This is a genomic window from Actinoplanes sp. KI2 (assembly GCF_025630775.1).
Lineage (GTDB): Bacteria > Actinomycetota > Actinomycetes > Mycobacteriales > Micromonosporaceae > Actinoplanes.
This window is the reverse complement of sequence record NZ_JAOSZE010000013.1, coordinates 167,700-211,239: the sequence shown is the minus strand read 5'-3', so window position 1 is coordinate 211,239 and position 43,540 is coordinate 167,700. Positions and strand designations below refer to the sequence as shown.

The following is a 43,540-nucleotide window of genomic DNA, read 5'->3' as shown; positions in this document are numbered from 1 at the left end:
CCCTCGGCCCTGACCCGGGTCTGATGCCCGGTACACGGTCCGCTCGGACACACCGTGCTGGCGGGCGAACTCGGCCGGTTTCACCTGCACCCCAGTCGCGAGCTTGGCATCGAGCATGTTCATGACACGCCGCTGACAGGCCATCCCGGGCAGCACACACCAACCTGCCGCAGATCCCCACCGACTGACACATGTACCGGGCCTTCATCATTGACAGATGCCATAGGACTGGACAGGGTCGCTTGCTCTATACCTCCTATGCTTGCTCGTCTATACTCGGGTAGGGGCGCTAATGTGATCAAGTCATCGACACTGATCGACGTACCGATGTTAAAGTTCAATTTGCTCGCGTCAGGCGCCAGGTTGTCTGCCGCGGCGGAGAGGTACCTCTTCGGAACGGACGAGGCACAAGGCCAGGGCGCCAGGCCGGTTCGTACGCGATCGGGTGTTTCGGGAGGACTTGACGTCTCCCTCGACGATGAACGTAAGATTTTCGTGAACATTCCCGTCAACGAAGCGTTTGCTGAGAGCTCGCCGTACGAGCTGGACTCGGACGGACAGGATCTTTGGATAGGCAGACGGCTGCAGAACACTCGCGCTCTATGTCGGCCGATCCCTGTGCCCCAGTACTACAGCCGGGACACTGTGGACGGCGCTCAGCCTCTCGTGCGTATCGCGCAGATGTGTTCGTCCGACAGACTGTGCTACGGCATGACCGGCCCGGGATGTAGGTTTTGGAGCAGGGGTCAGCGGTGCAGGTACTGCTCCATCGGAGACAACTACGACGCTGACTCGGCACGCAAAGCCGAGCGCCACTTCCTAGACGTTGTCGACGCGGCGGTAAATGATGCTGCTCGTCCCGCACGGCATCTACTCATCGGAGGAGGAACCCCGCGGACGTCGGACATGGGTGCAGCAATGGCGGCGAGACTGACCCGAAGCGCGAAGGCACGCTTCGACATACCCGTCTATGTCATGATCGCGGCACCCGCGGAAAACCAGTCGATCGATGAATTGTATGATTCGGGCGTCGATGAACTCGGTATTAATCTTGAGTTCTGGAGCGAGGATGCCTGGTCGAGCTACATACCGGGTAAACAAGAGGTGATTGGCAAGGAGCGCTATCTCCGAGCTTTGGAATATACGGCGTCATTGTTCGGACCTGTCCGAGCACGATCCATACTCATTGCTGGGCTCGAGCCCCCCTCCGAGACCATCCGGGCGGTCGAGTACCTGGCGCGGATAGGCGTGATGCCGATCCTCTCACCCTTCCGGCCGTTGGACGGGACGATGCTCGCCGGCGCGACCGGCTTTACTGGGCAAGACTACGCGGACCTTTTTGCCGCATGTCGTCCCATCGCAGCGGAGTTCGGCTTACCATTGGGTCCTACATGCTTGCCGTGCCAAAACAATACGCTTGGTCTACCACCGGACGTCTCGATCTCCGCCACACCGGGCCTGAGGCGGCGGCGGGTGTACCCCGATGATATATGATCGCTTCGACGGATTGCGTACCTCCTTTGCGGCATGGAGCATGTAGCACATGTTCGCTATCGTCCCGCCTGTTGTTGGCGGTCCCGAGGTTCTCACCTGGGCGGAAGTTTCAGATCCTTCGCCAAACCCGGATGAAGTAGTGATCGAGGTTGTGGCCGCTGGAGTGAACCGGGCCGATCTCCTCCAGCGCAAGGGCTTTTACCCGCCGCCGCCAGGTGCGTCAGAGATCCTCGGTCTCGAGTGCTCGGGAACCATCGTGGAAGTAGGCCGGGACGTCCGCGGCTGGCGGATTGGTGAGTCAGCCTGCGCACTTCTCGCGGGGGGAGGCTATGCCCAAAGGGTAGCAGTCCCTGCCGTCCAGCTCCTGCCGGTCCCGCGCGGTGTGTCGGTTGAGGACGCCGCGGCTCTGCCGGAAGTCGCATGTACGGCTTGGTCGAACCTGCTCATGGAAGGAGGCCTTCAGCGAGGCCAATTCGTTCTGGTGAGGGGCGGAACTGGCGGGGTGGGCACGCATGCAATACAAATCGCCCGGGTCCTTGGTGCACACGTCGTTGCGACAGTCCGGAATGATGCCGGATCTGAGTTGTGTATGCGTCTCGGCGCCGCGGCGACGGCGCGGTTTGAGGACGAGCTTCACAAGGTGGTGTCATCCGCAACGGGGGGCCAGGGTCTAGACCTGATACTCGACAACTTGGGCGGGGACTTCTTGCAAGAGAATGTTTCGCTACTCAAGCGCGGCGGGCGCGTTGTCGTCATCGGACTGCAGAAGGGCGTCCGCGGTCAGTTGGACCTCCAAGCGTTGATGGCCAAGTCCGCGTGGATCGGATCGACGAATCTAAGGTCGCGACCGAGCCATGGAAGCGGAAGTAAGGCCGAAGTTGTCAATGCTACTCGCGAGAACGTATGGCCGTTCCTGGAGGACGGTAGTGTAGTTGCGGTAGTGCACCGAAAGCTACCCATGAGTGACGCCGCATCCGCGCACCGCATGTTGGAGCGTGGTGGCGTCATGGGAAAGATCATCTTACTTGCGGACCAGACCGTGTCGTGAGCCGCTGCTCCTCCCGAGAGGGAAAGCGATATGAACCGTCTCGAACGGGCCAAGATGAACCTCCTCACCTACGGTGTCGCCGTGGATCCTGAGGTCGTGCGAGAGGTTACCCAAGGAGGCCAACTCCCGTTGGTCTTCAACGAGTACGCGACTACCAGCGGTCTTTCGCTAGATATCGGTAACGGCGCCTTCTATGTGAATGCGCCACTGTCTCGGACGGCTGGCAACGGCAGCGCCGTCCTTCGGCGCTCAAACGACGGGCTTGCCGTCCTAGTGGGAAATGACCGTTTGGAGGCGCGCATTCTCCCGCTGCCTGGCTACCTTGATCGCACCGATGCGAAGGGCCGCCGCGTCGCCGACTCCATATTCACCGTCGGCGACCGTGCGCGGTTGTCGCCGATCACAGGCTGCAGTATGGCCTGCAGCTTCTGTGATCTTGCTGGGTTGAAGTACTCGAAGCGCCCCGTCGAGCAGCTCGTGGAAGCTTTGATGATCGCGTCGGAGACGGAGGACCTCCGGCATGTGCTCATCAGTGGTGGTACCCCGTCGCGGAGGGACTACGGTTTTTTCGATCTTGCCTGCGCAGAAATTTGCAAGCACTCCGCTCTTCCGGTCGAGGTAATGATGCCGCCTCGGGCGTCGGACCCGTGGTTCGTCGATAGATTGGTCGACGTGGGTGTTTCCGGGTTCGCCATAAATCTGGAAACCTCGGGCATCGGCGAGGTCTCCGACTTGACGAGGCAGAAGGCCTCGCTAGGGCGATCGGCTTATGAGCAAGCGATCAGTCGAGCGGTTCGACGGCTCGGCCGGCAGGGAGCGGTTCGCTCGCTCGTGGTCGTCGGCCTGGAACCGCCCGGCCACAGTCTGGAGGCAATCGAGTGGCTGGCGAGTTTGGGGTGTGATCCCGTGATCAGTCCGTTCCGGCCTGCCGTTGGGACACCCTTGGAGCAATCGGCTCCATGTTCCGAGGTCATGCTGACCCAAGTCTTCGAGGCCGCAGTCGAGATTGTGTCTCAGAAGGGCGTCGCGCTAGGTCCCAGATGCGTGGTTTGTCAGAACAACGTCATGGCACCGGTCGGATGAAATCCCTGTGAATGTGGCCGAGATGCTCCGTTCGCTGGACCAGATATTGGCGGGTAAACGCCTTGTTTGGCTTGGGGTGCGAGGGGTGGATGCCTGGCCGCTTGCGCAGTTGCGGGCCTTTACTGACTGTTTTTCACTCACGCAGCCGCTGCGAGCACAGTGCGCCGTCCTCGACTGTTCTTTGGAAACTCGGATGGGGAGACGTTTCGACCTCAATACTTTCGAATACGACTTCGAAAACATGGGCGATCTCGTTGCATGGCGGGAGGTGTTCGAGAGCAAGGTGAGCCGCTATTCCGCCACGTTTCCGTATAAGGGCTCGCGCTTTTCCTGGGAGGCGCAAGTGGCGCGAGGGGGCAGGGACAGCTACCTCGGTCTTTTTGCCGATCACCAGGCTTGCTTCGACAACCGGGTCTGGATCGACGCCGAGCTTCAGGCTCAGGGTATCAGGATCCTGCCATGGCAGTATGCTCGGCCAGGGGATGCTGACGGGCGAGTCTATGCTGCCGTCGCTGGGCGGCCGCAGGTGATTAGGCTCGCAAGGTCGAGCGGTGGATCCGGTGTCGACATCGCTGAGACACCGGAGGACGTTGATCGTCTGACCGGCTCGGTTAGGTCGCAGTTTTCCTATACCGATTATCTGGAGGCAAGCCTGCCGCTCAATGTCGGGGCGACGGTTGACCATCGGGGTGTCGTGACCGTACATGGGGTATCGGTTCAACTTGTTGGGGTTGAATCGTGCATTCACCGTCGTTTGGGATATTGTGGGAACGATTTCGCCTTGGTGAAAGACCTGGATAAGGACCATTTGTCGGCGTTAGACCGACTTGTTGGTCAAGTGGGTCGCTGGCTGGCCAGTTCCGGTTATCGGGGAGCTTACGGGATGGACGCTCTTCTCCATCGAGGCCAGATTTACTTCCTCGAGGTGAACCCACGTTTCCAAGGTTCGTCGGGGACGTCAGCGCGCCTGAGTCGAGAACTGGATCTGCCCGACATCTACCTGTCCCACCTGGCTGCTTTTCTGCGAATAGATCAGCAGCCGACACTGGATCTTGAGAAATTGGTTCATGAGCAGGCGAAGCGCTCGGTGGTGCACCTCTATAATGGAGCGGAGAGCGTCAGGGTCGGAGCATCGGAGTCGTCGGTGCTGTCCGAGGCACCGATTTCCGGTGTCCCAGCACCGAATGTGGTGGTTGATCCGCTGGCGGCTCTGTGCTCCGTAACATTCGAATGCTCTGTGACGGCAAGCGGGTACACCCTGCGAGACTTCGCCGATGCCAAGGTCAATACCGTTCTTGGAGCTATGCTGATCTCTTGATTCCATGATTCGGCGGGGTGGTCGCAAGAAGCCTCGGCAAGGGTGAAGCGCTGAAATCACGGCTGCCAAAGCCTGCGACGACCCGCGGCCATCGACCCGGCGTAATCCACGGGCTAGTGTGGCGTGTCTGAAGTGATTTGACGGTGTGGGTGCGGGAGAATGAGGCATGTCTGTTGCTGCCGCGTTGATCCTGCGTCCCGGTGACGGTGCCCGGTTGCGTGAGCTGACCCGGTCGTCGACGGCACTGGCGGGGCATGTGCAGCGGGCCCGGATGTTGTTGCTGGCCGCCCAAGGCCTCCCGAATGCGGAGATCGGCCGGCAAGTGGGGATGACCCGGCAGACGGTGATCGCCTGGCGGGCCCGCTACGAGACCGGCGGGATCGACGCCCTGGCCGATCTGCCCCGCTCGGGCCGCCCGCCGGTGATCGATGAGCCTGCTGTGATCGCGTCCACGTTGAACCCGCCACCGCAACAATTGGCGGTGACGCACTGGTCGGCACGGCTGCTCGCCGAGCATTTGAGCAAGGCCGGGATGCCGGTCAGCTTCGCCGAGGTCGCCCGGATCTGGCGGGCGTGGGGCCTGCAGCCACACCGCTCGGAGACGTTCAAGTTCTCCACCGACCCGCAGCTCGAGGCCAAGATCCGTGACGTCGTCGGTCTGTATCTGGACCCGCCCGCGAACGCCGTGGTGGTCTGCGTCGACGAAAAGTCGCAGATCCAGGCCCCCTACCGGACCGCACCGCTGCTGCCGATGCGTTTCGACCAGGCCGAACGTCGCACCCATGACTACCGCCGACACGGCACCACGACGCTGTTCGCCCTGGAAGTCGCGACCGGGAAGATCACCGCGGACGCCTGCTACGACAGGCACCGCAAACGATCTCGCTCCCCGGCTCGTGTACTCCGTCAGGTTGAACCGGCGGCGCTGCGTATATCCGACAGTGCCCGGTACGTCGCCAACCACAGCGGCGCCTGGCAGCGGCGGCAGGTGGAGGTGGTCGACGAGCTGTTCCACCGGCTCGGGTACCGCCACGCGCGGCCCAGCTGTGGGGCGGCGTCACGACGGTCGTCTCACATGCAATGCTGCGACACGCGCAGATTCGGCAATCCAAGGTGTGCACGGAGGATGAAGCCGCCGAACCGGTTGCTGTCGCTGACACCGCTGCCCAGGTCGGCGCAGAGCCGGGTGGACAGCTACGGAAAGCTTGATACAGCTCGCCGGCCGTTGATGGCGCTTTCTGAGCGTCGGCCATCTCGAGCGGCTGTTAAGTTCGGTGACCTCGTCCGTGTCGACATAGCCGTCGCCGCACCGCCCTCGGCAACCAGCCCGTGGTGGTCCGACGGTTAGGACCGCGGCGCTACTGGTGTTGATCGACTGGATCAACGTGTCGGCGCGGCGGCTGTCGATCGCTGAACCGATCAGGTCGCGCTTCGGCGGACCGCCGATAGCGTCACGATTGGGCCCTGAGCTACGGGTATGCGGTTATTATTCTGCCAAGTATGGTCCACGAGGTGCAGGGGCCGTGTGTCCGCGGAAAGCGCGGACCTCGGCCCCTCGTCATGTCTGCCGGGGGGCCGAGCCCTCCGAACCCCCCACGTGACTGTTGCTTGCGCTTGGTGGGGGCGACGTGTCGTTGAGGTCTTGACGAACACCTTCGCGTTGTGCCGGGTGATCTTTGTTGGTGGCCCGGCTGTGCTGGAGCGCGCTGTATGGCTACGGCGTCCGGCTGTTGAGGAGCCGGTCCACGAGCCGGTCAACCAGGGGCTGCAGGGACGGCGTCCCCAGGTCCTCGTAAGCCATCGAGAAGCCCCGCATCGGATGCCAGCGCAGGTCTTTTCGCTCTCCGCCGGAGCGATCCCAGCAACGCATGTAGGCGGGCAAGCGAGCCCCGAGAGAGGTGTGTTTCACCCCGGTGGGGCCGCGTGGGTTGTCCACCAGGGCCTTTTCCGAGCCCGATCCGCTTGTCTGTCCCTCCGCATCGAGGACCACAGCGCCCTGGAACTCCCAGTAACCGGGTCCCATCGGGTTGACCCAACCGGACCAGGTGAGCAGCACCGACGCCGGATAGTAGTTCCCGAAGGGAATCGCCTGAAGGGAGATGTTCGCGTTCGAGTTGAAGACACTGCCGAACGCCGTCGCGGACGACAGGCCGGCGTATCCGGCGAAGATCTCGAGTCCGTCTGACCACCAGGTGGCGGACACGCGCAATGTGCAGACGTCCGGCTTGATGAGATGGCTCAGGTCGGTGACGTCGCGGTTCTGTCCGGCGATGCTGAAAAGCAGCTCCAGCACGGCGGCCTCGATCTCGTCCTCGCTGGCGATGCCCGGCATCTTGATGGTGAAAAGCGTGGTCTCGTGTTGCCGGAGCGGGCCGAAGGGCTTGGCGAGGACACGCTCGTCCGGCGGTTTCGCCGCGGCGCCGTTCGCCTTTTTCGGCTTCACCTCGAGCGCCCGATCGGCGCCCACGAGTTCGGTCGGCTTCCACCGGCCCTCCTGCTCGGTCGATTGAAAAACCACTGGGCTGACCTGCAGACCTGCCGCCGGACTCAGTGCGCTGTTCAAACCCGGATCGAGCAGCTTCTCGATGATTTCCTTGGCAACGTCCGTCCCGCTACCGCTCGCGGCCAACGCGGAAGCTATCTCCAAAGGTTCCACGATTCTCCTAGCGGTGCGGCGGTTCCGGAATGGTGGGTGCCAGCCGGCGGGGAAGAGTCGACTCGTCGGTGCCGGCCCACAGCAGGGTCGTCGGCAGACGCACCGACCACGAGGGGGATAGCGGAGTTCCGTCGGTGGCTCCGCGCTGCACGCTCTCGATCTCCTGGGCCATCGAGAGATAGCCCGGCTCGTCCGGTGCCGGCGGCTGGGTGCCACCCCAGATCTTGCCCGTGTACAGATAGTAGAGAACCACATTCTCGAACCCCGGCCGGGCCGGTACGACCACACGGGACGATCCCGCGTTGAGGAATCCGTCCAGGACCGGATCGGAGGACGCGCTCGTGGCGTTCTCCACCCATTTCTCGTGGCGTGCCCAGTAGTACGGGTAACAGATGTAAACCAGATTTTCCCATTCAAATAGCTGCTCGAAGAACTGGATGGTCTCGGTATCCTCCAGCGGCTTGGCCGGCACGTAGGGCTCGTCAGCGCCGTCGAACGGTGATTTGCCGTCCGACTTCACATCGGTCGTGCCGCCCATCAGGACACCGCGGAGATCTTGAATCACCATCCGGCGCAGTTCGTCGACCGCCCGGTGTTTGTTCAGTTCGGGCGGCCCGGCCGTGTCGAACGGGCGGCCCGCCAGCTGATTGCGCTCGTCCCGCTCTCGGCGATGGGCGTCGAGACGGCTCTGGTAGGCGGCCGCCACCTGGTCGAAGGTGTCCTGTTGCCACTGCGTGAGAGCTTCCGGCAGCAAGGTGCATTCTATGTCGACGTTGCAGGTGAAGCCGTCGAGGAACTCGAAGGCGTACACGGAGATCGGTATGGTTCCGGTGGTGATGTCCCCGACGTTGAAGATCTTCACGTCATCCGAGATGGCCGGCCGGCCCACCAGCCTTGGGCCGCTGATGTCGGGGTTCGGGGTCGCCTGTGCCCACACCGTCTGCTGAGATGTCTGCGACGCGCCCACCGTGATCCAGGCCTCCTCGAAATTCCACGGGCCATGGCCTTTGAAAGACGTGATCGCGGCGGACCACGTCACGGCCTGGTATCCGTTCGGCACCGTCACGCTGTCATCGGCGGCCATCGCGATGCGAGGCACCGTGGGCGTCTTGACGTCATCGGCCGCATATTTCTCGGTCGTGTCCACCGACAGCTGAGTTCCTATGGTCAGGGACGCGGCCGGGGGCGCGCTCAATCCGCGGACCCGCCAGAGCCCGGCAAGCGTCATCCAGTTGTCCGCGGTTATCTGGTCCGGCGAGAGGTCCTTGGCCGCGGTGGGCAACCGGAATTGGCCGGGGTGGGGGTTGTCCCAGTCGCCTGTCGGCGGGTTGCGCAGCGCCCATCTCAGCCAGGCCCCGGGCTCCGGGATCTGGAATTCCAGCACGAACCGGTTGGGATAGCGGACCACCTCGACGTAGTGCACCGAAGTGAGCCACCGGTACGTGCCCACCGTGGCCTTCGACCCGGAGTTCTGCAGCTTGTGAAGGCTGCGGGTGCTGTCCCGGGTGACCGTCCGTTCGGACCGGATCGTCGACACCCGCTCGGTCACCGACTTCACCGACCGTTGCACCGTCTGGTTCGCGGTCGTCAGCGCCCGGGAGTCGGACTGCGCCTGCGAAATCTGCAGCTGGGCGCCGAGGCTCGTGTTCACCTGCGTCGGACCGTACTGCCCGGACGTCTGCACCTGGCCCTGGACGCCGATGTTGACCGACGAATCTTTCGTGCTCGCCTCGGCCAGGTTGGACGACGCGGTCTGCTGCATCTCGGTGAGCTGCGAGGAGGTGGTCTCGGTCGTGGTAGAGGTCAGAGTGTCGACCTCGGTGGCGTGACGGACGCTCTGCGAGAAGGTCTCGCCGGGAAGGACGTTGACCACGGCGGCCAATTCGCCGGCCTCGTAGTGGTTCCATTCGTCGCGGACGACGTACAGATCCGTCACGCCGGGGCGGCGAGCCAGCAACGAGACACCGTGTTCCGCCTGATCGACGTGCTGCGCTGGGATGATCACGTGCCGCCAGCTGACCCGGGCGCGTACCTCGGCGGCCGAGGTGATCACGGGCTTGACGTCCTGCGATGTTTCGTCCCGGAACAGATCCAGCCACCACTCGCGCAGCCTGCGGAACCAGACGACCCACCACCGGCGGTCGCTGATGTCCGCTTTCGGGCGACGCCGGCCGGCGGCCAGAACGGCGACCAGATCGATGATCAGTAGCAGCCGGCACAGCGACTCGGCGACCTCCGCCCGGGTCTGCTCACGATCCATCTCTTCGACGAGCTGCCGCGCCAGCCTGGAGTCGAGCGCGTTCCAGCTCGCCGAGCGCACGTCGTCGATCCAGTCCTTCGGCAGCAAGCTGACGCATTCGTCCGGCGTCACCAGATCGCCGCGCAGCGCGAGCGCGTCGGAGAAGGCGCGTATCCACGTCTCGATCCGGGCCGTACCGCTGTTCGAGGTCTCCGATTCGCGGGCGGCCGCCGTGGAAAGCTTCGAATCCACCCTCAAGCCGTCCGAAGGTTGACTCTGCACAGGTCGCACCGACCGGAATTGGAAGAGTTCCATCAGGCACCTCCGTGGCCCGGCTCGCCGCCGGCCGCAGCGCAACGGCGTCCAGGTCAGCAGTATTTCGATTGACGTCTATTGGACTGGCGCGTCGGGGCTGGTTGCGCCGGTATGCGGGCTCAGCGGTAACGGTGACAGTCGTTGCCCCAGTCGAACTGGGCCGACCCGGAGACCAGCACGTCGGTGCGGGTCGTCGGCGTGGGGGGCGGCGGGGGCGGGTCACAGGACGGCGGCGGCTTCGGCCCGTCGCAGGGGTTGGTGGCGTACGCGGGTGTCGCGCCGGCCAGGCCGGTGAGCAGCACTCCGATCATGATTGCGGTGGTCCTGGTGCCTTGCGACAAAGACGCGAGTCTGCGGGAAGTCATGGTCCGAGCCCCTCCGGTCACGACGGTCGTGACCTCATTACCAGGATCGGACGGGCGGTGGGCGGGCGGTATTAGCAGGACTGCGTAGCGCGGGCCGGCGGTGCCGCCGGCCACCGGCCGGGTCGCGCGGCCGGACCAGCCCGATCCCGGCGCCGGCCGCGCCGAACAGGAGCCACGCGGCCCGCCGCGACTCCCGGCGCGGGCCGGGGCCGGCGGTCAGCCGCGTACCGCATCGCTGCGGTCTGGGATGTCCGCTGTGGTGAGATCCCCGGTCGGTTCCCATGAATTCAGACGAGGTTCAGACGCTGCGCGGTGAGCACGGTGGTGAGCCGGTCCCGCGTGCCGAGTTTGCGATACAGGTTCTCCTGATGCTTGGAGACCGTCGCGGTGGCGACGCCGAGACGTCGCGCGATGGCCCGGGCGGTCAACCCCTCGGCGAGCAGCAGCAGGACGGTCGTTTCCCGTGCCGTGAGCCCGGCCGGCGCACCTGACCCGGTCATATCCCCGACTCACACGCACCGAGCTGACGGTTGGCTAACGGGTTCGCAGGAACCAAGAGGGGGATCCGGCTCCGTCGGACCGGGGCGATGAAGGTGCGTGGCGTCGGTGAATCCCCGCTGATGGGTCCTCGCCGATACGACTGCGCGACCACGCGGCGGGCCCATTGCATTCTGGGCGCCGCGGTATCCGGGTAGTCGCCGAATTCCTCGGCGACTAGAGCCGCGCAGCCCCGGCTTCCGCCGTACCGGTGGATGGCGTTGGTGATCGCCGCTGTCGCGGCGGCCGGGCGCACTGCGGAGCCGGTCGCCAGGTTGCTGGCAAACAAGGCTTCCGCCCGCGCGGCGGTGAGGATGTCCGTGGTCAACATCAGTGCACTCCTCCCTCAGGGCGTCGGTTGGATGCTCGGATGTCGGCGCCAGAAGCAGGCACGGTTCTCGATCGCCGTGCCAATGGCGCGTCCTGTGCACATCGCGAAGTCCGGCGGGCCACCTCGAACCGAAACGGCCGGTTCAACCGACAGCCCTCGGATCGGTTTCGGCTCGTCGAGCGCGTCGGCCTCAGAAAGCCGAGTTGTTCATGAACCGATCGGCGTTCCGGCCGGACAGACTGACCAAAGGCCGGAGAGGAGGCGTTGTGGACGACGCCGATCTCATCGCAGCGGTCGCCGAGGGCGACCGGGACGCGTTGTCGGAGCTGTACGCCCGGCACGCGCCGTGGCTGCAGGTGCGGCTGCGGCGCCGCTGCGCCGACACCGACCTGGTGGCCGAGGCGTTGCAGGACACGTTCGTGGCCGCGTGGCGGGGGGCCGGCCGGTGGCGCGGCGATGGCGACGTGGCCGCCTGGCTCTGGGGGATCGCGATGCGGCGCCTCGTTGATCTCCTGGCGAAACGGCCCGCGTATCGGCCGCTGTCGACGGTGCCCGACCCGGTGGTGGCCTCGGCCGAGGAGCAGGTGTTGCTCGGTGTCGAGTACGCCGGCCTGGGCGCCGCGCTCAACCGCTTGTCCCCCGAGCTGCACGCGGTGGTGCAGGCGACCGTCCTGGACGGCCTGACCACCCGCGAGGCGGCCAAGCTGCTCCACATTCCCCAGGGCACGGTCAAGACCCGGATGGCTCGCGCCCGCACCCTGTTGAGGGAGGCGCTGTCATGACCCCGTGGCACGCTGATGACCAGCTCCTGGGCGCGTACGCCGAGGGCCGCCTCGACCGGGCACGCGCCGCCTCCGTGGAGCAGCACGTGACCGGCTGCGCCCGTTGCCGGGCGGCGATAGCTCCGCACGCCGACCCGACCCTGCTGGCTCGAGCTTGGACCGAGATCGGCGACCGGGTGGACCGGCCCCGGGTGTCGCTGTTCGAGCGTGTGCTGATTGGTCTGGGTCTCTCCGCGCCGGCAGCTCGGCTGGCGGCCGGCGCGTCCGCGGCACGCCGGGCGTGGGTGATCGGGTGCGTGCTGGTCGCCGCCTTCGCCCTGCTCGCCCAGGATATGCAGGATCTGACCGTCGGCATGTGGTTCCTCACCGTGGCGCCGCTCGCGCCGCTCACCGGTGTCGCGCTCGCCTACGGGCCGGGGGCGTTCCCGATGCATGACGTCGCGGCCGCCGCTCCGTACCCGCGGCTGCGCCTGATCCTGCTGCGTTGCCTGCCGGTTGTGCCGATGACGGCGCTGCTGCTGCTGGTCGGCGGCGCGGTACTGCCCTACACCGCGCAGGCTGCGCTGTGGTTGCTGCCGGGTCTTGCCCTGGCCGGGGTGAGCCTGATCGCCGAACCGCTGATCGGTGCCGGCCCGGCCATCGCCGGGCTGGCCACGTTGTGGGTGGCATACGTGGTGACCACCCGGGTGGCCACCGGGTCGACGTTGAGCGCCTTCTCTCCGGCCGTGCAGCTGCTGTCCCTGGTGGTCGTCCTGGCCGTGGCGGCGGTGACCGTGCTGCGGACCCGTACAAGGAGATTCCCGTGACCGACATCCGGCTCACCCAGGTGAGCAAGAGCTACGGGCGACAGCGGGTGCTGAACGCCGTCACCCTCGATGCCGCAGCCGGGATCGTAGGGCTGCTCGGGCCGAACGGCGCGGGCAAGACCACGCTGCTGCGCATCCTGGCCACCGTGACGGCGCCGGACGCGGGAAGTGTGCAGCTGCTGGGCTACGACACCGGTGAGCCGGCCGCGCGCACCGAGATCCGCCGCCGGCTCGGCTACGTGCCGCAGGAGACGGGCTTTCCCAGCGGGTTCACCGCCTTCGAGTACGTCGACTACGTCGCCATCCTCAAGGAGATGACCGGCCGCCGCGCCCGCCATGACGAGGTCCGCCGGGTCCTGGACGTCGTCGGCCTCACCCCGGTCGCCGGCCGCCGCGTCCGGCGCCTGTCCGGCGGCATGAAGCGGCGCCTGGTCATCGCGCAGGCGCTGCTCGGCGACCCGCGGCTGCTCGTACTCGACGAGCCCACCGTCGGTCTCGACCCGGAGCAGCGCCTGCGGTTCCGCGACACCGTCTCCGCCCTCGCCGAGGACCGGTGCGTCATCGTGTCCACCCACCAGACCGAGGACGTCGCCGCGTTCTGCCCCCGCGTCGTGGTGCTGCACGAGGGCCGGGTGCGCTTCGACGGCGCGCCGGAGGACCTCGCCGCCACGGCGACCGGCCGGGTCTGGACCGCCGACCGGCGCGACCCCGGCGCCCGGCTCGCCTGGCGCACCAGCACCGGCACGCTGCACCAGGTCGGCACCCCGCCACCCGGCGCCACCCTTGCCGACGCCTCCCTCGAGGACGGATACCTGCTGCTGGTCGATGCGGCGCAGATCAGCCCGCAAACGGCCGTCCGATGAGCGCGCTGATCGGAACACCTCAAGCGTCGGCGTCGACCGGGGCCGCCCGGCAGTTGGCGAGCTTGGAGGCTCGACGGATGCTGCGGCACCCGGCGTATCCGGTAGCGCTGCTGTACACCACCGCCTACGCCGTCCAGCTCATCGTCCTGCACGAGGGTGGCACGCTCGGGAACGCCGTTTACGGCGTCGTGGCTCTGAGCCTGTTCCTGGTATACGCACCGGTCACGCTGGTCGCCGCCAACCGCACCGCCGCTTCCACCTACCGCCGCCGCGTGCGCGACCCGCTCGACTGCACCCCGGTCGACGACCGGCAACGCACCGCCGCGACCATACTCGGCGTACTCCGCGGCCCGATGGTGGTCGGGCTGGCCGGTGTCCCGGTGCTGCTGGTCCTCCAGCAGTTCACCACCGTGGACACCGTCGTGCCCGACGACGCCATCTACCAGCAGACCGTCCTGGAGTACCTGCAGCTGCCGGCGCTTGTGCTCGGCGCCGGGCTGCTCGGCATCGCGGTCGCCCGCTGGCTTCCCCGGCCCGGCGCGCTGCCTCTGGTCGCGCTCGTGCTGTGGCTCGGCACGATACAGATGGCGGAGTTCACGAATGCCGACACGGTCCCGACACGGGCGTGGTTTGCGCTGTGGCCGGTTTGGACATCCGGATCGCCCCAGGACGCACTGATTCGGCCACCGCTCAGCCAGGTGATGTGGCACCTGGCGTATCTGCTCGGGCTGGGCGTGCTGGCCGGCATCGCCGCGTTGCTGCGCACCCACGGACCGCGCCGCGCCTTGTGGCTCGCCGCCGGCACGACGGCCGCCGTCACGGTCCTCGCCTCCTGGCGACAGCTGAGCTGACCATGGATGCGACCACGGCGACTGCTCTGACACCCGCCGCCCGGCAACTCGGCGCGATCGAGGCACGGCGAATGCTGCGGCACCCGGCGTACCCGGTGGCGTTGTTGTACCCGGCCGTCTTCGCCGTCTCGGCCATGGCGCACCACGAGGGCGGCCCGCGACCGAACTTCGTCTACCAACTGGTGTTTCTCAGTCTGTTTCTCGCGTACGCGCCGGTCACCCTCGTCGCCGCCAACCGCACCGCTGCCGCGACCTATCGGCGCAGCGTGCGCGATCCGTTCGACGGAGCGCCGGTCGACGACCGCCAGCGAGCCGTGGCGGTCATTCTGGGGCTGCTGCGCGGTCCCCTGCTGGTCGGCCTGATCGGTATCCCCGTGCTGTTGGCGCTCCAGGAATTCACCACTGGCGACACCGCCGATCGCAGCGACGCGGTCTACCCCCGGACGGCGCTGGAATACCTGCAGCTGCCGGCGATCGTACTCGGCGCCGGATTGTTGGGCATCGCGGTCGCCCGCTGGCTGCCGTGGCCCGGCGCGCTGCCACTGGTCGCTATCGTGATCTGGTTCGGCACGATCGGGATGACGGAGATGGCCGACGGGGCCGTGATGCACGGCCGGACGTGGTTCGCGCTGTGGCCGGTCTGGGTGGACGGCGCGCAGGGGATGTTGCCCCGGCAGCCGCTCGACCAGGAGATGTGGCACCTGACGTACCTGCTCGGCCTCGGTGTGCTGGCCGGCATCGCGGCCCTGCTGCGCACCTCCGGCCCGCGCCGCGCTCTGTGGCTCGCCGCCGGCGCTGCGGTCGCCGTGACGGTCCTGGCCTCCTGGCAACAACTGGGCTGACCATGGACGCGACCACGGCGACAGCCCTGACACCCGCCGCCCGGCAACTCGGCGCCGTCGAAGCCCGCCGGTTGTTACGCCACCCGGTGTACGGGGTCGCAGTCCTCTATCTCGCCGTCTTCGGCGTCAGCGCGCCGTTTCAGGACAACGGCCCGCCGGCGAATGCCGCGTACACCGTCGTGTGTCTGGACCTTCTGCTGGTGTACGCCCCGGTAACGCTGATCGCCGGCAACCGGATCGCGGCCGCCACCTACCGCCGCCGGGTGCGTGAGCCGTTCGACTGCACGCCGGTCGACGGGCGTCAGCGGACAGTCGCCGCCATTCTGGGGCTGCTGCGAGGGCCGTTCGTGGTCGGCGTGATCACGACGCTTGTCCTGGTGCTGATCGGCGCGTTCACCACACCCTCCACCTCCGACCCGCTCACCGCCGTCTACCAGCGCAGCGCTCCGGAGTACCTGCAATTGCCCGCGCTGGTACTCGGAGCCGGGCTGCTCGGCGTCGCCGTGGCGCGCTGGCTCCCGCGGCCCGGGGCACTCCCGCTGGCCGCACTCGGCCTCGTGCTCGAATTCCTGCTGCTCTACCAGTTCACCGACTCGATGCCGACCCGGACCTGGTTCGCGCTGTGGCCGGTCTGGGTAGGTGGAACGCAAGGAATGCTGCCGCCACAACCGGCGCACCAGGAAATGTGGCACCTGACCTATCTGCTCGGCCTCGGCGTGCTGGCCGGCATCGCCGCCCTCCTGCGAACCCCCGGGCCTCGCCGGGCGCTGTGGATGGCCGCGACCGCAACCACGGCAGTCACCGTGCTCGCGGGCATGCTCCAGCTCCGACCATGAACGCGTACTGGTGGCGGTTGACGCGCCCCGGCTGGCTGACCGGCGCGATCGCGGCCGGCTGCGCCGTCGTTGTCGTGCCCCCAATGCTCGGGCAGGACGGTGGCCTGCCCGGTGTGGTCTTCTTGGGGCACGGCGTCAACCTCGTGCTCGCCACGGCCGCCGCGGCGCCGCTGCGCGATCCGGCGGCGCCCGTGCTCGACGCGGCGCCGAAACCCCGCGTGCGTCGCCGGCTCGCGCCCGTGGGCTGTGCCGTGCTCACTCTCACCGTGACATGGCCGGCGATCATGGCGTTGCTGGCGGCGCGCGTTCCGGCCCTGCCGTGGGGAGGGCTGGCCGTCGAAGCCGCCGCGATGATCGCGATCGCCTGCGCCGCCGGCGTCCGGTGCACCGGGCGCGCCGACCCGGGGCTGGCCGCGACCGGTGTGCTGGCCCTGATCGTGCTGCTCGATCAGGGCACAGCGCTGGGGCCTTGGCTCACCGGCGGCCCGGGTAGCGGCTGGCGGACGAGCCGGGAAGCCTGGGCAGTGCTTGGCGCCGGCGCAGTGCTGCTGACACTGTTCGGACTGCGGGACGCTGCTTCACGATGGAGCTCAGCCGCAGGGCGCGGGCCACGCTGCGCTGCACGGGTCTCGTGACAGCGACGTCGAATATCCCACTTGTCGAGATCGTGCGGCGCGCCGGCGTGTTCAGCACACCGGCGCGCCGCCCTCGGGCAAGAAAGTGATCAGGATGACGGGAAACCGAATATTGCCAGGATGATGGACAGGGCGACCGGCGCGACCGCCTTCAGGCCTTTCCACAGCGCCGATGCCACCAGGCGTACGGCACTCTCGTCCTTGCTACGCACGGCGGCGGCGAGTTTTTCCCGCACGTGCTGGTTGCTGCGCAGCTGCTGCTCGACGTACTGCATGATCTCGTCAAGGTCGGATTCCGCCGCCATCACTGCTCACCGCCAACGGGCACGGGAGCGGCCAGCGCCCCGGCAACCAGATCCGCGAAACGCAGCGCCGCGCGACGCTGCAGGTCGAGCACCATGACGTCGGTCGTCGCCAGCACGTCCTGCGCATCGGCCAAGTCGAGCTCGTCGATGCGCAGGTGCGGGATCAGCCGCCGGATCGCCAGAGCGTTCAGCCGGTCCACGACGGCCGTCATCACGCCCGCCAGGTTGTAGCGCAGAACGGACGAGCAGGCGATGGGCAGGACAACTTCGTCGCTGCCGGCGGCCGGCGTGGCCCCGAAGGTCTCGCGTACGAACCGGATCTTCTGGGCAAGCAGGTCCGCGGTGGCCGGGCCGGGCTGGACGGTCACCCGCGCGGGCAGGCCGGCCTCCAGCGGCACGATCCACGGGTCGGCATGGACCAGGTCTGCCTTCGTGAGCACGAAGGTGATCTTGCCCAGGTCCGGCGCCCCGTTCAGCAGCCGGTGGATCAGGGCCACATCACCGGCGAGGCTGCGTGAGTCGGCGTGCACCGCCCACAGGACCACGTCCGCCGCGTCGAGGAACCGCCGGTACATGGTGAAGTAGCGCGGATCGGCGGCCGCGCTCTCCCCCACCCCGGGCAGGTCGACGAAGGTCAGCGGGTGACGGGCCGACTTGCTCTCCACGGTCACCTCGGCGGGCTCCATTGTGCACGGCCGGACCGGGTCGGTCGGCAACCGCGTGTCGAACAACGCGTTGATCAGGCTGCTCTTGCCGACGCCGGTCTGCCCCATCACCGCCACCGTCAGCGGCTTGGCCGCTTCGGCCTGCAGCCGGTCGCGGATCTGGTCGACGTAGTCCTGAGCCTCTTCGGACAGGTGTTGATACAGGTTCATCGATCATCCTCCTGGAAGTGGGGCATCGGCGCCGGTGACCGGCGCCGATGTCCCTGCGCTGTCAGAGATCGGTGAGAACTCGGTAGAAGCCGTGGTTCTCTCCGTCGGGGTTGTCGACGTGGAAGACGACCAGGTCGGTACGGCCGTTGCGGTTGAGATCGGCGGTGGCGATGCCGGCGCCCTGGTCCTCGGCTCCGAACCAGCCACGGACGGCCTTGATGTCGCTCCAGCCACCGGTCACATTCCCGGCCGCGTCGAGGTTCCAGCCGATCCGGTAGTAGCCGTGGTTCTCTCCGTCGGGGTTGTCGATGTGGAAGACCACCAGATCGAGCCCGCCGTCGTGAGCCACGTCCGCCACCGCGATGCCGCCGCCTTGGTCCTCCCAGCCGAACCAGCCCGGCACCGGCTTGATGTCGCTCCAACCACCGGTCACGTTGCCGGCGGCATCGAGGTCCCAGCCTGTCCGGTAGTAGCCGACGTTCTCGCCGTCCGGGTTGTCGATGTGGAAGACCAGCAGGTCGGGCCGCCCGTTGCCGGTCAGGTCGGCGAGTGTGCAGGCCGCACCCTCGTCCTCCCAGCCGAACCAGCCCGGCACCGGCTTGATATCGCTCCAGCCGCCGGTCACGTTGCCGGCGGCGTCGAGGTCCCAGCCGATCCGGTAGTAGCCGAAGTTCTCGCCGTCCGGGTTGTCGACGTGAAAGACCAGCAGGTCGGGCCGGCCCGACCCGTTCACGTCGCCGATGGCGACACCCGCGCCCTGATCCTCGGCTCCGAACCAGCCGGGAACGGCCTTCACGTCGCTCCAGCCGCCGGTCGCATTCCCGGCCGCGTCGAGGTTCCAGCCGATCCGGTAGTAGCCGTGGTTCTCTCCGTCGGGGTTGTCGACGTGGAACACGACGAGGTCGTTGTGCTGGGGGTCGGCGATGGCGCCGATGGCGACGGAGGCGCCCTGGTCCTCCGCGCCGAACCAGCCCGGCACCTCGTGCAGCGACGAGCCGTAGACAGACTGCATGCCGCGCACGTCGTCGACGCCGAGGTATCGGTGGGCACCCGCATAGAAGGGCCACATCAGGGCGGCCGGGTCGTCGCTGTGGCCCAGGCCGAGCGCGTGGCCGAGCTCGTGCGCCGCCACCGTGATCAGATCGGTGTCGCCGGTGGGTACGGGCAGCGCCAAGCTCCACGTCTCCGCGTCGTCGAAGTGGACGTCACCGGCAAGGTCCACATCGGGCGGCGGGGGGAAGAAGGCGTGCGCGAGGACGTTCCCGACGCCGTCGAACGGCGAGCCGTCGCCGTGGTCGCCGCTCACGAACCGGATGCGGATGTCCGGATTCGGGGAGTCGGTGAACGTCAGCGGCGTCACCGCCGACCACAGCGACATCGCGGCGGTGAGCGCCGCGTCCACGTCCTCCTTCGACAGGTCGCTGGTGTAATCGTCGACGTGGTAAGTCAGGTTTGTGTGATCCCAGCGGTTGCCCGGCGCCACGAAGTTGGCGGGGAGGTCAGGGAACCCGCAACGGGGTCGTGTCATGAGCCCGACGGTCGCCTCGTCCAGTACGCCGGTGACCGGCAGGCGGAAGTGTCGCTGGAACCGGCGGAGCGCGCCCACCGTGGCGCTGTCGAACTCGCCGGCGGCGGGGCGCAATGCCCGTTTCCCGGCGCGCATTCTCCGGTACGGGTCGCCGGCCTCGGCGGCGAGGTAACCGAAGCGGGCGAGGTACCGCTGCAGCTCCCGGACCGGCTCGCCGGACGATCCGCGTCCGTACCCGATGCCCTGAGCCAGTGTCGTCATGTGTGCCGAATTCACGTCTTTCCCTCCCGGCCGCGTCGGTCGTGGCCTGATGGCCAGGATGTGACGCGCGGCAGGACCGGCGACATTAGGAGAAGTGCGTAGCGCATGACCGCGTCCCGCTCGGCTTGTAGCGGGTGTGGTCTCGCTGGCACCGGTCAGGCGGGGGCCCGTCTCACCGCGGTGATCGCCGGGCCGGGCTGGCGATGGCTACCGATCCTGCTTGCCGCGATCGGCGGGATCGCACTCGGGCGAATCGCAGCCCCGTTTTGTCATGGCCGTCGTCGTCGCCGATCAGGAGTTACACCGAACTTCTTCTTACAGTCCCGGGACTGGTGGAGATAGGCCTGTTCCGGTGAGGTAGCCGTCGATCAGACGAGTGCGGTATTGCATGCGTTTGAGGCGGTTCTTCACCACAGCAGCGAGGCCGGTGGCGGTGCGGACGGCGAGGTTGGCGAGGCTGCCCTCATCGTCGACCCCACCTTCTCTACCGGGTTGAGCTCGGGCGTATAGGCCGGGCACCTGGCGCCTTGACTGCCTTACGGACGAGATACCTGCCTTACAGCAAGTGTCCGGTAAGTCGTTGGTCCTCGTATCGTCGACACCGCAGTGCGATCTCCCGTGCAGGCCGGGGCGGTAGTGGGCCGCCAAGCACGGCGCGCTGAACCTGTCTGGCCTTCTTCGTCGCTATTTCTGGGTCGTGCCGCCCGGTCCGCCTCGGGAACGTCGCGCCGGAGCGGACGATGGTTTGGACGAGCCAGAGCAGGCCCTGCCGTGGCGGGGCGGCGATGCTATTCATGGATCCGCACTCCCCTCGTTGGCTTGCGGTCGGTAGTGCATACACCGCGGCACCGGGAAACTGGGCGCCCGCGAGCCGCCCAGTTCGCGCCCCGGGCGGTGTATATACCGGGCGGAGATGCGACGTGGTGCGGAAGGAAGGAGCGCAGGATGGTGACAGCCGATCTGCTCTCACGGGCGCGGGCCGGGGATGGAGAGGCGTTCCGGGAACTGGCCGAGTCCCACCGGCGGGAGTTGCAGGTGCACTGCTACCGGATGCTCGGATCCTTCGCCGACGCCGAGGACGCCGTCCAGGAAACGATGCTGGCCGCCTGGCAAGGCATCGGCGGGTTCACCGAGGAACGCGCCTCGCTGCGCACCTGGCTGTACAAGATCGCCACCAACCGGTGCCTCAACGTGCGCCGCGCGGCGAGCCGGCGCCCGGCCACGGAGTGGGATCTGTCTAAGTTCGATCCGCTTGTGCCGACTCCGCGCGACGAGCCCGCCTGGCTGCAGCCGTTTCCTGACGCCCTGCTCGACCACGCCGCCGGCCGTCTGGCCGGGCCGGAGGCCCGCTACGAGCAGACCGAAGCCATTTCGCTGGCCTTCGTGACCGCCCTGCAACTGCTGCCGCCGCGCCAGCTGGCTGTCCTCATCTTGCGCGACGTCCTCGGATTCCACGCCAGCGAGGTGGCCGGCATGCTGGAGGTGACCGTCCAATCGGTTAACAGTGCCCTCAAACGAGCCCGCGCCGGCCTCCGACGTCGGCAGCAGCCGGCCGCCGGCCACCAACTGCCGCCGGCCGCAGGCTCATCCGCCGAGGACGCGATCGTGGCCAAGTTCGCCCGCGCGTGGCAGTCGGCCGACCTCGACGCGCTGGTGGCCCTGCTGACCGACGACGTCTTCATCGCGATGCCGCCGGAGCCATTCGGATACGAGGGTCGTGACCTCGTAGCCCGCTACTGGGCCCGTCAGCTCAGCGCCGGCCGCAGGTTCGACCTCGTCCCGACCCGAGCCAACGGCCAGCCCGCGTTCGGGGCCTACCTGCGCGTCCCGGTCGGCATCCGCCACGCGACCGGCTTCTACGTGCTCACCCTTGCCGGCAACCGGGTCCGCGCCATGACCCGCTTCGACAACAGCGTGCTGCCGTGGTTCGGGCTACCGCGCTCACTCCCAATCCGATAGCCAGCACCGGCCACGGACAGATTGCACGCGCCGACCGTCCCATAGCCGCTGTGCCCAGCACGGCGAGAATCCGCAGGATGGCTCGCTGGCGAGCCCTCGGGGCAGGGTCAGCGGTGCCAGGTGCGGGTGCTGGTGGTGGTGACGTTGCCGGCGCGGTCGTAGGCGCGTAGCTGGACGTTGAACGTCTTGCCGTATTTCGTGGTGTTGACGGCGAAGCTGTAGCCGGCGGTGACGTCCTGGGCGACGACCTTGCCGTTGATCAGCAACTCGACGCGGGCGACGCCGTTGCGGTCGGCGGCCGCCGCGTTGATTTTGACGGTGCCTTTGACGTGGGCGCCGTTCTTGGGCGCCGAGGTGATCGTCAGGGTGGGCCGGGTGTTGTCGACGATGACGGTCCGCGTGGCGGTGGTGAAGTTGAAGAGGTTGTCGTAGACGCGGAAGACCAGCGTCTTGCTGCCGTCGGCGCCGGCGGCGACGAAGAGCCTGTCCGGGCCGGAAGGGCAGTAGCAACCGTTGACTTCCGGGTATGCCACGCCGTCGGGGTCGGTCGCGTGGATCGTGAAGTAGATCGTGGAGCCGCGCACGAGCGCGCCGTTCGCCGGGGTGAGCGAGGTGATGGTCGGCCCGGTCGGGTCGACGATCAGGGCGAACGATTTGGTGGCCGTGTTGCCGGCTACGTCGCGCACCAGCACGTCCACGGTCGCCGTCCGCGGGGTCGTGCCGAAGTTGTAGTCGATGTCTGCGCCGTTGGTGGTCCCGTAGGACGTGGGCGAGTGGCCGCCGTCCCACGACTCGGTGAGCGTGCCGTCGACCCGTACCTCAATGTGGTTGGCGCCGCCGGAGAGCGGAATGTCCAGGTGAGTGGCGCCCGACACGCGGCCCACCCGGCCGCGGAATCCGGTCGGATCTCCGATCGTGGGCGGCTGGTTGTCGATCTGGTAGCCGGCATATTCGCGCGTGTTGCCGGCCCGGTCGGTGACGTGGACGTAGACGCGCTGGGGGCCGCCGACGGTGTCATAGGTGATCGTCCACGGCGCCGAGGTCACGGACGCGACGGTCACGCCGTTGTTGCCGTACAGCGACATCTCGGCGAGATCGTCCGACACGTCGGTAGCGTTCACCGTGAGTACGCCGCCGACCTGCACCAGGCTGCCGCCGACGGGGGAGATCGTCGCGGTCGGCGGCGTCTGGTCGACGACGACGTGCGTACTCGCCTCGGCCCACGCGCCCGTCGAGTCGTAGGCGCGGATCGTGATCAGCTCTTCGGTGCCGTCCTGCTTGCCGGACAGTCGCAGGCACAGCCCCGCCGTCCAGTTGAGCGCCGTGTAGCTGAGCACGCCGTCGGCGTACACCTCGACCTTGGTGACGTTGGCGCCCTCCGACCAGACGGGGTGGAAAAGCAGCGAGGGCCCCACGACCTGACCCTCGCTGAGGCCGGTCGAGGTGACCGCCAGGGGAGCCGGGTCATCGGCGTAGGCGGGCGAGCCGCCCGCGGCGATCAACGTTGCGACGAGTGCGGCGGCCGCGGCCGAGCGTGCCTTACCCATTGAGACTTCCCCATGCCGAAGGACGGTGCGGCGCTCACTATAGGGCTAGTCGATCTGTCTGGCGACGAACGGTCAGACGCCTGCGGATAAGAGCAGGAACCACATGCAGCTGCAGTGCTAGCTCGGTGTTGACGGACCGAACCGGCAGGCGGGTTTGGTGTCGATGCGGGAAGGTGTTCGGCGAGGGCTTGGCCCAGGTCGTCGAGGCTTCGGCCACCGAGTGCGGCGAGCCGGTCTGCTCTTGGCGTCTACAGCCCGCATACGGCCAGCAGGCCGTCGGCGAACGTTCTGCGCCAGTTGACGTAGTCGTGGCCGCCACAGTACTCGGCGTATGTGACCTGGTGACCGTTCGCGCGAAGGACGTCACGCATCTTGCGGTTGACGTCCAGTTGAGCCGACGCGCCGCCGGGTCCTGGCATCGTCTCACGGTTGCCGACATCGAGGTAAAACCGGACCTTGTTCGCCCCCGCCGCGGGCACCTCATCAATCAGGCGGCCGGGTCGCCCCTCGGCCGGTGACGGCCACCAGAAGCTGCCCGAATGCGCGACGACGCCGCTGAACAGATCTGGTCGCCGCAGACCGAGATAGGTGGCTGTCAGCCCGCCACGGGACACGCCGGCGATCAGGTTGCGGATACCGTCTCCGCCGACGCTCAGCTCGTCGTGGGCCCAGGGCAGCAGCTCACCCGTGATGAAATGGTCGATGGGCGGCGTCGGGACCAAATCTTGCTCGCGACGGTCGTCACGGGTGTGGACGAACAGGGCGGCCATCGCCGGGATCCGGCCGGCCGCGATCAGATTGTCGAGGGTCGTCGGGATGTCCAGCATTGTCTGCGCCAGATAGCCGTCAAAGACCACGAGTGCGGGCAGCGCACCGGGCGGCGCGCCCGGCGGCCGGTAGACGGTGACCGTCCGTTCGCCACCCAGGGCCTTGCCAAAAATGCTGGTGCGCAGCAGGCTACCCGGGGTGACGCCGGGCCGCCTGACGGTCCATTGATCCGTCGGCGCGTTCGGCAGCTTGAGCAGCGACGCCCAGTTGTCCCGGTCACTCGGGTCGCCCGGATCGCCGGGAAAAAACACCCGGTGCGGGTTGAGCGGATCCAGGTGCGCGGGTCCGCTCACCACGGCTTCGCTGGGCAATCCCTGGATCTCACCGTGCAGCATGCCGTAGATCGTGATCAGGTCTGCGGGCAGGATCTGCGTGTCGTACCAGACGTCGCTGCCGGGCAGGCGGGTGAGTTCCGCGTTGACGCCGAACCAGACGCGAGTCCTCGGTGCCTCTCCCCGCCAGAGAAAGGTAACCAGCACTGAGGCGTCATTGTACGGCTCGATCAGCGGAGCGCCGGCAACGAGGATCTCGTTCCAGAAGGCGGCGATGGACTGCGCCGAGCCATCGTCGACCAACTTGGCCATACGGGGGCTTCGTGCCATGTTCCCTCTTCGGATCCGGGGCTGTCAGGGACGCCGCTGACCGTGACGCTCGAGCCCGACCGGCGCGCTTCGTGGTCGTGATCGCCCGGCGGAACATCCAGTCGTTCCCCGTACGGCCATGGTCTCGTGGTGGCCACACCGTGTCCACGATGGCGTCGTACTGCCTACGAAAGAGGCACCGCCATCGTCACGGCGACGAAAACATCGGCCGTGGCATCGGGCTGCCGGTAGGCGGACCTCAGCTCGTATCGTCCGGGGGTGAGATCGACCGCCAAACCGTCACCCGGCCCGACCTCCGGACCGAACCTCGCGGAGTCGAACAGGAGGCTCGGCCCTTCACAAACCCATTCGGTCGCATGCTGCCAGGCGATCGATGGAAGGAGCCGGAGGACGGCCCCCACCACATCCGGCTCCGAGCCCTTCGCCAACTGCTGCACGAAGAGCCGTTCTCCCTCGACGAACGTGGTCGGTGAGCTCCCGTTGGCAAGGACGAGGGCGCTCGCCCCGGCTACGTCCACCGCTTCGGCGAAGTCGGTGACCTCCTCGGAGATGCGCCAATACTCGGTGTCATCCTCATCCCAGTCCTCCTCCCCGCCGGGACCATAGGCGCCGGTCCAGCGCCGTACGGCGTCGCGGGGAAGCAGGATCAACGGCCCGCCCAGCGACTTGATCCATCTCATCTCGACCTCCAGGGTCACCCAGGTATGAGCAAGCCGCTCGCCGTCGTGACCCAACCGGAGTTGGCGAGGGGTTTCGGCACGATGAGCCCGAATGCGTTGGGACGCCAGCCCGACGGGTTCTTGCCGCCCAGGAGCTTCATCGCGAGGTTACCCTGCCTGGCCTGGCAGAGAGCGCAGTGCGGGAAGAGCAGTTGTGGTGTGCCGTCGGGGACCAAGGACGTGATCGGCTGGTGGTCGGGGGTCCAGAGACCCGAAGCGCGACCGGGGGTGGAGGCCCCGCACGAATGGCATCCGTTGGCGGCTCCTTCCGCCTGGGTTGCGGCCCGCTCGGCGTTGTTCATCTGTCCGAACTCACTCACCGGAACGCCGTTCTTCGCGTTCGGACCCGGGAACAGCAGCGCGCATTGGTCCGGCCGGTTGACGTTGTGGACCAGCACCGGCGTGGCGCCGGCCACCACGTAGTACGTGTGGAGGTCGTTGACGGTGAGGTTGTAGACGGTCGTGGTGGCGGCACGTTCCACCCGCCGGGCGACCGTGACCGGGTTGCCGTCGGCGTCGCGGAGAGTTTCGCCGGGCTTGAGGTCGGCGGCCCGCACCCAGTCGTGGCGGCCGAGGCTGTAGAAGTTGTGGCCGGCGGTGGCGGTGACGACCGACGGCGGGCCGCCGCCCCCGGCCCCGGCACCGGCCAGGGTGAGGTCGACCAGGTCCTTGTCGCCGTGGCCGACCACGGTGGCGGTCACCTGCTCCGGCTCCGTCTGGCCGGTTGACGGGTCGGTGGCCTTGACGGTGTCGCCGGGCTGCAGCTTCTCGATCGGCCTGGTGCTGCCGTCGGCGAGCAGCACCGCGGTGCCGGCCGCGAACGAGTTGGACGCCAGCCGGGCCGCGTTGCCCTGGGCGACTTTGCAACTCTCCCCGGTCGTGGACTCCTTCTTCTCCGCGCGTTTGGCGTTGTCCGCGGCCTTCTGCGAGGTGGCTTTCGCCTTGCCGCCGGCGTCCTTCGCGCCCTTGGCCGCCTTGGCCGCCTCGTCGGCATACTTCTTGTCGTTCGCCGCCTCGTCCGCGGTGCGGGTCGCCTTCTTGATCCATCGTGGGATGGCGGACAGCGCGTTCTTCGCCGACTTCAGCCGTTCGTACGCGTCGATCAGCCGCCGGCCCACTCCGATCGCCTTGATCGCGACCTTCGCGGCCTTGAACAGCTTGCCCCACGGCACCGCCTGCAATGCCGTAGAGATGCAGGCGACGATGTCGCCCTCGGTGATGCAGGCCTTGGCGTCGTTGAAGCCGACCAGGTCGAGGATCAGATTGACGATCTCGTCGCCGATCTGTTTGACGAAGCCGTCGGCCTCGTCCACGATCTTCTTCGAGTTGAGCCACTCCGGGTTCTCGGTCTGCTGCTCGTCGTTGCCGGACGGGGTGTTCGCGTCGGTCATCGCGCCGCAGGCGGCCGGGTTGTTCGCGCAGCCCGAGTAGTAGGCGACGTAGGCGTCGGTCATGCCGGTCTTGCCGTCGTCCGGATCGGTACCGGCCGGGTCGGTCAGCACGGTCGGGCGGGCGTTGGTGTACGAGTACGTCGACACCGCCTGATCCGTGGCGGGCTGGGCGACCGGGTCGGCCGAGGCGAACCTGCCGGTCGACGGTTCGTAGCTGCGGGCACCCATCGCGTACCGGTCACCCTGGCTGACGTCCTGATAGGTGCCGGCGAACTGCAGCGGGTTGGCCGGCGCGTCGTCGGCCGCCTTGGTGGCGCCCCGGCTGACGCCGAACGCGTCGTAGTCGTAGCTCCACTCCGGAGCGCCCGCGGGTGAGACGACGCCGGCGACGCCGCCGAGCCAGTCCCGCAGGTACGAGTGCGCGCCGAGCGTGTCGGCCGAGGGTACGAGCAGCGCCAGCGGCTGGCCGGCCGGGTCGTACAGATAGTCCCGCCCGACCGTGCCGGAGCCGTCGGTCTGCCGTTCCTGCGCGAGCATCGGCCGATCGCCGTTGACGTCCCAGCTCCACTTCTGGGTCTGAGCTCCGGACACCGCGGAGATTCGGTTGCCGGCCGCGTCGTACGCGTACGTGGTGGTGCGGCCGCTGGTCGTGGCGGACGTCATCGTGTGGTCGAGGGCGTACGTGAACCGGTCCGTGCCAGCCTGCGTCTGGTTGCCCTCCAGGTCGTACGCGAAGGCGCGGGTGCTGGTGCGGCTGCCCGTGACGCTCTCGCTGGTGAGCTGGTCCGCCGCGTCGTACGCGTAGCTGGTCGTGGTGTTCGCGCCCGGCGCCTTCCGGGTCATCGCCGTGCGGTTGCCGACCAGGTCGTACGTGTAATCGGTCCGCTCGGCGACCGAGCCCGAGCAGGACTGCGCGCCGAAGCACTCGGCGGTCAGCCGGTTCGCGGCGTCGTAGGTGTACGCGGTCGCCTTGGTGACCGTCGGCCGGCCCGGCTCGCCGGTGGCCTGCACGATCCGGGTCGGGTTGCCGACCTTGTCGAGGGTCAGGTCGAAGGCGGACAGCGTGGTGTCGCCCTTGGTGGCGGCGATCCGGGTCATCCGCCCGGCCCGGTCGTACTCGCGATGCTCGGAGATGCCGGTGGACTCCGGGTAGGTGATGCCGGTCAGGTTGTCGGCGACGTCGTACGAGAACTGATACTCGGCGCCGGTGCCACCGCGAGACGCGGTGAGCGACTTGATCCGGTTGCCGTCGTCGTACGTGGCGCCGATGTGGGTGCCGTCCGGGTAGGTACGCCCGGTCACCCGGTCCTCGGTGTCGTAGTCGTACGTGAAGGTCTCGTCGCCCCGGGTCGCCGACGTCAGCCGGTCGGTGTCGTCGTAGACCAACGACTGCACGCCCGCCGGGTCGGCGGAGCTGACCAGGCGGTTCTTCGCGTCGTAGCCGTAGGTGTAGGAGACCCCGCCGGCACCCAGCTGCTTGCTGATCCGCCGGCCCAGGTTGTCGTATCCGTAGAAGATCGTCCGGGCCGGCCGGTTCGGGTCAGGGCGGCCGAGCTCGACGATGCGGGCGGTGACCTCCTCGGTGAGGTTGGAGTCGGCGTCGTAGACATACTCGCGGCGCCGGCCCAGTGGGTCGGTGGTGACCGTGGTGCGGCCGGCCCGGTCGTACTCGGTCGACGACACGTGCCCGAGCGGGTCGGTCCGCTTGATCACCTGCCCGTCGGCGTCGTACGTGTAGACCAGCGACTGCCCGCCGGGCGCGTCCGCGCCGGTCACCTTGACGAGCCGGTCGGCGTCGTCGTACGCGAGCTTGGTGGTGTTGCCGTTGGCGTCGGTCTGCGCAGTGGGCCGGTCCAGCGCGTCGTAGGTGACCTTGGTGACGTTGCCGAGCGGGTCGGTCACCGAGGCCGGGTTGCCCGCCTGGTCGTACGCGTACCTGGTGGTGTAGTCGGCGGGGTCGGCGCCGGCCACGTTGCCGCGCGGCTCGGTGACCGCCGCGACCCGGCCGTCGTCGTCGTAGCCGGTGGTGATCACGCCACCGGTCGGGGTGGTCTGCCGGATCGGGTTGCCGGCGTCGTCGTACTCGATGCCGGCCGCGCCCGCCCCCGGCCCTTCGCTGCCGGTACGCCGGTTGGCCTCGTCGAAGGTGCTGGTCAGCTTCTCGCCGCGCTCGTTGGTCATCTCGACGACGTTGCCGTTGTTGTCGTAGTTGACCGAGGTGCCCTTCTTGAACTGGTCCTGCTGACCGGTGGGCCGGTCCAGCGCGTCGAAGGCGGTGTCCACCTCGACCCGCTGCCCGCCCGAGCCGTACGGCCGGTCGGCGCGGATCAGGTTGCCGTTGTAGTCGTAGTGGAACACCGCGGTGAACAGGTCCTTGTGCGCCGGGTCGGCGTTGCCGCGCGGGGACGTCTCGGTCGCTACCCGTCCGTTGCCGTCGTACGTCCAACTGGTGGTGTTGCCCTCGCCGTCGGTCATCGAGGCGCTGCGGCCGCCCGGCGTGTACCTGGTTGTGGTGACATTGCCGATCGGGTCCTTGACCTCGATCCGCCGGCTGGCCTTGTCGTAGGTGTACCGGCTCGAGTTGCTCAGCGGGTCGGTGGCGACCGTCACGTTGCCGAGCTCGTCGTAGACGGTCCGCGTCGGTTGGGCCTTGCCCGGCTGCCAGACCTCGGTGACGTGGTTCTGCTGGTCGTAGACGTACCTGGTGCGGTACGCGTCCCGGTTCGCCCCGGCCACCGTGCCGCGTGGATCCACCACGGACGCCAGGCGGCCGGTCGCGTCGTAGGTCATCTCGGTGCGCCGGCCGGTCGGCGAGATCTCGGCCGTGCGGTCGCCGTTGGCGTCGTACTCGTACCGGGTGACCTTGCCACGCGGGTCGGTGCGCGAGACGAGCTGGCCCTTGGCGTCGTACGCGTACCGGTAGCCGGTGTTCTGCTTCGGGTCGCGCTGCGCGACCATCTCGTTGTACTCGTTGTACTCGTACTTCCAGGTGTTGCCCCGGCCGTCCTGGTACGTGGTGAGGTTGCTGCGGTCGTCGTAGGTGTTGACCGTGGTGAACGAGAACGGCTCCGGCGCGGTGCGGGAGACCGGGTTGCCCTGCTCGTCGAAGCGGGTCTCCTCCTGGTTGCCCTTCGGGTCGACGACCAGGCTCTTGTTCAATCGGCCGGTGTAGCGGTGCACGACGGCGTCGTTGTTGGCGTTCTGGCTCGACAGCAGAACATTGTTCTTGTACGAGTCGACGACCGCGACGCCGTCCGGGTCTGTGGTGCGGGCCACGTGCGTGTCTGCGTCCCAGGCGAACGTGGTCCGGGCGCCCTCCGGGTCCAGCTGGGCGGTCACTCGGCCGTTCGGGTCGTACGTGTTGCGGATCAGCTTCTGGCCCCGCGCGTCGGTGATGTCGGCGAGCCGGCCGGCCGGGTCGTAGGCGTACGAGGTCACATAGCCGCGCGAATCCTGCGTCTTGAGCAGCCGCCCGTCCTGGTAGTCGAACTGGGTCGACCGGCCGTCCGGCAATGTGATCTTCGTGATCAGCCGCAGGTCGGCCCGCGACTCGAAGCGGACGACCCGGCCACTCGCGTCGGTGATCGTGCTCAGCAGCCCGCCGGTGGCGTAGCCGAGCGTCACGCCCAGGCCGCGCGCGTTCTTGATGGACAGCAGCTTCCCGGCGGCGTCGAAGCGCAGCACCCGCCGGTCCGGCGGCACCAGCTGCCAGCCGCCGTCCACCTTGGACAACTTCGCGCGTATGCCGGCCGGCGAGTCGTAGGAACCCTCGGCCGTCGCGGTGTAGACGGCCTCGGAGCCGTCCTCGGCGCGCACCCGCACCGCGCCGTTGTCGGCGGCGATGACCCGGATGTCGTACGAGGAACTCCAGCCCGGCCCGAACATGCCGGTTGCGGTGTTCGCCGACGAGTAGTAGCGGGCATGGTCGAACGGCATCCCGTACGACGGCATCGCGAAGTCCCGCTCCACCCGCAGGTACGCGCCGGTACCCGTATTCACCGTCGCGCCGCGCAGCGCCTGCGCGACCACGGTCGGGCCGAGTACCGTCGCGCACCCGCACCCGGCCACCTGCCCGGCCGGCACCGCCGGCACGTCGTCGGTCTTGCGCGGGTGCGCCGGAGCGGAGGCGGCGCTGGTCAGTTCGGTGCCGTCCGGCGCGACCTCGGTCACCGTGACCGTGTAGGTGCGCGCCGGGTCGAGCACCCAGCCGTCGGCCGCCCCGAAACTGCGGCACAGCAGCGCCGGGCTGGAGCACCGGTTCAGGTCCTTCTGCCCGAGCACGGCCGAACGCTGCTCGGCGCCGGACTCCATGTCGGCGACGGTCGCGAACCAGCGGCCCCAGGAATCCGGGTTCCCCTCGTCGACCTCGGCGTCCCAGTACACCACCAGCGAGGTGTCGCCCAGCAGGAATCCGGGCCGCGCGATCGGCCGCCCCGGCAGCGGCGTGTCCTGCGCCGCGGCCACCCGCGACGCCGCGGCCGCCATCGCCTTACGCTTCGCCTTCTCGGCCGGGGTGGGCACCCGCGCCGGGCCGGCCGCTTCCACCCCGGGCGGCACCGGCGGCGCCGCCTTCCCGGCCGGCAGGCCGTGATGCGGTGCGGCGGTGGGCGGCAGCGGGCTGTGCACCGGCCCCGCACCCGGGGCCGCGACCGGCACCGCCGCGGCAGCGGGCGAAAGCGGGGTGGCAACGAGGAGGGCGGCGATCAACGTCGCGACGACGACATGGCAGAGCAGCCTGAATCGACTGGGCAAGCGCACGAGACAATCCCCCCGTGGATGTGGCGTTGCAGTCCGCGAAGCACGCTTCCGCATCGACAATGATCGAATCAAGCCGCCAAAGAGAGGATTGACATTTTTGCCTGGGAGCGCTCCCATGCGAGATCGGGTGGGCGTTGCGGCAGGCGGCTTGCGGCGAACCGGTCAGGGTGTGGTGGCTGGTCTGCTTGTGGATGCGTGCGCGCGATGTCAGTTGGGGGAGCGGATTGTGGCCCAGCCGCTGATGTCGCACTGACCGTGCTGGTTGTTGCCGGCCGCGAGAACTGTTCCGTCCGCGCGTAGACCGAGAGTGTGGGTGGACCCGGCCGCTACAGCGACGACCTCGCGCCAGCCGGCGACGTCGCACTGGCCGAAAGCTGTGCTTCCCACAGCCACGACGCGGCCGGCCGAGGTGACGCCGACGGTGTGGTAGCTCCCGGCAGCCACTGCCACGACGTCCCGCCAGGCATCAACGGCGCAAGCACCCGTTGACTGATCACCCACCGCGAGCACGCGTCCGTCGTCGGTGAGGCCGACCGTGTGAAGGTAACCGGCGGCAATGCCGGTGAGACCGCGCCACGGGGCAACCGCGCACTGCCCACGGCGACTGTTACCGACAGCAACGGCGGTCCCATCGCCTCGCAAGCCCACCGAATGCCAGTCGCCGCAAGCCAACCCGACCACCTCACGCCACTGGTCCACGTCGCACGCGCCATCGCGAAGCCGCCCGGCAGCCAGTACCGTCCCGTCACCGGTCAGCCCCAGGGTGCGGCGCCAGCCCGCGGCGATAAGGGTCACGTCCCGCCAGGACACGACATCACACTGCCCGTCACCGTTCCAGCCCGTTGCCAGCACCGTGCCGTCAGCGCGCAGTCCGACGCTGTGGGACCGCCCGGTGTTCGACGCCGTATGCACGTTGCCCGCCGCCACGGCGACCACTTGGGCCCAGTCCTCGACTCGACACTCACCGGACGCGTCGGTACCGGCCGCAGCCACGGTGCCGTCGGCGTACAGCCCCACCGAGTGTCGCGGTCCGGCGGCGATGACGGAAGTACTCATCTGCACAGCATTGCGGGCTACCCGAGTCCGTTGAAGACTAGGGCTGCGCTCGCCGTCGAGATCAGGCTCGCTGATCGTGCCCGGCTGTCCTGCGGTTCAGGATCGGCGCGGTGAGGATCCGACCTCCCCTGCTCATGGTACGTATGCGTCGAGATCGGTCGCGGCGATACCGTTCTGACCATGGCCTACGACAAAGATCCGAGGGTGGACGCATACATCGCGGTGTTACCTGACTGGCAGCAAGCTGTGTGCCACGACGTCCGGGACCTCGTCCATGCCGCTGATCCCGAGGTGGCCGAGACCATAAAGCGAACCGACCGGCCCTACTTCGTTCTGCACGGCAACATCTGCGCCCTCCAAGCCGCGAAGGATCACGTCAACATCTTCCTGTATGACGGGGCCATCGTGCCCGATCCCGAAGGGATCGTCACGGGTGGTCACGACAACAAGACCGCACGCACCGTCGCCGTGCGGCACGGGGAAACGCTCAACCGCCGTGCGTTGGGTGCCATGTTCCGGCAGATCATCGCCAATAACCGCGCCGGCGGCTGGCGCAAAATCAAGAGTCAGAACTGACAATGCACAGTCATCGGCACGACCGGACGCCGGCCTCGGTCCTCATACCGGCGGGTGACGCGAGGTCGGCGGTATGACAATGCATGGACGCCAAGGCCAAGAGCAGAGTCAACGTACGGTGGTCGCTTCGCCCGATCGCGCTATCGGCGTGGCAAGCGCCACCGGATTGTCGTCCGGATCGCAGAGGTAGGCGATGCGCTCGCCCCACGGCATGTCCGCCGGTTCCCGGAGTATCGGCGCCAACGCCCCGAGCCGGGTGACCACCTGGTGGACGTCGTCAACGTAGACGAACATCTCGAACCGTGGGCCGTTGCCGAGCGGGCGTCCGTACTGGTCCGCGGGCCAGCCAGCGTCGACGACTCCCAACTCAGCCGTGCCGCGCCGCATTCCCACGTATCCGGGTTCGCCCTCGGCGGGGAATCGAAAATGGGACTCGAAGCCGAGTTGTTCGTAGAAGGCGACCGTAGCGCAGACTCGGGTGGCGAAAACGATCGGGAAAGCGCCATGTGCCATGGGGAGCACCATATTCCTCCGGTCGCGATCCAGGCACCACTCGTGTGGTGGGCGACGCGCTGTTCTCGGCTTCACAGGTCCTGGGCACCGGAGGTTGACTCCGCCTCGGCGGAGGTAGATGGCGGCGAGGTTGCGGCATCCGTGTACCAGGCCGCGGTCGCCTCCTGCGGGGTCGTTGCGGCCGCACAGGCCGCGACGCGGTTGGTCCAGGCGCGTATGACGTCGCGGAGTTGAGCAGGCTCGTGCACCAGGAAAGGCAGTCCGAGCTCGGCCAGGACGCCCGGAAGCCAGTCGAGCCGCTGCGCTCGTAGCCGTACCAGAACGCAGTCCGAGCCGTGCCGGGTGTCCGGCTCGATGGTGGCGATGCCTCGCGGCAGCCGCGTGCGCACCTCGTCGGCCGTGCCCTGCACCGATATGGCTACCTCGTGGCGCCAGGGAGTGCTGGCCAGGCTCGTGCGGACCACGTCGGCGGGCCGGAAACCGTCGGGGACGGTAAACGTGCCCTGCGCCGAGCGCACCTGGGCGATCCGGTCGAGTCGGAAGGTGCGCAGTTCTCCGGAGGCCGAGTCGGGGCCGGTGACGTACCAACGCCCGGAGTGCGCGACGATTCCGTAGGGATGCACGGTTCGCTCGCTGCGCCGGCCGCCGCGGTCGGTGTAGGCGATCACCGCGGGCCGGTGCTGCCGGGCCGACTCGGCCAGCCGCAGCATCACGTCCGCCTCCGGTGCCCTCGTCTCGCGGTCAGGTGCGGTGAAGTCGGTGGTCGCAAACAGCGCATCCAGCCGCGCGGCGAGCGTCTTGGGCAGCACCCTGCGTACCTTGGCCGCTGCGGCTTCGGCGGCTTCCCTCGACATGGTCGCCGGGCCGGCTCGATGGCCCGCCACCAGGCCGAGCAGGACGGCAAGTGCTTCCTCGTCGGTCAGCATGAGCGGGGGCATCCGGAATCCGGGCGCCAGCCGGTAGCCACCGTGGCGTCCGCGTACCGATTCGACCGGCACCTCGAGATCGAGCAGGTGCTCGACGTAGCGGCGCACGGTGCGCTCGTCGACGTCGAGGCGCGTGGCCAGCTCGACAGCGGTATGGGTGCCGCCGCCCTGGAGGATCTCCAAGAGGGCGAGCACCCGAGCGGTAGGCCTTGGCATGGATCAAGATTCTCCCCTAAACCGGACGGAATGTGCCCGGTATTGCTCCTAGTCTTCGCTCCAAGCCCGAGTGCAAGAGGGAGAAAACGTCATGATTTTTGCGTCCGTCCGTATCATCACCGCCCAGGTCGGCCGTCTCACGGACTTTTACGAGCAGGTCACCGGGCAGACCGCCCGCCGATACACGCCCGACTTCGCCGAGATCGTCTTGCCGGGAGCGACCCTCGCGATCGGCAGCACCGCCACGGTCAAGCTCTTCGGCGAAGGCTCGGCCGAACCGGCCGCCAACCGCACGGCGATCGTCGAGTTTCGGGTGGACGATGTGGACGCCGAGTTCGTCCGGCTGCGGGACATGATCGGTGAGTTCGTTCAAGAGCCCACCACGATGCCGTGGGGCAACCGATCGCTGCTGTTCCGCGACCCCGACGGGACGCTGGTTAACCTGTTCACGCCGATCAGTGCCGAGGCGACCGCCCGGCAGCAGCGCTGATCGCCGCTTCGGGTTTGCCACCGGGCCGCGGCGGACCCCGGCACCGCCCGGTCCGGCCATGGCGGAAACTTGCTGCGTTACGGTGTGCAGTCGGCAACTCGCGGCCGATCAGCGTGAAGACAAGGATGTCGATTCGCTGGCTGCGCGGCGGTACCGGATCTCGAACAACGCAAAGCCCCGCGAATCATCCGTCTTTGTAGCGCCGTCTGGCCGCCAGCCGCCGGCTTCGTAGAAGCGTCGTGCCCGATCGTTCGTCGCCAACACCCACAGGACGTTCTCCGGATAACCGGACTCCGCCAGCCAGCGCAGGCCGGCATCCATCAGTAGTCGCCCGACGCCTTGGCCCCAGTGCTCGGGCAGGCGATAAAGGGCTTGGACCTCGCCTACCCGCCCCGGGTCGGTGTCGTTGTCACGACTCGGCGAGACGCGGATGAACCCGACAATGCCCTGGCTCTCGTGCTCGGCCACAAGGATGGTCGCCGGCCCAGGGTTCTGCAGGATCTGCCGCCAGCCTCGTTGCCTCTGGGCGGGATCCATCTGGTCCAGATACTGCTGAGGGACCTTTCCCCGGTACGCCTCCCGCCAGGTCTGCACATGAACATCGGCGAGCGCTTCGACGTCAGCCGTGGTTGCGTCCCGGACAATCACAGAGGGCATTATGCTTTGGCTCCCATTTCACGCGCATACGCATTCCCCTAACAGTCTCCCGGCCGCCGCACAGGAGACGCCTCCCTGGCTGTATGAGCGGTTTCTACGATGCGGTCGGGTGCGGTCAACGGCGATAAACTCACTACTTGTGCCGGAAACCCGCCAACCCGTCTCGCCGCCCACCACACCTCCGGAGGACACACCCGGGGGAGCCGGCCGGCTGCCGCACGGCTTCCAGATGGACGCGCACTCGCACGGCGCGGGACAGCTGGTGTACGCGGCAGCGGGTGCCTTGGCGACCACGACCGAGCGGGGGACCTGGGTAGCGCCCGCCAACCGGGTTACCTGGACGCCGCCGGGTTTCCAGCACGCTCACCGCTTCTACGGCGAGACCGACGTCCGCCTCGTCGTGATCCCGGTCGATCTTTGCGGTGAACTGGCGGAGCAGCCCAGCGTGTTCGCGGTCAGCCCGTTGCTACGTGAAGTCCTGCTGGCCCTGACCGACCGCCCCGAGACGCGCCCCGGCGCGCATGACCGGCTTCGCGCAGTGGCCATCGACGAACTCGTCGAGGCCCGCGAGCAGTCCCTGCACTTGCCCGAACCGGGCGACGATCGGCTGCGTGCCGTCACCGACCGCCTGCACGCTGACCCCAGCCACAACGCCACCCTGGTCGAGCTGGGCCGGGCCGTGGGAGCGAGCGAACGTACCCTCAGCCGCCTGTTCCACACCGAACTCGGCATGAGCTTCCACCGCTGGCGCACCATCCTGCGGATCCACCATGGCCTGATCCACCTCACCAACGGCCGCTCGGTCACCGAGACCGCCACCGCTTGCGGATGGTCGAACCCGACCAGCTTCATCGAGGCGTTCACCGAGGTCGTCGGCCAGACGCCGGGCCGCTACCAGGCAGACCTGCGCAACGAAATCAGGTGAGCTCAGCCCGGTAGTCCCTCAATGACAGGTCCTCGACCAACGTCCCGAAGTCCGTGAAGCCGCCGGGTCCGGATTGGCCGTCGTCGCCATGGTCGCGGTCGTTGAGTTCTCGCGCGGCCGCCTGATTGCGCAGAACGTACTCGCGGACCTCGTCCTCGTAGCGGGCGATGCCCGCGGCGAGTTCGCCGGCCAGGACGTAGGCGCCGACCGCCCATGTAGCGAAGGAACGGCTTCTCCGGGCCGAACACCAGCCGACGGGTGCCCGAGTGCGCACCGTCAGCACCGATCACGACGCCGAACCGCCCCGGTGCGGCGTTCTCGAACTCCACGTCGATCCCGTGGTCGTCCTGATTCAGGCTGGTGATCCGGTTGCCGAAGATGAACCGGACCCCTGCTCCGCACGCCCCGTGCAGAACGTCGATCAGGTCATCTCGCAGGACTTCCAGATCTTCGGAGTCCAGCCGGCCGCCGGTCAGGGTGCGTTCCGTGGTGCGGTAGATCTCCGCCCCGGAGTCGTCGACCATCGACATGCCGCGCAGCTCGGTAGTCCGCTTGCGGAACTCGTCCAGCACACCCATCCGCCGCGCCACCTCGAGTGCCGGGCCACGGATGTCCAGCGCCTGCCCACCCGGGCGCAGGCCGGCGGATCGCTCGACCACGGTGACCTCGAAGCCGAAGCGGTCGAGCCAGTACGCGGCGGTCAATCCGGCGACACTCGCGCCGGATACCAGAATCCGGCCGTTCGTGTCAGTCATGTCTTTCCCCTTTCAGGCGATGCCGGAAGTGAGCTCGCTGAAAACCCGATTGGCCGCCTCCGACTCGAACTGGCGGCGCAGTTCCGCCCGAGCGACCTGCTTGCGGAATTCGCCCTCGAGGGAGGGGTCGCCGGCGTTGTGCATGAGATCAGTGATCCAGGTCGCGAACGCCTGGTAGTTCCAGACGTGATGCAGGCACGTCTCGGAATACGCGTCGAGTAGGCCCGGATCACCGTCGCGGACCTGCGCGATCACGGCTTTGGCGAACGTCTCGGCGTCGAAGAGGGCCAGGTGGATGCCTTTGGCGCTCATCGGCGGGACGATGTGCGCGGCGTCACCCAGCAGGTAAACCCGCCCGTAGCACATCGGATCGTGGACGACGCTGCGCAGCGCGACGATCTCCTTGCTGAGGATCTCGCCCCGGCCCAGCGACTGGCCGACACGAGCCTCCAACTCGTCCCATACCCGTTCGTCGGGCCACTGCGTAACTGTGTCCTCGTTGAGGCATTGCAGATAGATGCGGCTGTTCTCGGTGCCACGGGGAATCAGGCCGGCCAGGCCGCGGGTGTGGATGGCCATGCCGGCGGTCTTGCCGGGCACGGCGGCCAGGACGCTCAGCCAGGAGTACTTGAACTCGTGCGAATACCGGGTGAGCGCGCCGGCGGGGATGCTCGCCCGAGTCACACCGCGATCACCGTCGCAGCCGGCAATGTAGTCACAGCCGATGGCCACCGTCGCGCCGGCACGGTCCTGATAACGCGCCACCGGGCTCGAGCCGGCGACATCCTCCAGAGTGACGTCGACCTCGTAACGGATCTCCCCACCCTCGGTCAGGAAGATGTCGGCGAGCCGGCGGACCAGGACCTGCTGCGGGATGAAGATGCTCTCGTTGTCGTCTTCGTCCACCTCGATCGGCATCGGGTGGCCGTCGATGAAGAATCCACCCTCCACCTCGGGAGCAGGTCCGCCGTCCAGTACCTCGGCCAATCCCCACTCCCGGAACAATCGCACCCCACGGGTGTCGAGGGTCCCAGCGCGCTGCCGCGCCTCGACGTACTCGCGCGCACGACGCTCAAGAATGATGCAGTCGACGCCGTTTCGCCGAAGGAAATTGCCGACCGTGAGGCCTGCAACTCCCGCCCCCACAACGACGACCGCCGTGTGTTTCCCTGGTTCAACCATGTAGCCACTATCGGCATCCCGCCGGCGCGCTGCCACCGGTGATTGCCTGCTCGATACCGGAAACCCGCCAACCTTGAGCTGCGGCTAACCGGAGGCCTCGCCGCTCCTGCTGGGCACCGACCGACCTGCCACCTCACTTCACATCCACCAGGAGGACCAGTCGTAGGTCTTGGTGGCGGGCCGCTGGAGGAGGGGCGCCAGAAGGTTGCGCCCCCGCTTCGGGGGCGGTGGCTGCGTTTCCTCAGGAGGGGGCGCGGGCGAGTAGGCCGTCGACGAGCAGTTGCAGCATCCGGGTGGCCTGGTCGACGTCGGCGGCGGTCAGCATGATGCCGGCCATGCTGGCGGAGACGTCGGTCGGTTGAACGTCGGCACGTAGGCTGCCGTCGGTTCGGCCGGCTTCGAGGATGGTGGCGATGGCGGCGTCGAGGCGTTCGCGGGTCTGGCCGGATCCGATCGCACCGCTGGCGATCACGGCGCGCAGGGCTTCGGCCATGCCGTGTTTGGTGGCGACGAAGTCCTGGTAGCGGCGCATCCATTCGCGCATGGCGTCGACCGGCGGGTGGGTGGCCACCAGGTGCTCGGCCATGGCGCACAGGCGGGTGAGCTCGCTGCGGTAGACCTCCTCGACCAGGGCCTCGCGGGACGGGAAGTTGCGGTAGAGCGTGCCGACGCCGACTCCGGCCTCGTGCGCGATGGTTTCGATCTTGACGGGATCCGGGCCGGTGGTGAAGGCGCGGGTGGCGGCGTCGATGATGCGCTGCCGGTTGCGTTGGGCGTCGCTGCGCGCGCCGGGGCGTCGCTCGGACTCGGAAACGGTAATCACCTCACAAGCGGAACCGATTCCGCTTCTGCTACGGTCGATCGAGAAAAACGGAATCGGTTCCGCTTGTGCCATCGTATCGGAAGGGGACGGGACCATGACCAAGCCGCATGCGTACGCGTACGGGAAGCTGGGCGATCGTCATGTTCTGCGGGTGGGCTTCGGCGCCATGCAGCTGGAACACGCCGACCCCGCGGACGCCGTCAAGGTTCTGCACCGCGCGGTCGAGCTCGGCGTCGACCACATCGACACGGCGCAGTTCTACGGCACGGCGAACGACCTGATCAGGACCGCTTTGCATCCGTACGCCGACAGTCTGCGGATCGTCACCAAGGTCGGCGCGGTGACCCATCCCACCGAGCGACTGGTCACCGCCCAGAAGCCGGCGCAGCTACGGGCGTCGGTCGAGGCGAACCTGCGCACCCTGGACACCGAGCACCTCGCGGTGGTCAATCTTCGCCGGGCCGACCTGCCGCCAGGCATCATCGCCACCGGTGACCAGGTGGTCGACCTGGACAGCCAGCTGGCCGAGCTGATCGCCCTGCGCGACGAAGGCAAGATCGGCGGCATCGGCCTGAGCCACGTCAGCCGCACGCAGCTGCGGCAGGCTCTTCCGGCCGGCATCGTCTGCGTGCAGAACATGTACAACGTCCTGACCCGTGGCCACGAGGACGTGCTGGCCGAGTGCGCCGAGCGGGGCGTCGCCTGGGTGCCGTACTTCCCGCTCGGCTCGGCCTTCGACCGGCTGCCCAGCGTTACCGACCACCCGGTGGTCATCGCGCACGCCGCGCGCCTCGGCATCAGCCCGGCCCAGGCCGGGCTCGCCTGGCTGCTCGGGCACAGCCCGGCCACGCTGCTGATCCCCGGCACCCGCAACCTCGCCCACTTGGCCGACAATGTCGCGGTCGCCCGGATCGAACTGGACCAGGAAGCGACGACGGCCTTCGACGCACTGGCCCAGGACACGCTCGCCGGAGCGGATGCCAATCGACCTCGGTGAGTTCGACGAACTGCCAATCGTTCATCTCGGCGTAGTGGTGGAGCGACCGGCGTCCCTGCGACCATCCAAAGTGGATAACGACAAGAAACGGGGTGCACCATGTCCACACGACGCATCGTCGCTGCCGTCCTGGCATCGCTCGCCACCACCGTGGCGCTCCTCCCCGGCACACCGGCACACGCGGTCGCGGGTGACGGCTGGTATCGGATCGTCAACATCAAGAGCGGGCTGGCATTGCAGGGCCGGACGGACCAGAACGGGGTCGGCGTCATCCAGACGTACGACACCTCGAGCTTGGCCAACGGGGGCTACACCGACGCACGTCAGGATTGGCTGAAGGTGCACATCAGCGGGTCGAACTACGCCTTCCGCAACGCCGCCGCGAACTGGGCGGCGCTGACGGTCAGCAGCGGGGCCAGCTCGACCACGAAGCCGATCATCCAGTGGACCTACAGCGCGAGCCAAGATCAGGTGTGGGAACTCCAGTCCGGCGGCAGCGCCAACGTCTTCGTGCTGAGGAACCCCGCGAGCAACAAGTGCCTCGCCATCCCGAACGGGAGCACCGCCACGGGAGTGCAAGCCATCATCTGGACCTGCAACGGCGGCCAAGAGCAGAAGTGGCGTGTCATTGACAATGCCTGACGTCCGCGGGTGACAGGCAGGCCTCGACGGACGGTTCATGTCGCGTACGGGAGAGCTGCCGGCGTGGGCAGGTGGCCGCCCGGCCGTACGGAATGTTGTGGCTTTGGCGGTGAATCGTGACCGCCGGCGGTGCGGATCGGGCGCTGCGTCAGGACTCTTGGGCGCTGCTTGGCGGCCCGCCCGCGGCTCGCAGCTGGTCGACCAGGACCTGGCAGAACCTGTCGTAGCTGATCCCGACGGTGAGGCGGGTCAGCGCGTCGTTCGCCTGCGACGACTCCGGTGTGCCCGGGAACAGCTCGCGCAGCAGGGCGAACGTGTCGACCGCCTGCTGGCGCTGCTCGGCCGCCATGCAGTCACGGCCCAGGTCGAGCAGCGTACGGGCGATCTGCTGCCGGTCGGCGGCTTGTCCCTGGGCGGCGAGCTCGTCGAGAGCGCGCTTGCCGAGGGTGATGTTGCGATCGGCGCGGCGGATCCGGTCGGCGTACGTGGCGTGGCCGAGGTGGTGTAGGCGCAGCGTGGCCGGGGGTACGGTGCCCTGGTCCGGAGCCGAGGAGCCGGGCCCGACCAGCCGCTCGTGCACCCGGCCGGTCCAGGACAGCGAGTCCGGCCGGTACAGCCGGGTCTCGAGCTGGGTATGGGGACCGGCGTGATGCGCTCCGTCGACCTGCACCAGCAGGGCGTCAGCGGTGACCTCGGCCAGCAGACGGCGCAGCGCGCCGGGGTCGGCGGTCGCCCGATGGTCGGCGTCGATGGCGAGGATCCAGGTCGCCGCGCAGCCTTGCTGTGCTTCGTTGCGGGCGGCCGAGAAGTCGTTGTGCCAGTCGCCCTGGGTGACGGTGGCGCCGTACCGGGCGGCGATCGTCGGTGTGGCGTCGGTGGAGCCCGTGTCGTGCACGTGGATCTGGTCGACCACGCCTGCGAGCGACTCCAGGCAGGCGGGCAGCATCGCGGCCTCGTCCTTGACGATCAGTACCGCAGCCAGCAGCGGCCGGGCCATAAACATCTGTTCGGTGGGCCGGGCCGCAAGCTGAGCGGACCGACCGACCAAGCCCCCGGACGTGATCCGCAGGTGCGGGGTTCGCCGGCTCAGTGCAGGAGTCGTTGGGCCCAGTAGACCTGGCCGTCGGGGCCGACGCAGATCAGGGCCACCAGCAGGTCTTCCAGCGGGGTGGGCGCGGTGGCCACGGGAAGCATCGGGTGGCGTTGCGGGTCTGCTCGGCGGAGCACGGCCTGGAACGTTACCGGTGCGGCGTCCATCGACTCGACGTCGATGGTCTCGCCGGAGACCCAACCCGAACCGTCGACGGGCTGTGCGCCGGCGCCTTGCAGCCACGGGTAGCGCTCCTGGGCTATGTCCAGGGCGTGGTCCGACCCTGAGCTCACCGCGTCGGGCTTGGGTGACGTCACGGCGAGGTAGCCGGGTGTGAGGTGGCGGCGTTTGTCGAGCAGGACGATGCGGAAGGAGCCGTTCTTCTGGGGGCGCGGCGGCCGGTTCCAGGTGACCTGGCCGAGGAAGATTTGGTCGCCGTCATTGGCTACGACCGCCGGGGCCGGCTTGACCGCGGCGTCGGCGGTTGCCTGGTCCACGAGCCGGAGCGTGGCCCGGGCGCTCAGCGCCTCCGGACCGTACGGCGGACGGTTGTGCCACCACCGCGAGCCGGCCACGCCGACGGTCCCGGCCAGCACTATTGCCACTCCGGCCGCCAAACCGGCTCGTTTTATCACATCTGCGAGTAAAGCACAGGCTTGACGTTTTCCCATATGGGAAAATATTGTGGCGGTCATGGCACGAGCAGCGACGACGTCGGACGCGTTCAACGCGATCGCCGAGCCGCAGCGCCGGGACATCCTGGCGCTGTTGCGGGCGGGCGAGCGGCCGGTGACCGACCTCGCTCAGGAGCTGGGGATGAGCCTGCCGGGGGCGTCCAAGCACCTGCGGGTGCTCCGAGAGGTGGGGCTGGTGCGGGTTCGCGGGGCGGGCAAGCAGCGCCTCTACGGCCTGGACGCC

40 protein-coding genes (1 of these 40 running past the window's edge) are annotated in these 43,540 nt (G+C 67.9%); 19 read left to right on the top strand and 21 right to left on the bottom strand.

The features are described 5' to 3' along the window. The first annotated feature begins 258 nt into the window (after positions 1-258). The 5 genes from ODJ79_RS47160 (at position 259) to ODJ79_RS47155 (ending at position 6,291) form a co-directional block, all read left to right on the top strand. Positions 259-1,494, top strand: coding sequence for a radical SAM protein (locus tag ODJ79_RS47160; RefSeq protein ID WP_411267323.1), 1,236 nt, complete (start codon positions 259-261; stop codon positions 1,492-1,494). A 49-nt stretch (positions 1,495-1,543) separates the two neighbouring features. Further along, complete coding sequence (locus ODJ79_RS16080) at positions 1,544-2,542, top strand: NAD(P)H-quinone oxidoreductase (protein ID WP_263024256.1); 999 nt, start codon at positions 1,544-1,546, stop codon at positions 2,540-2,542. 30 nt (positions 2,543-2,572) lie between these two features. Then, positions 2,573-3,625, top strand: coding sequence for a radical SAM protein (locus ODJ79_RS16075; protein ID WP_263024255.1), 1,053 nt, complete (start codon positions 2,573-2,575; stop codon positions 3,623-3,625). A gap of 22 nt (positions 3,626-3,647) precedes the next feature. Next, entirely contained in the window at positions 3,648-4,943 is a 1,296-nt protein-coding gene (locus ODJ79_RS16070; protein ID WP_263024254.1) for an ATP-grasp domain-containing protein, read from the top strand. A gap of 166 nt (positions 4,944-5,109) precedes the next feature. Beyond that, positions 5,110-6,291 (top strand): IS630 family transposase, encoded by a 1,182-nt coding sequence (locus tag ODJ79_RS47155; protein WP_411267322.1) that lies wholly within the window; start codon positions 5,110-5,112, stop codon positions 6,289-6,291. A gap of 366 nt (positions 6,292-6,657) precedes the next feature. Here ODJ79_RS47155 and ODJ79_RS16060 read toward each other — a convergent pair whose 3' ends face one another. The 5 genes from ODJ79_RS16060 to ODJ79_RS16040 form a co-directional block, all read right to left on the bottom strand. Further along, positions 6,658-7,599 (bottom strand): hypothetical protein, encoded by a 942-nt coding sequence (locus ODJ79_RS16060; RefSeq protein WP_263024253.1) that lies wholly within the window; start codon positions 7,597-7,599, stop codon positions 6,658-6,660. A gap of 7 nt (positions 7,600-7,606) precedes the next feature. Beyond that, complete coding sequence (locus tag ODJ79_RS16055) at positions 7,607-10,090, bottom strand: hypothetical protein (RefSeq protein ID WP_263024252.1); 2,484 nt, start codon at positions 10,088-10,090, stop codon at positions 7,607-7,609. Positions 10,091-10,272: 182 nt separating this feature from the next. Beyond that, entirely contained in the window at positions 10,273-10,464 is a 192-nt protein-coding gene (locus ODJ79_RS16050; protein WP_263024251.1) for a hypothetical protein, read from the bottom strand. A gap of 341 nt (positions 10,465-10,805) precedes the next feature. Then, complete coding sequence (locus ODJ79_RS16045; RefSeq protein ID WP_263024250.1) at positions 10,806-11,018, bottom strand: response regulator transcription factor; 213 nt, start codon at positions 11,016-11,018, stop codon at positions 10,806-10,808. Beyond that, a complete protein-coding gene (locus ODJ79_RS16040; protein WP_263024249.1) occupies positions 11,015-11,386 on the bottom strand; it encodes a hypothetical protein in 372 nt (123 codons plus the stop codon). Before ODJ79_RS16040 ends, ODJ79_RS16045 begins: the two co-directional genes overlap by 4 nt. A gap of 266 nt (positions 11,387-11,652) precedes the next feature. Between ODJ79_RS16040 and ODJ79_RS16035 the strand changes: the two genes are divergently transcribed. The 7 genes from ODJ79_RS16035 to ODJ79_RS16005 all read left to right on the top strand — a co-directional run bounded on the left by ODJ79_RS16035 (position 11,653) and on the right by ODJ79_RS16005 (position 17,001). Continuing rightward, complete coding sequence (locus tag ODJ79_RS16035) at positions 11,653-12,168, top strand: RNA polymerase sigma factor (RefSeq protein ID WP_411267321.1); 516 nt, start codon at positions 11,653-11,655, stop codon at positions 12,166-12,168. Further along, positions 12,165-12,974 carry a zf-HC2 domain-containing protein gene (locus ODJ79_RS16030; RefSeq protein ID WP_263024247.1) on the top strand — a complete coding sequence of 270 codons (810 nt, stop codon included), beginning with the start codon at positions 12,165-12,167 and terminating at the stop codon, positions 12,972-12,974. Before ODJ79_RS16035 ends, ODJ79_RS16030 begins: the two co-directional genes overlap by 4 nt. Next, positions 12,971-13,837 (top strand): ABC transporter ATP-binding protein, encoded by an 867-nt coding sequence (locus tag ODJ79_RS16025; RefSeq protein WP_263024246.1) that lies wholly within the window; start codon positions 12,971-12,973, stop codon positions 13,835-13,837. Before ODJ79_RS16030 ends, ODJ79_RS16025 begins: the two co-directional genes overlap by 4 nt. Positions 13,838-13,914: 77 nt before the next feature. Continuing rightward, complete coding sequence (locus tag ODJ79_RS16020) at positions 13,915-14,688, top strand: hypothetical protein (RefSeq protein WP_263024245.1); 774 nt, start codon at positions 13,915-13,917, stop codon at positions 14,686-14,688. Between the two features lie 2 nt (positions 14,689-14,690). Beyond that, positions 14,691-15,530 (top strand): hypothetical protein, encoded by an 840-nt coding sequence (locus ODJ79_RS16015; protein WP_263024244.1) that lies wholly within the window; start codon positions 14,691-14,693, stop codon positions 15,528-15,530. A gap of 2 nt (positions 15,531-15,532) precedes the next feature. After that, positions 15,533-16,366 (top strand): hypothetical protein, encoded by an 834-nt coding sequence (locus tag ODJ79_RS16010; protein WP_263024243.1) that lies wholly within the window; start codon positions 15,533-15,535, stop codon positions 16,364-16,366. Then, positions 16,363-17,001 carry a hypothetical protein gene (locus ODJ79_RS16005; RefSeq protein ID WP_263024242.1) on the top strand — a complete coding sequence of 213 codons (639 nt, stop codon included), beginning with the start codon at positions 16,363-16,365 and terminating at the stop codon, positions 16,999-17,001. Before ODJ79_RS16010 ends, ODJ79_RS16005 begins: the two co-directional genes overlap by 4 nt. A gap of 89 nt (positions 17,002-17,090) precedes the next feature. On the opposite strand, the gene ODJ79_RS16000 is transcribed toward ODJ79_RS16005, so the two are convergent. From ODJ79_RS16000 to ODJ79_RS15990, 3 genes are all read right to left on the bottom strand, one after another. Next, positions 17,091-17,306 (bottom strand): hypothetical protein, encoded by a 216-nt coding sequence (locus ODJ79_RS16000; RefSeq protein ID WP_263024241.1) that lies wholly within the window; start codon positions 17,304-17,306, stop codon positions 17,091-17,093. After that, complete coding sequence (locus ODJ79_RS15995; protein ID WP_263024240.1) at positions 17,306-18,181, bottom strand: GTPase family protein; 876 nt, start codon at positions 18,179-18,181, stop codon at positions 17,306-17,308. The genes ODJ79_RS16000 and ODJ79_RS15995 overlap by 1 nt, the downstream gene beginning before the upstream one ends. Positions 18,182-18,242: 61 nt before the next feature. Next, a complete protein-coding gene (locus ODJ79_RS15990; protein WP_263024239.1) occupies positions 18,243-19,970 on the bottom strand; it encodes a matrixin family metalloprotease in 1,728 nt (575 codons plus the stop codon). A 945-nt stretch (positions 19,971-20,915) separates the two neighbouring features. Here ODJ79_RS15990 and ODJ79_RS15985 point away from each other — a divergent pair. Beyond that, positions 20,916-21,929, top strand: coding sequence for an RNA polymerase subunit sigma-70 (locus tag ODJ79_RS15985; RefSeq protein ID WP_263024238.1), 1,014 nt, complete (start codon positions 20,916-20,918; stop codon positions 21,927-21,929). A 107-nt stretch (positions 21,930-22,036) separates the two neighbouring features. On the opposite strand, the gene ODJ79_RS15980 is transcribed toward ODJ79_RS15985, so the two are convergent. The 5 genes from ODJ79_RS15980 to ODJ79_RS15960 all read right to left on the bottom strand — a co-directional run bounded on the left by ODJ79_RS15980 (position 22,037) and on the right by ODJ79_RS15960 (position 32,830). After that, complete coding sequence (locus ODJ79_RS15980; RefSeq protein ID WP_263024237.1) at positions 22,037-23,476, bottom strand: Ig-like domain-containing protein; 1,440 nt, start codon at positions 23,474-23,476, stop codon at positions 22,037-22,039. A 248-nt stretch (positions 23,477-23,724) separates the two neighbouring features. Then, positions 23,725-24,888, bottom strand: coding sequence for an alpha/beta hydrolase-fold protein (locus ODJ79_RS15975; RefSeq protein WP_263024236.1), 1,164 nt, complete (start codon positions 24,886-24,888; stop codon positions 23,725-23,727). A 182-nt stretch (positions 24,889-25,070) separates the two neighbouring features. Continuing rightward, positions 25,071-25,640 carry an immunity 21 family protein gene (locus ODJ79_RS15970; RefSeq protein WP_263024235.1) on the bottom strand — a complete coding sequence of 190 codons (570 nt, stop codon included), beginning with the start codon at positions 25,638-25,640 and terminating at the stop codon, positions 25,071-25,073. Continuing rightward, entirely contained in the window at positions 25,601-31,774 is a 6,174-nt protein-coding gene (locus tag ODJ79_RS15965) for a polymorphic toxin-type HINT domain-containing protein (protein ID WP_263024234.1), read from the bottom strand. Before ODJ79_RS15965 ends, ODJ79_RS15970 begins: the two co-directional genes overlap by 40 nt. Before the next feature lie 207 nt (positions 31,775-31,981). Further along, on the bottom strand, positions 31,982-32,830 hold the full coding sequence (locus tag ODJ79_RS15960) for an RCC1 domain-containing protein (protein ID WP_263024233.1): 849 nt from the start codon (positions 32,828-32,830) through the stop codon (positions 31,982-31,984). A 180-nt stretch (positions 32,831-33,010) separates the two neighbouring features. On the opposite strand from ODJ79_RS15960, the gene ODJ79_RS15955 reads away from it, so the two are divergent. Next, complete coding sequence (locus ODJ79_RS15955) at positions 33,011-33,406, top strand: DUF1801 domain-containing protein (protein ID WP_263024232.1); 396 nt, start codon at positions 33,011-33,013, stop codon at positions 33,404-33,406. A gap of 108 nt (positions 33,407-33,514) precedes the next feature. On the opposite strand, the gene ODJ79_RS15950 is transcribed toward ODJ79_RS15955, so the two are convergent. Together ODJ79_RS15950 and ODJ79_RS15945 are read right to left on the bottom strand one after the other, a co-directional pair. Beyond that, positions 33,515-33,931 (bottom strand): VOC family protein, encoded by a 417-nt coding sequence (locus ODJ79_RS15950; protein ID WP_263024231.1) that lies wholly within the window; start codon positions 33,929-33,931, stop codon positions 33,515-33,517. 59 nt (positions 33,932-33,990) lie between these two features. Beyond that, positions 33,991-35,061, bottom strand: a complete 1,071-nt coding sequence (locus ODJ79_RS15945) for a helix-turn-helix transcriptional regulator (protein WP_263024230.1) — start codon at positions 35,059-35,061, stop codon at positions 33,991-33,993. 91 nt (positions 35,062-35,152) lie between these two features. On the opposite strand from ODJ79_RS15945, the gene ODJ79_RS15940 reads away from it, so the two are divergent. Beyond that, positions 35,153-35,551 (top strand): VOC family protein, encoded by a 399-nt coding sequence (locus ODJ79_RS15940; RefSeq protein ID WP_263024229.1) that lies wholly within the window; start codon positions 35,153-35,155, stop codon positions 35,549-35,551. A 108-nt stretch (positions 35,552-35,659) separates the two neighbouring features. Here the strand turns inward: ODJ79_RS15940 and ODJ79_RS15935 are convergent, their stop codons facing one another. Continuing rightward, positions 35,660-36,199: a GNAT family N-acetyltransferase gene (locus ODJ79_RS15935; RefSeq protein ID WP_263024228.1), complete on the bottom strand. Its 540-nt coding sequence runs from the start codon at positions 36,197-36,199 to the stop codon at positions 35,660-35,662. A gap of 238 nt (positions 36,200-36,437) precedes the next feature. On the opposite strand from ODJ79_RS15935, the gene ODJ79_RS15930 reads away from it, so the two are divergent. Next, the gene (locus tag ODJ79_RS15930) at positions 36,438-37,133 is read left to right on the top strand and encodes a helix-turn-helix domain-containing protein (RefSeq protein ID WP_263024227.1); all 696 of its coding nucleotides are present in this window, start codon (positions 36,438-36,440) and stop codon (positions 37,131-37,133) included. A gap of 2 nt (positions 37,134-37,135) precedes the next feature. Here ODJ79_RS15930 and ODJ79_RS15925 read toward each other — a convergent pair whose 3' ends face one another. The 3 genes from ODJ79_RS15925 to ODJ79_RS15915 all read right to left on the bottom strand — a co-directional run bounded on the left by ODJ79_RS15925 (position 37,136) and on the right by ODJ79_RS15915 (position 39,965). After that, entirely contained in the window at positions 37,136-37,837 is a 702-nt protein-coding gene (locus tag ODJ79_RS15925; protein ID WP_263024226.1) for an FAD-dependent monooxygenase, read from the bottom strand. Between the two features lie 63 nt (positions 37,838-37,900). After that, on the bottom strand, positions 37,901-39,070 hold the full coding sequence (locus ODJ79_RS15920; protein ID WP_263024225.1) for a 4-hydroxybenzoate 3-monooxygenase: 1,170 nt from the start codon (positions 39,068-39,070) through the stop codon (positions 37,901-37,903). Between the two features lie 241 nt (positions 39,071-39,311). After that, positions 39,312-39,965: a TetR/AcrR family transcriptional regulator gene (locus ODJ79_RS15915; protein WP_263024224.1), complete on the bottom strand. Its 654-nt coding sequence runs from the start codon at positions 39,963-39,965 to the stop codon at positions 39,312-39,314. A gap of 22 nt (positions 39,966-39,987) precedes the next feature. Between ODJ79_RS15915 and ODJ79_RS15910 the strand changes: the two genes are divergently transcribed. After that, entirely contained in the window at positions 39,988-40,890 is a 903-nt protein-coding gene (locus tag ODJ79_RS15910; RefSeq protein ID WP_263024223.1) for an aldo/keto reductase, read from the top strand. Positions 40,891-40,989: 99 nt separating this feature from the next. Beyond that, positions 40,990-41,532, top strand: coding sequence for an RICIN domain-containing protein (locus tag ODJ79_RS15905; RefSeq protein ID WP_263024222.1), 543 nt, complete (start codon positions 40,990-40,992; stop codon positions 41,530-41,532). A gap of 148 nt (positions 41,533-41,680) precedes the next feature. Here the strand turns inward: ODJ79_RS15905 and ODJ79_RS15900 are convergent, their stop codons facing one another. Together ODJ79_RS15900 and ODJ79_RS15895 are read right to left on the bottom strand one after the other, a co-directional pair. Continuing rightward, on the bottom strand, positions 41,681-42,529 hold the full coding sequence (locus ODJ79_RS15900) for a glycosyltransferase family 2 protein (protein ID WP_263024221.1): 849 nt from the start codon (positions 42,527-42,529) through the stop codon (positions 41,681-41,683). Positions 42,530-42,618: 89 nt separating this feature from the next. Further along, a complete protein-coding gene (locus ODJ79_RS15895) occupies positions 42,619-43,239 on the bottom strand; it encodes a hypothetical protein (RefSeq protein ID WP_263024220.1) in 621 nt (206 codons plus the stop codon). 76 nt (positions 43,240-43,315) lie between these two features. Here ODJ79_RS15895 and ODJ79_RS15890 point away from each other — a divergent pair, with 76 nt between their 5' ends. Further along, on the top strand, positions 43,316-43,540 hold the 5' portion of the coding sequence (locus ODJ79_RS15890; protein ID WP_263024219.1) for an ArsR/SmtB family transcription factor. It continues 138 nt past the right edge of the window; 225 of the gene's 363 nt are visible here — the first part of the coding sequence; its start codon is at positions 43,316-43,318; the stop codon falls past the right edge of the window.

Excerpts from the sequence above, each read along its gene's own strand:
- ODJ79_RS15915 (WP_263024224.1), bottom strand. The coding sequence starts at position 39,965 with ATGGCACAAGCGGAACCGATTCCGTTTTTCTCGATCGACCGTAGCAGA.
- ODJ79_RS16030 (WP_263024247.1), top strand. The coding sequence starts at position 12,165 with ATGACCCCGTGGCACGCTGATGACCAGCTCCTGGGCGCGTACGCCGAG.
- ODJ79_RS15930 (WP_263024227.1), top strand. The coding sequence starts at position 36,438 with ATGGACGCGCACTCGCACGGCGCGGGACAGCTGGTGTACGCGGCAGCG.
- ODJ79_RS15985 (WP_263024238.1), top strand. The coding sequence starts at position 20,916 with ATGGTGACAGCCGATCTGCTCTCACGGGCGCGGGCCGGGGATGGAGAG.
- ODJ79_RS15975 (WP_263024236.1), bottom strand. The coding sequence starts at position 24,888 with ATGGCCAAGTTGGTCGACGATGGCTCGGCGCAGTCCATCGCCGCCTTC.
- ODJ79_RS47155 (WP_411267322.1), top strand. The coding sequence starts at position 5,110 with ATGTCTGTTGCTGCCGCGTTGATCCTGCGTCCCGGTGACGGTGCCCGG.
- ODJ79_RS16015 (WP_263024244.1), top strand. The coding sequence starts at position 14,691 with ATGGATGCGACCACGGCGACTGCTCTGACACCCGCCGCCCGGCAACTC.
- ODJ79_RS16050 (WP_263024251.1), bottom strand. The coding sequence starts at position 10,464 with ATGATCGGAGTGCTGCTCACCGGCCTGGCCGGCGCGACACCCGCGTAC.
- ODJ79_RS16000 (WP_263024241.1), bottom strand. The coding sequence starts at position 17,306 with ATGGCGGCGGAATCCGACCTTGACGAGATCATGCAGTACGTCGAGCAG.
- ODJ79_RS15980 (WP_263024237.1), bottom strand. The coding sequence starts at position 23,476 with ATGGGTAAGGCACGCTCGGCCGCGGCCGCCGCACTCGTCGCAACGTTG.
- ODJ79_RS16045 (WP_263024250.1), bottom strand. The coding sequence starts at position 11,018 with ATGACCGGGTCAGGTGCGCCGGCCGGGCTCACGGCACGGGAAACGACC.
- ODJ79_RS16010 (WP_263024243.1), top strand. The coding sequence starts at position 15,533 with ATGGACGCGACCACGGCGACAGCCCTGACACCCGCCGCCCGGCAACTC.
- ODJ79_RS15950 (WP_263024231.1), bottom strand. The coding sequence starts at position 33,931 with ATGGTGCTCCCCATGGCACATGGCGCTTTCCCGATCGTTTTCGCCACC.
- ODJ79_RS47160 (WP_411267323.1), top strand. The coding sequence starts at position 259 with ATGCTTGCTCGTCTATACTCGGGTAGGGGCGCTAATGTGATCAAGTCA.
- ODJ79_RS15905 (WP_263024222.1), top strand. The coding sequence starts at position 40,990 with ATGTCCACACGACGCATCGTCGCTGCCGTCCTGGCATCGCTCGCCACC.
- ODJ79_RS15990 (WP_263024239.1), bottom strand. The coding sequence starts at position 19,970 with ATGACGACACTGGCTCAGGGCATCGGGTACGGACGCGGATCGTCCGGC.
- ODJ79_RS15960 (WP_263024233.1), bottom strand. The coding sequence starts at position 32,830 with ATGAGTACTTCCGTCATCGCCGCCGGACCGCGACACTCGGTGGGGCTG.
- ODJ79_RS15945 (WP_263024230.1), bottom strand. The coding sequence starts at position 35,061 with ATGCCAAGGCCTACCGCTCGGGTGCTCGCCCTCTTGGAGATCCTCCAG.
- ODJ79_RS15900 (WP_263024221.1), bottom strand. The coding sequence starts at position 42,529 with ATGGCCCGGCCGCTGCTGGCTGCGGTACTGATCGTCAAGGACGAGGCC.
- ODJ79_RS15940 (WP_263024229.1), top strand. The coding sequence starts at position 35,153 with ATGATTTTTGCGTCCGTCCGTATCATCACCGCCCAGGTCGGCCGTCTC.
- ODJ79_RS16075 (WP_263024255.1), top strand. The coding sequence starts at position 2,573 with ATGAACCGTCTCGAACGGGCCAAGATGAACCTCCTCACCTACGGTGTC.
- ODJ79_RS16080 (WP_263024256.1), top strand. The coding sequence starts at position 1,544 with ATGTTCGCTATCGTCCCGCCTGTTGTTGGCGGTCCCGAGGTTCTCACC.
- ODJ79_RS15955 (WP_263024232.1), top strand. The coding sequence starts at position 33,011 with ATGGCCTACGACAAAGATCCGAGGGTGGACGCATACATCGCGGTGTTA.
- ODJ79_RS15995 (WP_263024240.1), bottom strand. The coding sequence starts at position 18,181 with ATGAACCTGTATCAACACCTGTCCGAAGAGGCTCAGGACTACGTCGAC.
- ODJ79_RS16040 (WP_263024249.1), bottom strand. The coding sequence starts at position 11,386 with ATGTTGACCACGGACATCCTCACCGCCGCGCGGGCGGAAGCCTTGTTT.
- ODJ79_RS15920 (WP_263024225.1), bottom strand. The coding sequence starts at position 39,070 with ATGGTTGAACCAGGGAAACACACGGCGGTCGTCGTTGTGGGGGCGGGA.
- ODJ79_RS15910 (WP_263024223.1), top strand. The coding sequence starts at position 39,988 with ATGACCAAGCCGCATGCGTACGCGTACGGGAAGCTGGGCGATCGTCAT.
- ODJ79_RS16005 (WP_263024242.1), top strand. The coding sequence starts at position 16,363 with ATGAACGCGTACTGGTGGCGGTTGACGCGCCCCGGCTGGCTGACCGGC.
- ODJ79_RS16020 (WP_263024245.1), top strand. The coding sequence starts at position 13,915 with ATGCTGCGGCACCCGGCGTATCCGGTAGCGCTGCTGTACACCACCGCC.
- ODJ79_RS16070 (WP_263024254.1), top strand. The coding sequence starts at position 3,648 with ATGCTCCGTTCGCTGGACCAGATATTGGCGGGTAAACGCCTTGTTTGG.